Source organism: Burkholderia sp. MSMB1498 (assembly GCF_001526245.1).
Taxonomy (GTDB): Bacteria; Pseudomonadota; Gammaproteobacteria; order Burkholderiales; family Burkholderiaceae; genus Burkholderia; species Burkholderia savannae.
This window is the reverse complement of the sequence record NZ_LOYJ01000084.1, coordinates 1-55,468: the sequence shown is the minus strand read 5'-3', so window position 1 is coordinate 55,468 and position 55,468 is coordinate 1. Positions and strand designations below refer to the sequence as shown.

The window sequence follows — 55,468 nt, the reverse complement described above, 5'->3', positions numbered from 1 at the left end:
GCGAAGCGATCGCGATGAGCACGGCCGTCGCGCTCACGCACAACATGTTCGATGCGGCCCTTTGCCTCGGCATCTGCGACAAGATCGTGCCGGGCCTCTTGATCGGCGCGCTGCAGTTCGGCCATCTGCCGACGATCTTCGTGCCGGCCGGCCCGATGACGAGCGGCTTGTCGAACGACGACAAGGCGAAGATCCGCCAGCAGTTCGCGACGGGCCAGGTGGGCCGCGACGCGCTGCTCGAGGCCGAATCGGCCGCGTACCACGGCCACGGCACCTGCACGTTCTACGGCACCGCGAACAGCAACCAGATGCTGATGGAAGTGATGGGGCTGCATCTGCCGAGCGCGGCGTTCGTCCATCCGCACACGCCGCTGCGCGACGCGCTGACGGCCGAGGCCGCGCGCCGCGTGCTCGAGCTCACGGCCGAGCGCGGCAACTACACGCCGATCGGCCACGTGATCGACGAGAAGGCGATCGTCAACGGCATCGTCGCGCTGCTCGCGACGGGCGGCTCGACGAACCACACGCTGCACCTCGTGGCGATCGCGCGCGCGGCGGGCATCCTGATCGACTGGGACGACTTCGACGCGCTGTCGGCCGCGGTGCCGCTTCTCGCGAAGATCTACCCGAACGGCAAGGCAGACGTGAATCACTTCCACGCGGCGGGCGGCATCGCGTTCCTCGTGCGCAACCTGCTCGAAGGCGGCTTGCTGCACGACGACGTGACGACCGTCGCGGGCAAGGGCCTTGCGCACTACACGAACGAGCCGCGCCTGATCGACGGCAAGCTGACGTGGGTGCCGGGCGTCGACGCGAGCGGCGACGACAAGGTGCTGCGGCCGATCGCCGCGCCGTTCCAGCCGGACGGCGGGCTGCGCCTGATGCAGGGCAGGCTCGGGCGCGGCGTGATCAAGATTTCGGCGGTCGCGCCCGAGCACCGCAAGGTGAAGGCGAGCGCGATCGTGTTCGATTCGCAGGAAGCGGTGCAGGCCGCGTTCGACGCGGGCGAGTTGAAGCGCGATTTCGTCGCGGTCGTGCGGTTCCAGGGCGCGCGCGCGAACGGGATGCCGGAGCTGCATCGCCTTACGCCGCTGCTCGGCGTGCTGCAGGACGAGGGCTACCGCGTCGCGCTCGTGACGGACGGCCGGATGTCCGGCGCGTCGGGCAAGGTGCCGGCCGTGATCCACGTGTCGCCCGAGGCGCTCTTGAGCGGCCCGCTCGGCAAGGTGCAAACGGGCGATACGATCGTGATCGACGCGCAAGCCGGCGTGCTCGACGTCGAGATCGACGATGCGCAATGGGCGGCGCGCGCGGTCGCGCGGCCCGCGCATCAGGCGGAAAACGAAGTCGGCTTCGGCCGTGAGTTGTTCGGCGTGTTCCGCGCGGCGGCCGCGCCGGCGGAGCAGGGCGCGTCGGTGTTCGGCGCGTTGGTGGGCGAAGCGGCCCACGTCACCGCATAAGCGAAAAGGAGCTGCATTGATGAAGACGATTGGCGAGATCGTGAAGCTGGGCCCGGTGATTCCGGTGCTTGCATTCGATTCGGTGGAACAGGGCGAGCAAGTGTCGCGCGCGTTGCACGCGGGCGGCGTGAAGGTGCTCGAGATCACGCTGCGCACCGCGGCCGGGCTTGAAGCGATCAAGCGCGCGAGCGAGCTCGCCGACGACATCGTCGTCGGCGTCGGCACGATCACGAAGCCCGAGCAGTGCGCGCTCGCGAAGCAGGCGGGCGCGAAGTTCGGCGTATCGCCCGGCCTCACGAAGGAGATGCACCAGGCGGCCGTCGACGCCGGCCTGCCGCTTCTGCCCGGCGTGATGACGCCGACCGACATCATCGTCGCGCTCGAGCTCGGCTACGAGATCGTGAAGTTCTTCCCGGCGCAGCAGGCGGGCGGCGTGCCGATGCTGCAGGCGTTCCACGGCCCGTTCCCGGCGCTCAAGTTCTGCCCGACGGGCGGCATCACCGCCGAGACCGCGCCGAACTTCCTGAAGCTGCCGAACGTCGTGTGCGTCGGCGGCTCGTGGCTCACGCCGAAGGCGGCGCTCGCCGCGCAGGATTGGGCCGAGGTCACGCGCCTCGCGCAGGCGGCGAGCCGCCTCGCGCGCTGAACGCCGCCGAGCGCATGCCAGCGGAAACCTTCGGACGAAACAATCGATCTGGTTGTTTTTGCGAGGGTTTTTGCCTATGGAACCGGTTCTATCGCGGCCCGTTAAACAAAAGTAAAATTCAGCGTCCCGACGGGCGGTCAGCCGCCTCGTTTCGGAGACCTGCATAGTCGGGCGCGGCTCGCCGCGCCCGGCCCGATACATCCCAAGGAGGAGTGCTACATGGGGGCTGTCCAAGGCAGCATGCTGCTGATTTACACCGTGATCGCGATTGCGGTGCTGATCCTGATGATCGCGCGCTACAAGGTGTATCCGTTCCTCGTGCTCATCATCGTGTCGCTCGGTCTCGGCCTCGTGGTCGGCATGCCGATGGACAAGATCGTGAAATCGTTCGAGGCGGGCACGGGCGGCACGCTCGGCCACATCGCGATCGTCGTCGGTCTTGGCACGATGCTCGGCAAGATGATGGCCGAATCGGGCGGCGCCGAGCGGATCGCGACCACGCTGATCGACTGGTTCGGCGAGAAGAACATTCACTGGGCGATGATGTTCGTCGCGATCATCGTCGGCTTGCCGGTGTTCTTCGAAGTCGGCTTCGTGCTGCTGATCCCGATCGCGTTCAACGTCGCGAAGCGCACCGGCAAGTCGCTGCTCGTCGTCGGCCTGCCGATGGTCGCGGGCCTGTCGGTCGTGCACGGCCTGATTCCGCCGCACCCGGCGGCGCTCCTGGCCGTTCAGCAGTACGGCGCCGACATCGGCAAGACGATCGCCTACGGCCTCATCGTCGGCGTGCCGACCGCGATCGTCGCCGGCCCGCTGTTCGCGCTCACGATCTCGAAGTTCGTGAAGCTGCCGGAAAACAATCCGCTCGCCGCGCAATTCGTCGAGACGCACGCGGCGGGCCAGCAGCGCGAGCTGCCGGGTTTCGGCATCACGCTGTTCACGATCCTGCTGCCCGTCGTGCTGATGCTCGTCGGCAGCTGGGCCGATCTCGTCTTCGCGCCGAAGTCGCTGCCGAACAATCTGCTGCGCTTCGCCGGCAACTCGGACGTCGCGCTCCTGATCGCCGTGCTCGTGAGCTTTTACACGTTCGGCAAGCTGCAGGGCTTCAAGCGTGACCAGATCCAGAAGTTCTGCGGCGAATGCCTCGCGCCGATCGCGGGCATCACGCTGATCGTCGGCGCGGGCGGCGGCTTTGGCGGTATCCTGCGCGACAGCGGCATCTCGCAGCAGATCGTCGCGACCGCGACGCACGCAAGCCTCTCGCCGCTGTTGCTCGGCTGGTTCGTCGCGGCGCTGATCCGTCTCGCGACGGGCTCGGCCACCGTCGCGATGACGACGGCCTGCGGCATCGTCGCGCCGATCGCGTCGGCGTCGGGCGTCGTGGTCAAGCCGGAGCTGCTCGTGCTCGCGACGGGGTCGGGATCGCTGATCTTCTCGCACGTGAACGACGGCGGCTTCTGGCTGATCAAGGAATATTTCGGGATGACCGTGGGCCAGACGTTCAAGACCTGGACGCTGCTCGAAACGATCATCTCGCTGCTCGGTCTCACGTTCACGCTGTTGCTGAGCGCGGTTCTGTAACAAGGGGTAGTCATGATTCTGATCGCAATGGGCGTGTCGGGCGCGGGCAAGTCGCGGATCGGCGAGATGCTCGCCGAACGCCTGTCGTGCAGCTATACCGACGGCGACGCGTTTCACAGCGCCGCCAACAAGGACAAGATGCACCGCGGGATTCCGCTCACCGACGAGGACCGCTGGCCGTGGCTCCAGTCGATCCGCGACGCCATCGAGGCGAAGCAGCGCGCGGGCGAGACGGCCGTGTTCACGTGCTCGTCGCTCAAGCGCGCGTACCGCGATATCCTGCGCGGCAACGATCGCGACGTGCGCTTCGTCTATCTGAAGGGCTCGTTCGACATGCTGCGCGAGCGCCTGAAGACGCGCACCGGGCACTTCTTCGATCCGTCGCTGCTGCGAAGCCAGCTCGAGACGCTCGAGGAGCCGGGCCCGGACGAAGCGATCGAAGTCAGCATCGAATTGACGCCCGACGAAATCGTCGATCGCGTGATGAGCCAACTCGGCGGCGCGCGGCAGCAACAGCAGCAACAGCAGCAATGACCGCGCGCGGCCGCGTCGCGGCCGCCGCCGTGCGTCGCCGAGGCTCGGCGGCGAAAAGAAAAGGCGCCCCGCGGGGCGCCTTTTGCATTGCGTCGACGACGCGCGTTACGCGATGCGCTGCGCCAGCTCGACCGCCTTGCCGATGTACGACGCGGGCGTCATCGCGAGCAGGCGCGCCTTCGCGTCCTCGGGAATCGCGAGCGTGCCGACGAACTGCTGCAGCGCGTCGCGCGTGATGCCCTTGCCGCGCGTGAGCTCCTTCAGCTGCTCGTACGGATTCTCGATGCCGTAGCGGCGCATCACCGTCTGCACCGGCTCGGCGAGCACTTCCCAGCAGTTGTCGAGGTCTTCGTTCAGGCGCTGCGGGTTCACTTCGAGCTTGTCGAGGCCGCGGATCAGCGAATCATACGCGAGCAGCGAATAGCCGAGCGCGACGCCCATGTTGCGCAGCACCGTCGAATCGGTCAGGTCGCGCTGCCAGCGCGACACCGGCAGCTTGTCGGCGAGGTGGCGCAGCGTCGCGTTCGCGAGGCCGAGGTTGCCTTCCGAGTTCTCGAAGTCGATCGGGTTGACCTTGTGCGGCATCGTCGACGAGCCGATTTCACCGGCCTTCGTCTTCTGCTTGAAGTAGCCGACCGAGATGTAGCCCCACACGTCGCGGTCGAGGTCGAGCAGGATGGTGTTCGCGCGCGAGACCGCGTCGAACAGCTCGGCCATGTAGTCGTGCGGCTCGATCTGGATGGTGTACGGATTGAACGTGAGCTTCAGGCGGTTCTCGATCACGTCGCGCGAGAACGCTTCCCAGTCGAACTCCGGATACGCGGAAAGATGCGCGTTGAAGTTGCCGACCGCGCCGTTCATCTTGCCGAGGATCTCGACCTTCTCGATGCGCTCGATCGCGCGCGCAAGACGCGCGGCGACGTTCGCGAGCTCCTTGCCGAGCGTCGTCGGGCTGGCCGGCTGGCCGTGCGTGCGCGACAGCATCGGCTGCTCGGCGTGCGCGTGCGCGAGCGCGACGAGGCGGCCGTGGACCGTGCGCAGCGCGGGCACGATCACGTGCCGGCGCGCGCCGGCGAGCATCATCCCGTGCGACGTGTTGTTGATGTCCTCCGACGTGCACGCGAAGTGGATGAACTCGCTCGCGCGCTCGAGCTCGGCCTGGCCTTTGACCGATTCCTTCAGCCAGTACTCGACGGCTTTCACGTCGTGGTTCGTCACGCGCTCGATTTCCTTGATGCGCGCGGCGTCGTGCGCGGTAAAGCGCTCGACGAGCTGCAGCAGGAACTGCTCGGCCGCCTCCGAGAAGCGCGGCACTTCGGCGAAGCCGGCGCGCGACAGCGCGATCAGCCAGTGCACCTCGACGGTGACGCGGTGGCGCATGAAAGCGGCCTCGGAGAGCCAGTCGCGCAGCGCTTCGGTCTTGCTGGCGTAGCGGCCGTCGATGGGCGAGAGCGCGGTGAGGGCGAAAAGGGTATCGGGACGGGTGTCGGACATGATCGGGCGAGGCTTGCGGCCGCGGTTCAAACGTGAAGGGGGAGAACCGCGAATTTTACCATCGGCGCGCGGCCGCCCGGCCGCCGCGCGCCGTCGTCGAAAATGCTCAGTCGCCGACGCGGGCGGCGCCGCCGATCGGCATCGCGCCGGAGGCCGCCGCCGGCTCGGCCGCGGCGAGCTCCGGCGCGGCCCAGCGCAGCCACTGCGCGCGCAGCATCGCGAGCGCGACGAACGCGCAGGTCGAGAGCGCGCCGAACGTCGCGAAGCCGAGCTGGTAGCTGCCCGTGCTTTCCTTCGCGATGCCCATCACGACGGGCAGATAGAAGCCGCCGATGCCGCCCGCCGCGCCGACGATGCCGGACAACAGGCCCGTCTTGCCCTTCCAGCGGTGCGGGACGAGCTGGAACGTCGAGCCGTTGCCGAGGCCGAACGCGACGTACAGGCACACGAGAAGCGCGATCCCGCCCGCGAGCGGCGGCATCACGGCCGCGAACGCGAAGTCGGCGGCGGCGATCACGGCGAGGATGACCATCAGCGCGCGCACGCCGGTGATGCGGTCGGCGAGGTGGCCGCCGAACGGGCGCACGATCGCGCCGAGGAACGCGAGCAGCGACATGAAGAGGCCCGCTTCGATCTTCGGCATCTGGTAGAGCGTCGTGAGGAGCAGCGTCACGTACGACGACATCCCGACGAAGCCGCCGAACGTGATGCTGTAGATCAGCATGATTACCCACGTGTCGCGCTCGGCGAGCACCGAGCGATAGCGGCCGGGCAGCACGGCGATCGCGAGGAGCGCGCCCATCACGGGGAGAAGCAGCACGCCCGTCTTGCCCGCGCCGAACACGCCCGCGTGCACGGCGAGCACGAGCGCGACGAGGCCGACGAGCGTGAACACGAACGCGCCGAACGCGCGCTTCGCGCTGCCCGATTTCTCGCCGCGGTCGTCGGCCCACGCGAAGAGCGCGAAGCCGGCGATCGCGAGGAGCGGCAGCGCGGCCGCCGTCGAGAACTTCCAGCCGAGCGCGGCGGCGATGTGCGGGAACATGAAGCCGTCGAGCACCGCGCCGATGTTGCCCGCGGCGGCGAGGCCGAGCACGAGGCCCTGCACTTTCGGCGGATAGCTGCTGCCCGCCATCGGCAGCGCGACCGCGAAGCTCGCGCCGCCGATCCCGAGGAACACGCCGAGCACGAGGAGCAGCGTGTACGACGGCGTGCCGGGCACGAACGGCAGCACGACGGCGGGCAGCGCGGACAGCAGCACGCCCATCAGCGCGATGCGCCGGCCGTTGGCGGACTGGTAGAGGTTGCCGAGCGTCACGCGCAGGATGGCCGCCGCGAGTACCGGCACAGCGACGAGAAAGCCCTGCTGCGCGGCCGTCATCGCGATGTCCTTGCTGATGAAGGGCGCGAGCGGGCCGTACAGCACCCAGACGGTGAAGCCCGTATCGAAGTAGAGGAAGCACGCCAGAAGCGAGCGCCAGTTGCCGCTTCGGAGGGAGGTGCGCAGAGTATCCATCGGTAAAGCCTCGCGTATGCCGGACGACGGCGGATGGTGGAAAAGGGGCGACGGGCCGCTGCGCGGTGCGCGGGACAGGCCGACGCGCAGTTCCGCAAGCTTCATGCCAATGAAGTGCATGTTTTGTTCCAAACGGCGCGAACGAACGCCGCACAAGGCCGGCGGGAAAAACGGCGTTGCCGGCGCTCGGGTGCCGACGCGCGACGGCGCGACGCCCGCGCGCACCGGCGGCAGGCGCGCGCCGCGGCGCGCGGCACCGCGCCTGTGCGTGCGCGCGGCGTTGGTGCGGCGCGGAAAGTGTGAAGAATCAAGCACGTGGAGACGCGCCCGGGCAGGCGCCGGGCTGCTTGCCGCAGCGAAAGCCGACGCGGACATGCATCCGCGAGCGCCGTCGGCCGGTGCGCCGGCGCGGCCGACGCCTCCGGCCGCTAAAATGCGTGCTTCTTCCCTCGCATTCGCTTTGCGCAGCAAAGGCACGCATGGAACTCAAATGGCTCGAAGACTTCGTGTCGCTCGCGGAAACGCGCAACTTCAGCCGCTCGGCCGAGCTGCGGCACGTGTCGCAACCCGCGTTTTCGCGCCGAATCCAGGCGCTCGAGGCGTGGCTCGCCACCGAACTGATCGATCGTTCGGTCTATCCGACCCGCCTCACGCAGGCGGGCCAGGTGTTCTATGAACAGGCGCTCGCGATGCTGTCGCAGGCGCACGAGGCGCGTACGCTGCTGCGCGGCCACGTCGGCGCGCCCGTGCCGACGATCGAGTTCGCGGTGCCGCACACGCTGTCGCTCACGTACTTTCCGCGCTGGCTGCAGCGCATCGAGGCGAAGATGGGGCCGGTCCACACACGGCTGCGCGCGCTGAACGTGCACGACGCGGTGCTGTCGCTCGTCGAGGGCGGCTGCGATCTCGTGATGGGCTACCACCACCCGAGCCACCCCGTCGCGCTCGATCCGGCCCGCTACGACATGCTGACGCTCGGCGTCGAGCCGATCAGCCCGTTCTCGGCGCCCGGCCGCGGCGGGCGCGCGCGCTACGCGCTGCCCGGCACGGCCGATGCGCCCGTGCCGTACCTGTCGTACACGCCGAACGCGTACCTCGGCCGGATGACCGAGGTGATCATCGCGAACGCGCGCTCGCCGCTCTTTCTCGACAAGGTCTACGAGACCGACATGGCCGAGGCCCTCAAGGCGATGGCGCTCGCCGGGCACGGCGTCGCGTTCCTGCCGCACAGCGCGGTCGAGGACGCGGTCGCGAGCGGCCGCCTCGTGAAGCTCGGCCGCGCGGCGAAGGGCGGCGCGGAGCCGTTCACGCTGACGATGGAGATCCGCCTTTATCGGGACAAGCTCGCGGTGCAGGGCGACGAGCCGCGGCAGAAACTCGTGCGCGCGCTCTGGGACGTGGTGCGCGAGGAGCTCGGCGCGGCGGCCTGACGCGGCGGCCGGGCGCGGCATCTCCGGCGCGACGCGGCAATCGCACGCCGTTGCCGCACCGCCCGCGCGGCGGGAGCGCCGCGCCCGCCCATGCGAGCGCGCGCCGGCCGCGCACGAAAGCTGCCGCGGCGAATCGCATCGGGATTGCAGCCGTTCGAACGGCGAACGCGCGGTTTTTCGCGCAAAAGCCCGATCATGCACGAAACGCATAATCGAATAAGCAAACGGCATTGGATTTCGAAATTCGGTTTTTCGACAATGTGCGCATTCTTCGACCGTTGGAGATTCCATGTCTTCGCAACCGCAGTCCCCGTCCGTCACGCAGTCCATTCCGTCGTACCTGCACGCGGACGATCTCGGCCCCTGGGGCAACTATCTGCAGCAAGTCGACCGCGTCGCGCCGTACCTCGGCTCGCTGTCGCGCTGGATCGAGACGCTGAAGCGCCCGAAGCGCATCCTGATCGTCGACGTGCCGATCGAGCTCGACAACGGCACCGTCGCGCACTTCGAGGGCTATCGCGTGCAGCACAACGTGTCGCGCGGCCCGGGCAAGGGCGGCGTGCGCTACCACCAGGACGTGACGCTGTCGGAAGTGATGGCGCTGTCCGCGTGGATGTCGGTGAAGAACGCGGCCGTGAACGTGCCGTACGGCGGCGCGAAGGGCGGCATCCGCGTGGACCCGCGCAAGCTCTCGCGCGGCGAGCTCGAGCGCGTGACGCGCCGCTACACCAGCGAAATCGGCATCATCATCGGCCCGAATACCGACATTCCCGCTCCGGACGTCAACACGAACGAGCAGATCATGGCGTGGATGATGGACACGTACTCGATGAACCAGGGCCAGACGGCGACGGGCGTCGTGACCGGCAAGCCGATCTCGCTCGGCGGCTCGCTCGGCCGCAAGGAAGCGACGGGCCGCGGCGTGTTCGTCGTCGGCTGCGAGGCCGCGAAGAAGCGGGGGCTCGAGATCAAGGGCGCGCGCATCGCGGTTCAGGGCTTCGGCAACGTCGGCGGGATCGCCGCGAAGCTGTTCCAGGAAGCGGGCGCGAAGGTGATCGTGGTGCAGGATCACACGGGCACGATCTACCAGCCGGCGGGCGTCGACACCGTCAAGCTGCTCGATCACGTCGGCCGCACGGGCGGCGTCGCCGGCTTCGAGGGCGCCGAGCCGATGCCGAACGACGAGTTCTGGACCGTCGAAACCGAGATCCTGATCCCGGCCGCGCTGGAAAACCAGATCACCGAGAAGAACGCGTCGAAGATCCGCACGAAGATCGTCGTCGAAGGCGCGAACGGCCCGACGACGACGGCCGCGGACGACATCCTGAGCGCGAACGGCGTGCTCGTGATCCCCGACGTGATCGCGAACGCGGGCGGCGTGACCGTGTCGTACTTCGAGTGGGTGCAGGACTTCTCGAGCTTCTTCTGGACGGAAGACGAGATCAACCACCGCCTGGAGCGCGTGATGCGCGAAGCGTTCGCCGGCGTGTGGGGGGTCGCGGAAGAGCACAAGGTGTCGGTGCGCACGGCGGCGTTCATCGTCGCGTGCAAGCGTATCCTGATGGCGCGCGAAATGCGCGGTCTGTACCCCTGATCGACGGGTTTCGATCGATCTGCGGCGAGGTTCGATGAGCTGCGCCGTGATGCATTCGCGGGCGGCACCGGTTTCGGTGCCGCCCGCGCGCGCATGCGCACGCCGGACGCGCTCCGGAACGCGCACGCCGCCCGGTCAAAAGTGTGGTTAACAACCATTACTTTCATAAAAATTACTTTGATAAACTGGCGCGGGTTTTCGCCAAGGAGATGACAACGATGAAATTCCCGAAAGCAATGCTGATGGTTGCGGCGCTGAGCACTTTTGCCGGCGGCGCCATCGCCCAGGAAACGGGCACGCTGAAAAAAATCAAGGATACGGGCGTGATTGCGCTGGGGCACCGCGAATCGTCGATTCCGTTCTCGTACTACGACCAGAATCAACAAGTGGTGGGGTATTCGCGGGACTTCCAGATGAAGGTGGTCGACGCGGTCAAGAAGAAGCTGAATCTGCCGAACCTGCAGGTGAAGAACATTCCGGTGACGTCGCAGAACCGCATCCCGCTCGTGCAGAACGGCACGGTGGACATCGAGTGCGGCTCGACCACGAACAATCTCGATCGCCAGAAGCAGGCGGCGTTCTCGGACACGATCTTCGTGATCGGCACGCGCCTCATGACGAAGAAGGATTCGGGCGTGAAGGACTTCGCCGACCTGAAGGGCAAGACCGTCGTGACGACGGCGGGCACGACGTCCGAGCGTCTGCTGCGCGAGATGAACAACAAGAGCCAGATGGGGATGAGCATCATCAGCGCGAAGGATCACGGCGAGTCGTTCCAGACGCTCGAGACGGGCCGCGCGGTCGCGTTCATGATGGACGACGCGCTGCTCGCGGGCGAGCGCGCGAAGGCGAAGCAGCCGGGCGAGTGGGTGATCGTCGGCAAGCCGCAGTCGCAGGAAGCGTACGGCTGCATGATGCGCAAGGACGATCCGGCGTTCAAGAAGGTGGTCGACGACGCGATCGCGCAGGTCGAGAAGTCGGGCGAGGCCGCGAAGATCTACTCGAAGTGGTTCGAGAATCCGATTCCGCCGAAGGGCTTGAATCTGAACTTCCCGATCTCCGACGAGATGAAGAAGCTCTACGCGAATCCGAACGACAAGGCGCTCGACTGAGCGGGCGGGCGTTCGAGCTAACAAGCGCTGACGAAACGGAAGAGGCACGGCTTCTTCCGTTTCTTTTTGTTGGAGTCTGGCTATGTCCTACCACTGGAACTGGGGCATCTTCCTGAGCCCCGTTTCGACGGGAGAACCGACGACCTATCTCGGCTGGCTGATGTCGGGATTCTGGGTGACGGTCAAGGTGTCGCTCGTCGCGTGGGTGATCGCGCTCGTCGTCGGGTCGCTGTTCGGCGTGCTTCGCACCGCGCCGAACAAGTGGCTGTCGGCGATCGGCACGGTCTACGTATCGATTTTCCGCAACATTCCGCTCATCGTGCAGTTCTTCGTCTGGTACCTCGTCGTGCCCGAACTGCTGCCCGCGTCGATCGGCACCTGGATCAAGCAGCTGCCGCCCGGCACGCAATTCTTCACCGCGTCGATCGTCTGCCTCGGCCTCTTCACGGGCGCGCGCGTCTGCGAGCAGGTGCGCTCCGGCATCAACGCGCTGCCGAAGGGCCAGCGCGCGGCCGGCCTCGCGATGGGCTTCACGCAATGGCAGACGTACCGCTACGTGCTCCTGCCCGTCGCGTACCGAATCATCGTGCCGCCGCTCACGTCCGAATTCCTGAACATCTTCAAGAACTCGGCCGTCGCGTCGACGATCGGCCTGCTCGATCTGTCCGCGCAGGCGCGCCAGCTCGTCGATTACACGGCGCAGACCTACGAATCGTTCATCGCGGTGACGCTCGCCTACGTGATCATCAACCTGATCGTGATGGCGTTCATGCGCTGGGTCGAGAGCAAGTCCCGGCTGCCCGGCTACATCGGAGGCAAGTGATGCATCAGTTCGACTGGAGTAGTATTCCCGGCGCGCTGCCGGCGCTCTGGACGGGCGCGATCGTCACGTTCGAGATCACGCTGCTCGCGATCGTGGTCGGGATCGTCTGGGGCACGCTGCTCGCGCTGATGCGCCTGTCCGGCGTGAAGCCGCTCGCGTGGTTCGCGCAGGGCTACGTCACCGTGTTCCGCTCGATTCCGCTCGTGATGGTGCTGCTGTGGTTCTTCCTGATCGTGCCGCAGGTGCTGCAGGGCGTGCTCGGCCTGTCGCCGACGATCGACATCCGGCTCGCGTCGGCGATGGTCGCGTTCTCGCTGTTCGAAGCCGCGTATTATTCGGAGATCATCCGGGCGGGCATCCAGGCGGTGCCGCGCGGGCAGGTGAACGCCGCGTTCGCGCTCGGCATGAACTACGCGCACGCGATGCGCCTCGTGATCTTGCCGCAGGCGTTTCGCGCGATGGTGCCGCTTCTGCTCACGCAGGCGATCGTGCTGTTCCAGGACACGTCGCTCGTCTACGTGATCAGCCTTGCCGATTTCTTCCGCACGGCCGCGAACATCGGCGATCGCGACGGCACGAGCGTCGAGATGATCCTGTTCGCGGGCGCGTGCTATTTCGTCGTGTGCTCGGTTGCATCCGCGTTGGTCAAAGGTCTCCAGAAAAAGGTCACAAGATGATTTCCATTAAGAACGTGTCGAAGTGGTACGGCCAGTTTCAGGTGCTGACGGATTGCACGACGGAAGTGAAGAAAGGCGAGGTGGTGGTCGTGTGCGGGCCGTCGGGCTCCGGCAAGTCGACGCTCATCAAGACCGTGAACGGTCTCGAGCCGTTCCAGCAGGGCGAGATCCTGGTCAACGGCCAGTCGGTCGGCGACAAGAAGACCAACTTGTCGAAGCTGCGCTCGAAGGTCGGGATGGTGTTTCAGCACTTCGAGCTGTTTCCGCACCTGTCGATCACCGAGAACCTGACGCTCGCGCAGATCAAGGTGCTCGGCCGCGGCAAGGACGAAGCGGCCGAGAAGGGGCTCAAGCTGCTCGATCGCGTGGGCCTCAAGGCGCACGCGCACAAGTATCCGGGGCAACTGTCGGGCGGCCAGCAGCAGCGCGTCGCGATCGCGCGCGCGCTGTCGATGGACCCGATCGCGATGCTGTTCGACGAGCCGACCTCCGCGCTCGATCCCGAGATGATCAACGAGGTGCTCGACGTGATGGTCGAGCTCGCGAAGGAAGGGATGACGATGATGGTCGTCACGCACGAGATGGGCTTCGCGAAGAAGGTCGCCCATCGCGTGATCTTCATGGACAAGGGCTTGATCGTCGAGGACGACCGCAAGGAGGATTTCTTCGCGAATCCGAAATCGGATCGCGCGAAGGATTTTCTCGCGAAGATCCTGCATTGATCGCGAGGGCTGCGCCGCGCGAGCGCGCGGCGTCGCTTTCGATGCGCAGAAGGCCGTCCGGCGAACGTCGGTCGGCCTTTTTTGTCGGCCGCTCGCGTCGGGCCGAAGGCCGGGATCGGTCTTGAGCGGAGTTCGGTGGAAGCGGTGCCGGCGTGCGTGTCGCCGGGCGGCGCCGCGCGCCGCGGTTCGGACGCTTCAGCGGCGCGACGCGCCTGCATCGAAGCATCCGGTCGAGCGGCGCGCAACCGGGAAAAATCAGAAATCGACCGGATCGTCGCCGAGATCGCCGGCCACGCCGGCCACGTCGGCCGACGCGAGCGCGGCCGCCCGGCGCGGCGCCGACGCGGACGCATCGAGCTCCGGATTCGTGAGCTTCTCGAGCACGGCTTGCGGCACCGGAATGCGCATCGTCGCCGCGACGTCGCCGCACTGGAACATCACGAGCTCGCCCGGTTCGAGCGCGGTCCACACTTCGTCGTCGGTAAGCGGCTGCGTCGCGATCACCGCGACGCGATCCTCCGGCGTCGTGTATTTCGCGAAATCGATCGAGATGTCCTCGTCGATCAGGTGCGCGGTCGAGAACGGCCAGCGCCGCACGAGGTAGTGCAGCCGCGTCGAGCAGTGCGCGAACAGCGCCTGCCCGTTCGACATCAGGAAGTTGAAGACGCCGTGCCGCGTGATGTCGCGCGTGAGCTCGCCCACCTGCTCGAACAGTTCGGGCAGCGGCGGCTGCGCGCCCGGGAACGCATCGCGCAGGCCCTGCATCAGCTTGCAGAACGCTTTCTCGCTGTCGGTCGTGCCGACCGGCTGAAAGACGCCGCCTTCGAGGTCGGGCGAATAGTCGTGCAGATCGCCGTTGTGCGCGAAGATCCAGTGGCGGCCCCACAGCTCGCGCATGAACGGATGGCAGTTCTCGAGCAGGATGTGCCCCTGCGTCGCCTTGCGAATGTGCGCGATCGTGTTCTTCGACTTGATCGGATAGCGCTTGACCATCTCGGCGATGGGCGACGTCGCGGACGATTGCTGGTCGATGAAGAGGCGGCAGGCCTTGTCCTCGAAGAACGCGATGCCCCAGCCGTCTGCATGGTGATCGGTGAGCCCGCCGCGGGCTGCGAAGCCGGTAAACGAGAACGTCACGTCCGTCGGTTCGGCGCAGTTCATTCCGAAGAGTTGGCACATATCGCGGGTGCGGCTGAGGCTGGCGGGGAGTACACCGGACAGAACCGGTACAATGTCGGCTTCAAGCATATCACCGAGCCCCAAGCGGCAAAAGGCGAAAACCGCGCCCGAGCGGTTCCGTGTTGCGGTTTGCCGTCAGTCGGCGTCGCGCGCGGCCGGCGCGCAGCGCTTCGCCCGTCGCCGCGCGCCATTCCCACGACACCATGAATGCTTCTGCCCCCGCCTCGCTGACCCTCGCACGCCCCGACGATTGGCACCTGCACGTGCGCGACGGCGCGATGCTCGCGGCCGTTCTGCCGCACACCGCCCGCCAGTTCGGCCGCGCGATCATCATGCCGAACCTGAAGCCGCCCGTCACGACGACCGCGCAGGCGCAGGCGTACCGCGAGCGCATCCTGGCCGCACTGCCGGCCGGCATGACGTTCGAGCCGCTGATGACGCTGTACCTGACCGACAACACGCCTGCGGACGAAATCCGCCGCGCGCGCGAAAGCGGCTTCGTGCACGGCGTGAAGCTGTATCCGGCGGGCGCGACGACGAACTCCGACGCAGGCGTGACGGATCTGCTCGGCAAATGCGCGAAGACGCTCGAGACGATGCAGGAAGTCGGGATGCCGCTCCTCGTGCACGGCGAGGTGACGGAGCCGTCGATCGACCTGTTCGATCGCGAGAAGGCGTTCATCGAGCGCGTGATGGAGCCGCTGCGCCGCGCGCTGCCGGGGCTCAAGGTGGTGTTCGAGCACATCACGACGAAGGACGCGGCCGATTACGTGCGCGATGCCGACGCGGCGCCCGGCCAGATCGGCGCGACGATCACCGCGCACCATCTTCTGTACAACCGCAACGCGATGTTCGTGGGCGGCATCCGCCCGCATTACTACTGCCTGCCGGTGCTGAAGCGCGAGACGCACCGGGTCGCGCTCGTCGCGGCTGCGACGTCGGGCAACCCGCGCTTCTTCCTCGGCACCGACAGCGCGCCGCACGCGAAGGGCGCGAAGGAGGCCGCGTGCGGTTGCGCGGGCTGCTACACGGCGCTGCACGCGCTCGAGCTGTACGCGGAGGCGTTCGATCAGGCGGGCGCGCTCGACAAGCTCGAAGGTTTCGCGAGCTTCTTCGGCGCGGATTTCTACGGCCTGCCGCGCAGCGCCGACACGGTGACGCTGCACCGCGAGACGTGGGAACTGCCGCTGGAGATCGACGCGGGCGGGAGCCCCGTCGTGCCGCTGCGCGGTGGGGAGCCGATCGGCTGGCGGCTCGTCTGAAGCCCGGAGCGCGGCGGCCGGCGCGGCCGCCGCGCGTGACGGCATCGGTTTCGATGCGATGAACGGGCCGCACGGCATGGGCGATCACGACGCTCAGGACGGCATGAACGGCGCGCAGCGGCCAGAAGGCGCGCATGGCTCGGCCGATCCGCGGCGCACGGGAGCGACGGGGCTCGCCGACCGGGCGGACGCGACGCGCGGCCCGGCCGATTCGCGCAACGCAGGTGAGCCGGCGCGCCAGGATCACTCTGATCACGCGGATCGCCAGGATCACCGGGATCACCCTGCGGTCGCGGGCAATCCACGCGAATCGCGTGCGTCTCGTGCGTCCTGTGCGGCGAACGATCGACGTGGGCCGCATTCTGCCGACGACGGGTTCTGCTTCGACCGAATCGATTGGTCCGAGCCGTGGCTCGCGCCGTTCGCCGCACGCGGCAGGCGATGGGCGCAGGCGGCGCGGCAGGGCGAGCGCGCGTGGCTGAGCATGCTGAACGACGATGCCCGAGCCGAACGACGCGCGACGGGCCGCGGCCTGCCGCTTCGTTTCATCGAGCAGGCGGCGCTGCCGGCGGGAACCGCGTACGAGACCCACATCGCCTTAACGGGCGCCGTCCCGACCCGCCACAACCTGCATGATTTCTTCAATGCGCTCGTCTGGTTCGCGTATCCGCGCATCAAGGCGGCGCTCAACGCGCGCCAGGCCGGCGCGATCGACGCAACGGGCGTCGGCCCCGTGCGCGGCGCCGTGCGCGACGCGCTCACGCTGTTCGATGAGAACGCGGCGCTCTTTGCGACCTCGGATTCGGCGCTTGCGGCCGCGCTGCGCGGTTTCGACTGGCCGACCTTGATGTGCGCGTCGCGCGCCGCGTGGGGCGCGCGCTGCGAGGCGCGGATCGTCGGTCATGCGCTGCTCGAAAAGCTCGTCGAGCCGTACAAGGGCTGCACCGCGCACGCGTGGATCGTCGACGTGCCGGCCGCGTATTTCGAATGGGCGGACGAAAAGCGCCGCGCGTGGCTCGACGAGCATGTCGCGGCGGCGCTTGCCGCGACCGAACCGACGAGCCGCGGGTTCGCGCCTCTGCCGGTGCTCGGCGTGCCCGGCTGGTGGGCGGCGAACGAGACGCCGTCGTTCTACGACGATCCGCGAGTGTTTCGCAGCGGCCGGCGCGCACGCGCGGGCTGAGGCCGCGGGGGCGAGGAGGCGCTGAACGGTCGTGGTGTCGGAGGGGGCCGATCATTTGCCAACCGCCAACCGCCAACCGCCAACCGCCAACCGCCAACCGCCAACCGCCAACCGCCAGCCGCCAGCCGCCAGTTGCCAGTTGCCAGTTGCGAGTTGCGAGTTGCGAGTTGCGAGTTGCGAGTTGCGAGTTGCGAGTTGCCAGGTGCCAGGTGCCAGGTGCCAGGTGCCAGGTGCCAAGTGCCAGGTGCCAAGTGCCAAGTGCCAGGTGCCAAGTGCCAGGTGCCAAGTGCCAGGTGCCAAGTGCCAAGTGCCAAGTGCCAGGTGCCAAGTGCCAAGTGCCAAGTGCCCGCGCATTCAGCGACAGCGCCCAACCCTGAACTTCGTCGCGAGCGCCGCAGCTGAAATCAGAATCCGACTAAAGCCGGACCTGGAGCTCAGGAGGGGCACGAACGGGCGCGCGAGCCGGATGTCGGCCGGCGCTAATCAAGCGCCAAGCACCAAGCGCCAAGCAACGGCGCACGAGTCCCAACCTAGCGCGAATCCGCACGCAACGCGCGATCGACCACCGAATCGGCGATGCATCGACTCAACCCGCCCCAAGCGAGCGCCGCGCCGCGGTGCTAGAATCCCGCTCGCAAAGCAGGCCAGGCAGTCGCGGCTTTCGCGGTTCGCCGCGAAGGGCGAGGAAAGTCCGGACTCCGACAGGGCAGGGTGATGGCTAACGGCCATCCGTGGCGACACGCGGAACAGGGCAACAGAAAGCAAACCGCCGATGGCCCGGCGCAAGCCGGGATCAGGCAAGGGTGAAACGGTGCGGTAAGAGCGCACCGCGGCTGCGGCGACGCAGACCGGCACGGTAACCTCCACCCGGAGCAATTCCAAGTAGGCAGGCGCGCATCTTCGGATGCAGGACGGTGCCCCCGTCTCGTCTGCGGGTAGGAAGCTTGAGCGCGTCAGCAATGGCGCGCCTAGAGGAATGGCTGCCACGGGCCGCGCGTCTTCGGATGCGCGGCCTGCACAGAATCCGGCTTATCGGCCCGCTTTGCCGCACGATGACGAAAGGCCGGCGCCGCATCATGCGGCGCCGGCCTTTTTCCTTTTCGCGAGCCGCGCGGCCACGCGCTCGCGCCACGGGCGAAGCGCGTTACGCGGCGACGATCTCGAACGAATGCGACAGTTCGGCCGTCTTTGCGATCATGATCGATGCGGAGCAGTACTTGTCGTGCGACAGGTTGATCGCACGCTCGACGGTCGCGGGATTCAGGTTGCGGCCCGTCACCGTGAAGTGGAAGTGGATCTTCGTGAACACCTTCGGGTCCTCGCTCGCGCGCTCCGCCTGCAGCGTCACCGAGCAGCCCGTGACTTCCTGGCGGCTCTTCTTGAGGATCAGCACGACGTCATAGGCCGTGCAGCCGCCCGTGCCGACGAGCACCATCTCCATCGGGCGCGGCGCGAGATTGTGCCCGCCGCCTTCGGGCGCGCCGTCCATCGTGACGAGGTGGCCGCTGCCCGTTTGGGCGGCGAACGCCATGCCATCCTGCCCCATCCAGCTAACTTTGCATTCCATGCGCGAGCTCCAGCGTTGCTTGATTCGGTTGTAATTCGGCATTGTAGCCCTGCCGGCAACGGTCGGCTGATGCGCCGCAAGACGGGCGGAGGCGGCGCCCGACGGCGCTTCGCGCCCGCTCGGGGCCGCACCGAACGCCCTCCGATCATTAGGGGTTTTACTCTAGCCGTAAAGGGCATTTGTTCACATGAATTCGCATATGAAGTTGATTTAAAAGGGAAAATTTTCAGTGCCCGAAGACGGGTCGTTTCCGTATTATGGGATTGAATTTCTCTATGCGGTTTTTCTTGTGCTGACGGCTTCCGGTTCGTATAATGCGAAGCATTGGTTGTCGCGCTGCGACAACCTCAGCATGTCTCCTCCACCCTCCTCCTTTGGTGGATTAAGCCCGAACCAGCGGTTCGGGCTTTTTTTCGTCCGATGCAAGCTTCGCTGGCCCTTCGGCGGGGAATTCACGCCTGCGAAGCGTGCTTCGTCGTCGGCGCAAGCCGGAGGAAGTCGGATTTCTTTGACCTCCTGAATCGATTTCCTTTATAATTCAGGGCTTTTCCGCATTCATTGCCCACGGAAAAAGAACAGGGAGAGCCTGCATCGCGCCACGAAGCGCCTGCCAAGAGCAGACAAGCAGGAAAGAACGCTTGGGCATCAGCAATCAATTTTGGATCGATCATGAAGACGTTTTCCGCAAAAGCCCATGAGGTGACGCGCGAATGGTACGTGATTGACGCGACGGATAAGGTTCTCGGCCGTGTCGCCAGCGAAGTGGCACGCCGTCTTCGCGGCAAGCACAAGCCTGAGTTCACCCCGCACGTCGACACCGGTGATTTCATCATCGTCATCAACGCGAGCAAGTTGAAGGTCACGGGCAACAAGACGCTGGACAAGAAGTACTACCGTCACTCGGGCTACCCGGGCGGCATCTATGAAACGACGTTCGGCAAGATGCAGGAACGCTTCCCGGGCCGCGCGCTCGAGAAGGCGGTCAAGGGCATGCTGCCGAAGGGCCCGCTCGGCTACGCGATGATCAAGAAGCTGAAGGTCTACGCTGAAGCCACGCATCCGCATTCGGCTCAACAGCCGAAAGCGCTCGAGATCTAAGGGGAGCCCACATGATCGGTAACTGGAACTACGGTACGGGCCGCCGCAAGAGCGCAGTCGCTCGTGTCTTCATCAAGGCTGGCAAGGGCGACATCGTCGTCAACGGCAAGCCCATCTCCGACTACTTCTCGCGCGAAACGTCGCTGATGATCGTGCGTCAGCCGCTGGAACTCACGAACCACGGCCAGACGTTCGACATCAAGGTGAACGTGACGGGCGGCGGCGAAACGGGTCAGGCAGGCGCAGTGCGCCACGGCATCACCCGCGCGCTGATCGACTACGACGCGACGCTGAAGCCGGCGCTGTCGAGCGCGGGCTTCGTCACGCGCGACGCCCGTGAAGTCGAGCGTAAGAAGGTCGGTCTGCACAAGGCACGCCGCGCCAAGCAGTTCTCGAAGCGTTAATCGCTCGTGCCGCACGCCGCCTTCGGGCGGCATCGCTGCAAGAAAAACCGCCAGTTTTCGCACTGGCGGTTTTTTTATGTGCGGCCGGCTTGCGTCGGCGCAACGAATGCGCGAAAAACGCCGGCGCGCCACTTGATTTCGCCTGCGCCAGCACGATCTGCGGATCAGTCCTACAATAGCAGGCAATGGTTTTTTGGAGAGTTCGCATGAACGCTGTTACCGAATCCGCGGCAACTACCGAGATGCCGGCTCCGTTCGTCTTCACCGACGCGGCGGCCGATAAGGTCAAGCAACTGATCGACGAAGAGGGCAACCCCGAGCTCAAGCTGCGCGTGTTCGTGCAAGGCGGCGGCTGCTCCGGCTTCCAGTACGGCTTCACGTTCGACGAGGACGTCAACGAGGACGACACCGTGCTCAACAAGAACGGGGTCGTGCTGCTCGTCGACGCAATGAGCTATCAGTATCTCGTCGGCGCCGAGATCGACTACAAGGACGATCTGAACGGCGCGCAATTCGTCATCAAGAACCCGAACGCGACCACGACCTGCGGTTGCGGCTCGTCGTTCTCGGTCTGAGCGCATCCGCATCCGACGAAAAACGGGGCTGAATGCCCCGTTTTTTTTGGCCCGCCGTCGCCGACCGGAGCGGCGAAGCGGGAGCGCATCATCGCGCACGCGCCTGCTACATCGGCTCACGCCGCGCGCGCGCCGATTTCCGGCGCTGCTGCGTCGGCCGTGCGCACTGCGTCGCTCGCATGCGCGAGCCAATCGGTCGGCGCGTGTCCCGTGCATTGCGCGAATGCGCGCGTGAGCGCGCTCGCGCTGCCGTAGCCGACTTCCGGCGCGATTTCCTTGACCGCGTAGCCGCGCCGCAGCAACGTCTTCGCGAGCCCCACTCGCCACTGGAGTAGATATTCGCCGGGCGGCACGCCGACCGTGTCCGCGAAATGCGCGGCGAAGCGCGAGCGCGACATGCCGGCCGCGGCGGCCATCCGTTCGAGCGTCCACGGCAACGCCGGGTCCGCATGCAGCGCGTTCAGCGCCTTGGCAAGCCGGGCGTCGGACAGCCCGGCGAGCGAGCCGCTCGCCACCAGCCGGTTGCGCATCACGAAGCGCAGCAATTGCACGACGAGCACTTCGGTCAGCCGGTTGATCACCGTATCGTGACCGCACGCGGGCGCGCTTGCCTCGGCGAACAGCGCATGCTGGACGGCGTCGAGCGACGACATCGATGCAAGCGGGATCGCGAGCAGATCGGGCAGGCCGCGCAGCAGCGGATTTTCGTCGCCGAGCCCGAATTCGATCGCAGCGGACAAGACCTCGGCGGGCATGCCGCCGCGCGCTTCGATCCGGTACCTGCCGGGCCGCCGGATGAACAGCGCGCTCGGCTCGGGCACCGCGTGCAGGCCGAGCGCGCCGCCTGTCACGCAGACGGCGCCCGAGCGCAGCAGGTGCATGTGGAAGCCGTCCTCGCAAATATCGAATGTCGACGTGCCGGGCAGCGTGCCGAAGTGGAACACGCGGGCGTGCAGCTCGAAGCGGGCGAGAAGACCTTTCAGGCGATCGTTCATGGGACGATTGGTCAAGCAATTGGGACTTGTCGGCGCATATTGTCTCAGTGCATGCGATACATTGGCAACTCAGCTCACTGTCCCGCATGACCAGGAGGACTCATTCGATGATCCGATTCTTCTATCACCCGTCGCCGAACCCGGCCAAGGTCGCGTTGTTCCTCGAGGAGGCCGGCGTGCCTTATGAACTCGTGCCCGTCGATACGCGCAAGGGCGAGCAGCACGGTGACGCGTTCAAGGCGATCAATCCGAACGCGAAGACGCCCGCGCTAGTCGACGGCGATGTGACCGTGTTCGACAGCAACGCGATCCTGCTGTATCTCGCGGAGAAGACCGGCCAGTTCCTGCCGGACGACACGCCCGCCGCGCGCGGCGAGCTGCTGTCGTGGCTGATGTTCGTCGCGACGGGGATCGGCCCGTACTGCGGCCAGGCGGTGCATTTCAGGCACTTCGCGCCGGAGCCGAAAGCGTATGCGGCGAACCGCTACGACTTCGAGGCGTGGCGCCACTGGCGCATCGTCGACGAACGCCTCGCCACCCGCCGCTACATGGTCGGCGACGGCTACACGATCGCCGACATGGCGGTGTGGGGCTGGGCGCGTGCGATCCCGTTCGTGCTCGGCGACGGCGCATGGGAGCAGTTGCCGAACGTGAAGCGCCTGTTCGACGAGATCAACGCGCGTCCCGCCGCGCAACGCGCGGAGGCGCTGAAGGCGCGCCACGCGTTCAAGACCGATTTCGACGACGACGCGCGCCGCGTGCTGTTTCCGCAGAACGCGCGGCTTGCGTCCGCAACCGGCGCGGAGGCCTGACGCGATGCTCGATCTCTACTACTGGACCACGCCGAACGGCCACAAGATCACGATGTTCGTCGAGGAGGCCGGCTTGCCGTACCGGATCGTGCCGGTCAACATCGGCCGCGGCGAGCAGTTCGAGCCGGATTTCCTGCGCATCGCGCCCAACAACCGGATTCCGGCCCTCGTCGATCACGCGCCCGCCGACGGCGGCGCGCCGCTGTCGATCTTCGAGTCCGGCGCGATCCTGCTGTATCTCGCGGACAAGATCGGACGCTTCATTCCGGCCGACCTGCGCGGGCGCAACGAAACGCTGCAGTGGCTGTTCTGGCAAATGGGCGGGCTCGGCCCGATGGCGGGGCAGAACCATCACTTCGTGCAGTACGCGCCCGAGCCGCTGCCGTATGCGATCGACCGCTATGTGAAGGAAACGTCGCGGCTGTACGGCGTGCTGAACAAGCATCTGTCGGACGGGCGCGACTACATCGCGGGCGAATATTCGATCGCCGACATGGCGTGCTACCCGTGGATCGTGCCGCACGAGCGGCAGCGGCAGCGCCTCGCGGATTTCCCGTTCCTCGCCGCGTGGTTCGCGCGGGTCGCCGAACGGCCCGCCACCGTGCGCGCGTACGAGCGGGCGAAGGAGATCAACGTTGCGCCGACCGTCGATCAGAACTCGCGCAGCGTGTTGTTCGGGCAGGACGCGAGCTCGGTTCGCTGACGCGCGCGGCAGCCGGCGCGGGCCGGCGCCGCGGCCGCGGCCGCGGCGTGCGCGCGGTCGCTCGGCGGAAGCGGTGCGGTGCGGGGCGGTTTTGGCGAAGCCGGCCCGCTCAGCGCGGGTACAGCGCGCCCAGCACGCGTTCGCCCGCCGCGCCCGTGACGGCCGACACGTTGCCCGGCGCGCGCGCGTTGAAGCGGTACGCAAGCCACGCGAACGCGAGCGATTCGACCTGCTGCGGCGGCACGCCGAGCGCGGCCGTCGTGTCGACCGGCACGTCGAGCCCGCGCGCCGCGAGCGCGGCCGCGATCGTGTCGAGCAACACCGGGTTGCGCGCGCCGCCGCCGCATACGTAGACGGCCCGGCAGTCGCTCGCATGCCGTGCGATTTCGTCGGCGACGGTGGCCGCCGTCAGCATCGTGAGCGTCGCCTGCACGTCTTCGGGCGCGAGGCCCGGAAAGCCGGCGAGCTTCGCGTCGAGCCAATCGGCGTTGAAGAGATCGCGCCCCGTGCTTTTCGGCGCGCCCTGCCGGAAATACGGCTCGTCGAGGAGCGCGGCGAGGAGCGCCTCGTGCACCGTGCCGCGCGCCGCGAAACGACCGCCGTCGTCGAACGGCTGTTTCAGGTGGCGTTCGGCCCATGCGTCGATCAGCGCGTTCGCCGGGCCGCAGTCGAGGCCGCGCACCGGATCGTTGCGCGCGTCACGCGCGTCGTGCGCGTCGTGCGCGGCGGGCAGGATCGTGATGTTGCTGATGCCGCCCAGGTTGCAGACGACGCGCGTCTCGTCCGGCGAGCCGAACACCGTCGCGTGGAACGCCGGCACGAGCGGCGCGCCCTGGCCGCCCGCGGCGACGTCGCGGCTGCGGAAGTCCGCGATCACGTCGATGCGCGTGAGCTCCGCGAGCAGCGCGGCATTGTTGATCTGCCGCGTGTAGCCGCGCTCGGGCCGGTGGCGCACCGTCTGGCCGTGCACGCCGAGCGCGCGCACGTTCTCGGGCGCGAGGCCCGCCGCGCGCAGCAGCTCGTGGCAGCACACCGCGTAGCGCGCGGCGAGCGCGTTCGCGGCGAGCGCCTCGCGCTCGATCTCGTCGCCGCCCGGCTGCTGCAGCGCGAAGAGCGCGTCGCGCAGCGTGTCGGCGAAGCCGACGAACGCCTCGGACAGCACGGCGAGCGGCTTGCCCGCCTCGAAGCGGACGGCGACGCCGTCGACGCCGTCCATGCTCGTCCCCGACATCAGGCCGAAATACACGCCATCCGCGGGATGGCCGGGTTGCATGCGGTTGGACGCCACGTTCATCGCTCCGGAATCGAGATGGGGGGCGCGCGGAAGGCTCGCCGCGCGCCATCGTCGCCGATTATCCGCGCATGCGAGCGCGCCGTTAAGCGGTCCGCGCGCAACTTATGGGAAAATCGCTCTTTTTGCGACATTTCTTCCTCTTGCACCGATGAGCACCGATCCCACTTCCAAGCCCGCCTTCCCGATCACCGATGAGGTTCGCCACGCGCTCGCCGTCACGAAGCGCGGCGTCGACGAGCTGCTGATCGAGGAAGAGTTCGCGCAGAAGCTCGCGAAAAGCGCGGCGACGGGCAAGCCGCTGCGCATCAAGCTGGGCCTCGATCCGACCGCGCCCGACATCCACATCGGCCACACGGTCGTGCTGAACAAGATGCGCCAGCTGCAGGATCTCGGCCATACGGTGATTTTCCTGATCGGCGACTTCACGTCGCTGATCGGCGATCCGTCGGGCCGCAACGCGACGCGCCCGCCGCTTACGCGCGAGCAGATCGAAGCAAACGCGAAGACCTACTTCGAGCAGGCCGCGCTCGTGCTCGACCGCGAGAAGACCGAGATCCGCTACAACAGCGAATGGTCGATGCCGCTCGGCGCGGACGGGATGATCAAGCTCGCGTCGCGCTACACGGTTGCGCGGATGCTCGAGCGCGAGGACTTCACGAAGCGCTTCCAGGGCGGCATTCCGATCTCGATCCACGAATTCCTGTATCCGCTGATGCAAGGCTACGACTCGGTCGCGCTGAACGCCGATCTCGAGCTCGGCGGCACCGACCAGAAGTTCAACCTGCTCGTGGGCCGCGAGTTGCAGAAGCAGTACGGGCAGGAGCAGCAGTGCATCCTGACGATGCCGCTTCTCGAAGGCCTCGACGGCGTCGAGAAGATGTCGAAGTCGAAGGGCAACTACGTCGGCATCAGCGAGAAGCCGAGCGACATGTTCGGCAAGCTGATGAGCATCTCGGACGTTCTGATGTGGCGCTACTTCGAGCTGCTGTCGTTCCGCGGCCTCGACGAGATCGCGCAGTTCCGCCGCGAGGCCGAGGGCGGCCGCAATCCGCGCGACTTCAAGGTGATGCTCGCGCAGGAGATCGTCGAGCGCTTCCATTCGCGCGCGGACGCCGAGCGCGCGCTCGAGGACTTCAACCACCGCGCGAAGGGCGGCGTGCCGGACGATATTCCCACGGTGACGCTCGCGGGCGCGCCGCTCGCGATCGGCCAGTTGCTGAAGCTGGCGGGGCTCGTGCCGTCGACGAGCGAGGCGCTGCGCAACATCGAGCAGGGCGGCGTGAAGATCGACGGCGCGACGGTGTCCGACAAGGCGCTGAAGCTCGACGCGGGCGAATTCGTCGTGCAAGTCGGCAAGCGCCGCTTCGCGCGCGTGACGCTCACCGCATGAGCGCGCGGTTCGCCGCTCGGCGCCGCGCGCCGCGCGCCGCGTGCATCGTTCGCGCCGCGCGCGTGACGCAGGCGCGCGCATGATCGCGTTGATCCAGCGCGTGAAGCGCGCCGACGTGCGCGTCGGCGGCCGCGTGACGGGCGAGATCGGCGCCGGTCTTCTCGCGCTCGTCTGCGCGGAGCGCGGCGACACCGAGGCGGTCGCGAACAGGCTGCTCGCGAAGGTGCTCGGCTACCGCGTGTTCAGCGATGCGGCGGGCAAGATGAACCTGCCCGTGTCGAACATCGACGGCGCGGGGCGCGCGGGCGGCCTGCTGCTCGTGTCGCAGTTCACGCTCGCGGCCGACACGAACAGCGGCCTGCGCCCGAGCTTCACGCCCGCCGCGCCGCCCGACGAGGGCGAGCGCCTGTTCGACTACTTCGTGCGCGCGGCGCGCGAGCGCCATCCGATCGTCGCGACGGGCGAGTTCGGCGCCGACATGCAGGTGTCGCTCGTCAACGACGGTCCCGTGACGTTCTGGTTGCAGACGCGCCCGTGACACGCCCTTGACGCTTCGATTCGAGACCGCACCGATGGCCACGACGCAGATTCTCTTCATCCGCCATGGCGAGACGGCCTGGAACCGCATCAAGCGGATTCAAGGCCACATCGACATTCCGCTTGCCGACACGGGGCTCGCGCAGGCGCGGCAGCTGGCCGACCGGCTCGCGCGCGACGCACGCGCCGGCGCGCGCATCGATGCCGTCTATTCGAGCGACCTGTCGCGCGCGCGGCAGACCGCGCAGCCGGCCGCCGATGCGCTCGGCCTGCCGCTCGCGCTGCGCGAAGGGCTGCGCGAGCGCGCGTACGGCGTGTTCCAGGGGCACGACAGCGTCGAGATCGAGGCGCGATTTCCCGACGCGTTCGCGCAGTGGCAGACACGCGATCCCGGCTTCGAGCCGGAAGGCGGCGAATCGCACCGCGCGTTCTACCACCGCGTGCTGCACGAGGTCGAGCGGATCGTCGCCGCGCATCCGGGCGGGCGCATCGCGTGCGTCGCGCATGGCGGCGTGCTCGACTGCGTATACCGTTTCGCGAACGATCTGCCGCTCGACGCGCCGCGCAAGCACGCGCTGTTGAACACGAGCGTGAACGTCGTCGATTATGACGATGGCCGCGCGCGTATCGTGCGCTGGGCCGACGTCGATCACCTGAGCGACGCGAGCGACGACGACGGCTATCGAAAGGTGCTGTGACGGGCGAGCGGTCGCGAGCTTCGCGCGCGCGAGCCTGAACGTGGGCGCGGCCGCGAGGCGCTCCGGATCGTCGCGGCGCATGGCCTTAGCCGCCGCCGCGCTTCAGCGCAGCCCGCGGCGCGACTTGTAATCGAGCGCGTACGCGATCTTGCCGGGTTTGTCGGCCGTGATCGGCTGCCGCAGCTTGTCGAATTCCCCCTTGCCGTATTTCTTTCCGCCGTTGATCTGATCGGCGCGGCCGAGGTCCGCGCCCGTCTTGCCGTCGATCACCGGATCGATCGACGCGACCATCCGCGCCGACGCATTCCACACCGCATTCAGGTAGCCCGTGTCCGCCGTCGCCGGGTCGGGATCGGTCGCGCCCGCGCGCGCGAGGTCGTAGCCCGCGAGTGAGAACGCTTCCGGCTGCTGGCGCAGCCAGTCGGCCCAGTAGAACTCGAGATAGTCGGTCGCCTGCGCGGGCTTCGCATAGCCGATGTCGCGCGTGAAATAGACGAGCGACCGGTAGCGGTCGTCCTGCATGCCGAGCTTCAGGCCGAGGCCGGCGGGCAGCTGGTCCGCCGCGATCGGCCGGCCGTTTCCGTCCTTCAGGCGCGTGTAGCCGCGGCTTTGCATCTGCTGCCAGAACGCCGCGCCCGAGTAGTCGCTCAGGTTGTCCTTGACGACGACGTGCACGTGCAGCGACGCGCCGCCGTCGGGCGTCTCGTAATAGGTCGACAGGCCGTGGTGGCCGTCGGTCACGTACAGCATGTCGCCGTTCGGCCCGATGACGACGGGATTGAGCACGGCGCGCCCGCGCGCGTCGGCGCTCGTCGCGCAAGCGTAGCTCGCGGCGTCGCGCAACGTCGACTGCGTCGCGTAGCCGTTCGACGCGAGGCCGCCGAGCCCTTCGTCCGCGCAGAAGTCGTCGAACTTCTTGTCGGGCTGCCGTTCGTAGCGGCCGAGCTTGTAATAGATCTGGTCGTAGCCGAGCGCGCCTTGCGTCGGATGCAGTTCGCCGAGCGCGACGTCGAGCATGTCGCCCGTGCGCGCGCCTTTCCATTTGCCCGGCGCGGAGGCGGGCGCCTTCGGCGACGGGCTGCCCGCGCTCGGCCCAGGCTGCGTCGCGTGGCCGCGCGTGGAGCCGGCGGCGCCCGCATCGACGGCGGCAATCGGTGGGGCGAGCGCGGCGACGAGCGGAAAGGCGGTGGCGGCGACGAGACGGAAGAGCGGACGCGGCATCGTTGGCTGGTGTCGATGGTGGGTTTGGCGGGGATGGCGACGCGCGATTGATGCGCGTGCGGCCCCGTCAGCATCGCGAATGGATGTGACAGGTATTTGAAATGAACGCGACGGGTTGGGCTACGTGCCGTTGGGGCCCGGCTGCTCCGGCCGGGCGGACACCCGCCGGCGTGCGCGCTTCGATACGCCGTTGACGAGCGCCCAGCGGATCACCGGCGCGACGATCCGCACGCCGGGCCGAACGAGCGCGCGGCGCACCGGCGCGAGCGACGACAGGCCGAGCATCTGTTGCGCCCACGTCGGCAACAGATCGACGCCGGCGTTGAAAAGGAGCGCGGCGGCGGGGCGCATCGCCGGCCTCGGCACCGGCACGTTCATCAGGGTCCGTACCACCTCGTGCGTGCGCTCGCTCGCTTCGAGCTCGGGGCGCGTCGCGGCGAAGTACGCGGCGACGTCGGCGCGCGTTTTCGGGACGTTCGTCGCGCCCAGCAGCTCGGCGATGCGCGCGGTTTCCGCGTAGTAGCGGTCCTGATCGGCGCCCGGCAACAGCGGATTCACGTAGCGCAGGTGCGCGGCGAGAAAGCTCGACACCTCGGCGACGTGCACCCACGTGAGCAGTGCGGGATCGCTCGCGCGATACGGGCGGCCATCGAGCCCCGTGCCGACGACGGTCTCGTGTATCGCCTTCACGCGTTCGATCAGCTTCAGCGCATCGGCGCGGCTGCCGTACGTCGTGCCGGAGATGAACGTCGCGGTGCGGCGCAGGCGGCCGAGGATGTCGGTGCGGAACGTCGAATGGTCCCACACGCCCGCGAGCGCGAGCGGGTGCAGCGCCTGCAGCAGCAGCGCGGAGATTCCGCCCGTCATCATCGACGTGAAATCGGCATGCACCTTCCAGCACACCGCGTCGGGGCCGAAGAGGCCCGGGTCGCCCGGCGGCGACGAGTAGTCGAGCGACGGGCCGCTGCCGGACGTCAGATGCGTGACGCCGCCCGCGACGCGGGCGCGCACGCGCTCGATGAGCGGATGTCCGATCGGGGAGCGGGCGGGGCGGTCGCGAAGCGGGGCGGACATCGGTCGACTCGTCGGGACGGGGGGCGTCAGCCCTCGGCGTCCGGCGTGCCCCAGAGGTTGCGCACGGGGCTCGCGGCGTCCGGCGCGGCGAGCCCGAAGTGCCGGTAGGTGAGGAGCGTCGCGACGCGGCCGCGCGGCGTGCGCTGCAGGAAGCCCTGCTGGATCAGGTACGGCTCGAGCACGTCCTCGATCGTGTCGCGCTCCTCGCCGATCGCGGCGGCGAGGTTGTCGACGCCGACCGGTCCGCCGTCGAACTTGTGCAGGATCGCTTCGAGCAACTTGCGGTCCATCAGGTCGAAGCCGACCGGATCGACGTCGAGCATCGCGAGCGCGGCGTCCGCGACGGACGCGGTGATGTTGCCGTCCGCCTTCACTTCCGCGTAGTCGCGCACGCGGCGCAGCAGCCGGTTTGCGATCCGCGGCGTGCCGCGCGAGCGCTTCGCGATCTCGAGCGCGCCGTTCGGATCGATCTGCGCGTTCAGCAGTGACGCCGAGCGCCGCACGATCCGCGACAGTTGCTCGGCGTCATAGAATTCGAGCCGCGCGACGATGCCGAAACGGTCGCGCAGCGGGTTCGTCAGCATCCCGGCGCGGGTGGTCGCGCCGACGAGCGTGAACGGCTGCAGGTCGAGCTTCACGCTGCGCGCGGCGGGCCCTTCGCCGATCATGATGTCGATCTGGTAATCCTCGAGCGCCGGATACAGGATTTCCTCGACGACGGGCGACAGGCGATGGATCTCGTCGATGAAGAGAACGTCGTTCGCTTCGAGGTTCGTGAGGAGCGCGGCGAGGTCGCCCGCCCGCTCGAGCACGGGGCCGGACGTCTGGCGCAGATTCACGCCCATTTCGCGCGCAATGATGTGCGCGAGCGTCGTCTTGCCGAGGCCGGGCGGTCCGAACAGCAGCACATGGTCGAGCGCTTCGGCGCGACGCTTCGCGGCCTCGATGAAGATTTCGAGCTGGCCGCGCACCTTTTCCTGGCCGACGTATTCGTCGAGCTGGCGCGGGCGCAGCGCGCGTTCGAACGCCTCTTCGTGCGAAGACGCGGGCGTGGCGGCAATGATCCGCTCGGCGGCGAGTTTGTCGGTTTCGATCATGGGGCCATTGTACCGCGCGGCGTGCTCCGGCCAACCTGGCCGAACGGCCGAGTCGCCTGGCGGCGCACGGCATGCGAAGCTGTCTTCGACGACGCGCCGTTCGAGCCGCTACGCCTTCGACAGCGCCTTGAGCGACAGCTTGATGCCTTCGGACACGCCGGTGCCGGCCGGCACGTTCTTGATCGCGGCGAGCGCTTCCTTTTCCGAATAGCCGAGCGCGAGAAGTGCGTTGAGGATGTCGGTCGCGTGGTCGGAAGGCGAGGCCGCGCCGGCGAGCGGGCCGAGATCTGCGCCGAGCTTGCCCTTGAGCTCGAGGAGCAGGCGCTCGGCTGTCTTCTTGCCGATGCCCGGCACGCGCGTCAGGCGCGCGGCGTCTTGCAGCGTGACCGCTTGCGACAGCTCCGCGACGCTCATCCCGGACAGCACGGCGAGCGCCATCCGCGCGCCGACGCCCGTGATCTTGAGCAGTTCCCGGAACGTCGAGCGCTCCTGCGGCGTGAGGAAGCCGTACAGCAGGTGCGCGTCCTCGCGGACGATCAACTGGGTCAGCAGCACGACCTTCTCGCCCGTGTGCGGCAGGTTGTAGAACGTGCTCATCGGCACGTCGACTTCATAGCCGACGCCGTTGCAGTCGACGAGGATGTGCGGAGGGTTCTTTTCGAGCAGGGTGCCGGCGATGCGACCGATCATGGCGAGTGCGGGACGGAACGGAAAGCGCGAGTGTAGCGCACCGCGGGGCGCGAGCGGCAGCGGCGCGAACGCGCGCGAAGCCCGATGCGGGCGGTGGAGCGGGCGGCATCCGCTTGGCGTCGCCGGGCGCCATGGGATGGTCAGCCCGATCCCGGCTTGGCGGACGATGCCGGGCAGGGATTCTTCATTGGGGCGCCGTCGCGAAAGCCGTCTCGTTGATCGGGATCGATCCGGGCAAACACGGTTTCCACCCGCGCGGGCGGCACACGTCGAGCCGGCCGCCTTATCCGATGAGCCGCCCGCGCCGAACGCGCAGCCCCTTCTTCGCGAGCGCGGGCGCGATGCCGCCGAGCGTGTTGAGCGTGTTGCCGCCGTGCGCGTGACAGATCGCCATCCCGAGCGCGTCGGCCGCGTCGGTGCCGGGCAGTCCGGACAGGCTCAGCAGGCGCGCGACCATTTCCTGCATCTGCTCCTTCGTCGCGCGTCCGTAGCCGACCACCGCCTGCTTGAGCTGCAGCGCGGTGTACTCGGCGACGGGCAGGCCGCCCGACACGAGCCCGCAAATGGCGGCGCCGCGCGCCTGGCCGAGGAGCAGCGTCGATTGCGGATTGACGTTGACGAACACTTTTTCGATCGACGCCTGATCGGGCGTGTGCTCGCGGATCAGCGTCGAGACGCCGTCGTAGATCGTGCCGAGCCGCGTGGGCAGGTCGGCGGTGGGCGTCTTGATCACGCCGCTCGCGACGTACGCGAGCCGATGGCCGCTGACGTCGATCACGCCGAAGCCGGTGACGCGCAAGCCGGGGTCGATGCCGAGGATTCGCATGGAGAAACGGAAAAGCTATGTGCGACCGATACTACACGAATGACGCCGGAGCCCGGCGAAAGCGGACGGCGCAACGCCGCGCGAGCGGGGCGGCGAACGTGGATCATGCGAGCGCTGCGCGATCGCGGCGGCCGGCGCCGGACGCTCGTTGCGTGCGGTCGGGAGGCAAGCGCCGGAACGGGGTGCGAGCGGCGCGAAGCCGTCGGTTGAATCGATGCCGAGATGTCGCGCTGTCGCTCTGTCGAGATGTCGAGATGTCGAGATGTCGAGATGTCGAGATGTCGAGATGCCGAGATGCCGAGATGCCGAGATGCCGAGATGCCGAGATGCCGAGATGCCGAGATGCCGAGATGCCGAGATACCGAGATGCCGAGATACCGAGATACCGAGATACCGAGATACCGAGCGCCGAACACGGCGTTGCTTCCGACGGAATTCGGCTTCGCGCGAGCGATCGCTTCAAATGGCCGGGCCGCCGAGCTTGCCGCTTCGAAGAAGCGCCGCGACGAACCACTGCGCCATTGCAACGGAAACCGCCGCAAGGAACGGCCGCGCAGCGAGCCGTTGCCACCCAACGACGGCCGCAGCGTACGACTGCAGCGAGCCGCTGCCGCCCTACGCTGACTGCAGCGAGCCGCCGCCGCCAACGATGCCCGCCGCGTACGGCCACAGCGAGCCGCCGCCGCCAACGACCGCCATGCCAAAGAGCCGCCGTCCCGACCCGTCACTCGCCACGCATCGGTTCCGCGCGACCGATAAAAAACCCGGCGGTGATCCACCGCCGGGTTTCGCCGGAAACGCTGCGTCGTACGAATCAGTGGCGGAAGTGGCGCACGCCCGTCACCACCATCGCGATGTTGTGCTCGTCGGCGGCGGCGATCACCTCGTCGTCGCGCACCGAGCCGCCCGGCTGGATCACGCAGGTCGCGCCCGCCGCGACGACGACGTCGAGGCCGTCGCGGAACGGGAAGAACGCATCCGACGCAACCGCCGAGCCGGCCAGCGAGAGGCCCGCGTTCTGCGCCTTGATGCTCGCGATGCGCGCCGAATCGACGCGGCTCATCTGGCCCGCGCCGACGCCGAGCGTCATCCCGTTGCCGCAGAACACGATCGCGTTCGATTTCACGTACTTCGCGACGCGCCATGCGAAGAGGAGGTCGTCCATTTCCTTCGGCGTCGGATGGCGCTTCGTGACGACGCGCAGCTCGCGCGGCTGCACGTTCTTCGAATCGAGCGACTGCACGAGCAGGCCGCCGCCGACGCGCTTCAGGTCGAACGCGTTATGGCCGTCGCCCAGCGCGATCTCGAGGAGACGCACGTTCTGCTTCGCCGCGAACACCTGCTTGGCCGCATCCGAGAATGACGGCGCGATCAGCACTTCGACGAACTGCTTCGCCACCGCCTGCGCGGCGGCTTCGTCGACTTCCCGGTTGAACGCGATGATGCCGCCGAACGCCGACGTCGGATCGGTCTGGAACGCCTTCGCGTACGCGTCGGCCGAATCGTTGCCGACCGCGACGCCGCACGGGTTCGCGTGCTTGATGATCACGCACGCCGGCGCGTTGAACGTCTTCACGCATTCCCACGCGGCGTCCGAATCGGCGATGTTGTTGTACGACAGTTCCTTGCCCTGCAGCTGGCGGTAGTTCGCGAGCGCGCCGGCCGGCGTCGCGACGTCGCGGTAGAACGCCGCGCTCTGGTGCGGATTCTCGCCGTAGCGCAGGTCCTGCACCTTGTCGAACGCGAGGTTCAGCGTCGCCGGGTACGCGTTGCGCGACGCATGCTTCAGCTCGTCGGTCAGGCTCGTCAGGTAGTTCGTGATCGCGCCGTCGTATTGCGCGGTATGCGCGAACACCTTCGTCGCGAGGCGGAAGTTGGTCGGGTAGCCGACCGTGTTGCCGTTCGCCTTCATTTCGTCGAGCACGACCGCGTAGTCGGCCGGGTCGACTACGACCGTCACGTCGCGGTGGTTCTTCGCCGCGGAGCGCAGCATCGTCGGGCCGCCGATGTCGATGTTCTCGATCGCGTCGGCGAGCGTGCAGTCGTCCTTCGCGATCGTCGCGACGAACGGATACAGGTTCACGACGAGCAGGTCGATCGTCGGAATGCCGTGCTGCTCGAGCGCCTGCATGTGCTCGGGCAGGTCGCGGCGGGCGAGGATGCCGCCGTGCACCTTCGGGTGCAGCGTCTTCACGCGCCCATCGAGCATTTCCGGGAAGCCGGTGTAGTCGGCCACTTCGGTGACGGGCAGGCCCGCTTCGGCGAGCAGTTTCGCGGTGCCGCCCGTCGACAGCAGCTTGACGCCGAGCTCGGACAGCGCTTTCGCGAAGTCGACGATGCCGGTCTTGTCGGAAACGGAAATGAGCGCTTGCTTGATCATGATGGAACCACCAATAGCCAGGAAAACGGGGACGGTTCGGCCGCCTACAGCAGGCCGTGCTGCTGCAGCTTCTTGCGCAGCGTGTTGCGATTGATGCCGAGGTACTCCGCGGCGAGCGACTGGTTGCCGCCCGCCTGTTCGAGCACGACTTCGAGCATAGGCTTTTCGACGCACGACATCACCATTTCATAGACGTCGTGCGGATTGGAGCCGTCGAGATCCCGGAAGTAGCCATCCAGGCTGTCGCGGACGCATTGTTCGATGTTGTGCTTGCTCATGCTGCTAACTGGTTAGAATCGCCCGGCTCGCCGCGGCCGCCGTCTTCGTCGTCGACATAGACGAGGCGGTCGGACAGCGCCTGTTGCGCGTCGAAGAATTCGTTGACGGCGGCAAGCTGCTCGCGGGTGGTTTCGAGCGTGTTCATCCGGTGCCGGAACCCGTTGGCGCCGGAAAGGCCGCGAGTGTACCAGCCGATGTGCTTGCGTGCAGTACGGACTCCCGTGAATTCGCCGTAAAACGTGTAGTGATCCTCGAGGTGCTCGTTCATCACCTGGCGGATTTCGTCGATGCGCGGCGGCGGCAGGAGCTCGCCGCTTTGCAGGAAATGATCGATTTCGCGGAAGAGCCATGGCCTTCCTTGCGCGGCGCGGCCGATCATCAGCGCGTCGGCGCCCGTCGCGTCGAGCACCGCCTTCGCTTTTTGCGGCGACGTAATGTCGCCGTTCGCGACGACCGGAATGCGTACGGCGGCCTTCACGGCCGCGATCGTGTCGTATTCGGCGTCGCCGCGGTACAGGTCGGCGCGGGTTCTGCCGTGCACGGTCAGCATCGAGATGCCGGCCGCCTCGGCGAGCTTCGCGATCGTGATGGCGTTCTTGTGCTCGCGGTCCCAGCCGGTGCGGATCTTCAGCGTGACGGGCACGGCGTCGGGCCCCGCGCCGACCGCGCCGACGACGGCCTCGACGATCCGCTGCACGAGCGGCTCGTTCTGCAGGAGCGCCGAGCCGGCGGCGACGTTGCAGACCTTCTTCGCCGGGCAGCCCATGTTGATGTCGATGATCTGCGCGCCGTTCGCGACGTTGTGACGCGCGGCCTCGGCCATCATCGCCGGATCGGCGCCCGCGATCTGCACCGCGATCGGTTCGACTTCGCCCGCGTGGTTCGCGCGGCGCATCGTCTTCTCGCTCTTCCAGAGCTGCGCGTTCGACGCGACCATCTCGGACACGGCGTAGCCCGCGCCGAGCCGCTTGCACAGCTGGCGGAACGGCCGGTCCGTGACGCCCGCCATCGGGGCGACGAACAGGTTGTTGCGCAGAACGTGAGAGCCTAGGACGGGCATCGCAATGGGAGCGCCCGCGCGGGGCGCGGGCGGGGCGTCGGGAAAAGGGAAAACGCGCATTTTACCGTAACCGCCGGTGCCGCCGAATTAGGCAACTGTCGGCAATCGTTAAATCGTCGATGAATCTTGCGTGAAGGTGGGATGACGCATCGTGCGCGCCTGCGAAGCGGTGTAGCTGCGATGCGGCGGGAAATGGGCCGCGAGCTCGCGAAGCCGGTTGGCGTCGGCTTCGGTGACGGCGCTCGCGCGCTCGCGTTTCTCGTGCGTCTCGATGCGCAAGGCGGCGGCGCGGCGAGAGGCGGCCGGGATGGGCGTCGAGGTGGAAAGCGTGCGTGCGGCATGAGAGGCTCGATGCCGGCCCCGTCGCGCGATTGCGTCGGAAAAACGCCGGTCGCGGCTTGACCGAATCGCTCGGCGAAGAAACCGTTTCCCGGATCGCACGACGCGCGGCTCGCGGGCATCGCTCGAGATGACTCGAGCGAACATGGCCGCAACGGCGTGCGGCCTGCTTTTCGATTTCGATTCGATCGGCCGGGCCGCCGGCTGCCGACATTCAGCCTTCGGCGACCGAACGCCGCGCGCCGGCGATGACCGACGGTCGCGTGCCGACGGCCGCGCCCGTGCGCGTCAGCGCCGCTGTCCGAACATCATCTGCCGCGCGATCGCCGTCTTGAGCGGCGGCACGAATTCGAGCGCGGTGAGCGCCGCGCCGCGCAGCACCGCGAGCGGGCGCGACTCGATGGTGAACAGGCGGGCGAGCGTATCGGTCGCGCCGATCGTGAAGCGTCTGTCGAGCGCGCGGCGCGCGTTGAACGTCGCGAGCGCGAGCGGCGTCGCGCCGTGCTCGGACAACGTCTCGGCGAGCGTGTGCGCGTCGCGCAGCCCGAGGTTCAGCCCTTGGCCCGCGACCGGGTGCAGCGTCTGCGCGGCGTTGCCGACGATCGCGACCCGGCCGTCGACGAGCGTATCGGCCGCGGCGAGCCCGAGCGGGAACGCCGCGCGTCCGGCGATCCGCGTGAAGTGTCCCATCCGCGTGCCGAACGTCGCGCCGAGTTCCTGCAGGAACGCGTCGTCGGGCAATTCGCTGCGCCGCCGCGCGACGTCGGGCGCGCAGCACCAGACGAGCGCGTAATCCGCCTGTTGCGGGCCGCCGAGCGGCAGCAGCGCGAGCGGGCCTTCGCCGGTGAAGCGCTCCCAGGCGACGCGCGGCCGCGGCGCCGACACCGTGACGGTGCCGACGAGCGCCGTCTGTCCATAGTCGCGATTTTTCGCGCTCTCGGTCAGCTTGCGCTTGCCGTCGTCGAAGAGGCCGCCTTCCGCGTTCACGAGCACGCGCGCGCGCAGCGCGCGCGCGCCTTGCGGCGTGTCGAGCGTGACGGTCACGCCGTCGGCGTCCTGCGCCGGCGAATGCGCGGATGTCGACGTGAACCAGTGCGCGGGCGTGCCGCGCACTGCGCGCGCGAGCGCCTGCACGATCGAGCCGTAGCGCACGACGTAGCCGAGCGCGGCGAGATCGTGCTCGTCGCGATCGATCAGCGTGCGGCCGAAATGGCCGCGCTGCGAGACGTGGATGTGCTCGATCGGCGTCGCGTCGCCCGGCCAGCCGAGCGTATCGAGCAGCATCCGGCTGCCTTGCGACACGGCGATCGCGCGCGGATCGTTCGCGCTCGCGTCGGGATCGCGCGCGTCGACGAGCGCGACCGACAGCGCGCGGGTCGCGCTGCGCCGCGCGAGCCAGCCGGCGAGCGCAAGCCCGACCGGCCCGGCGCCGACGATCGCGATATCGAAGTCGAAAGCGGGCGAGGGGGCGGCGGTCGTCATCGTTCTTGAATCGTGGGTCTCGATAGGAAAGCGCGCGGGCGGGTCATGGCTGCGGGCGGGCGCTTTGCGTCTGCGCGTCGCGCATCAGCGCCTCGATCTCGTCGGCGGCCACCGGCACGTCGCGCGTGATCAGCTCGCACCCCGTCGGCGTGACGAACGCGTCGTCCTCGATCCGGATGCCGATGTCCCAGAACGCCTGCGGCACGTCGTCGGCCGGGCGCACGTAGAGGCCCGGCTCGATCGTGAGCGCCATGCCCGCGTGCAGCACGCGCGACGGCAGCGCGCCGTCGTCGTCGCGCGGCGCGCCGCGCTCGCGGTAGTCGCCGCAGTCGTGCACGTCCATCCCGAGCCAATGGCCCGTGCGGTGCATGTAGAAGCGCGTGTACGCACGCTCGGCGATCACGTCGTCGACGCTCGCGAAGCGCGCCTTCGGCACGAGCCCGGTGTCGAGCATGCCCTGCGCGAGCACGCGCACCGCGGCGTCGTGCGGCGCGTCGAACGACGTGCCCGCGCGCGTCGCCGCGATCGCCGCTTCCTGCGCGGCGAGCACGATGTCGTAGAGCGCACGCTGCGGGCCCGAGAAGCGGCCGTTCGCCGGGAACGTGCGGGTGATGTCGGATGCGTAGCCGTCGAGCTCGCAGGCGGCGTCGATCAGGATCAGGTCGCCGTCCTTGACGATCGTGTTGCCGGCCGGATAGTGGAGCACGCACGCGTTCGCGCCCGTCGCGACGATCGAGCCGTAGGCGGGCGATTGCGCGCCGTGGCGGCGAAACGTGTAGAGCAGCTCGGCCTCGAGTTCGTATTCGCGCACTCCGGGACGGCACGCGGCCATCGCGCGGCGGTGCGCGAGCGCTGAAATCTCGGCCGCGCGGCGCATGATCGCCTGCTCGTGCGGATCTTTCACGAGGCGCATGTCGTCGAGGAGCGGCTCGAGATCGAATGCGGCGCCGGGCGCGGCGACGCCAGCGCGGGCGCGCGCGCGCACCGCGTCGAGCCAGCCGTTCAGGCGGCCGTCGAATTCGGCCGACGCGCCGAAGCGGTAGTGGAGCGCGTGCGCATCGGCGAGAAGGCGCGGCATCTCGGCGTCGAGCGCGTCGTACGGGAACGCGGCGTCGAAGCCGAACGCGTCGCGCGCGGCTTCGGGGCCGAAATGGAACCCTTCCCAGATCTCGCGCTCGGGATTCTTCGCGCGGCAGAAGAGGATCGCGCGGGGCGCGTCGCCCGCCGCCGACGCGTCGAGGACGAGCAGCGCGTCGGGCTCGGAGAAGCCCGTCAGGTAGTGGAAGTAGCTGTCGTGCCGGTACGGATAATCGCTGTCGCGATTGCGGGGCACTTCCGGCGCGGTCGGCACGATGGCGACGCCGCCGCCTTGCGCGCGCAGCTTGGCCAGCACGCGGTCGCGGCGCTGGCGGTGGACGTCGAGGGCGATGGCGGGTTCGGTCGGCTGATTCATCACGCGATTGTAGCGCCGTCGCGCGGGTCGCGCGCGCGACGGGGGCGAGGCGGCCGTGCGGACGCCGCGGGGCGGCTCGTCCCGCCGCGCCCGTGCGCGCATGAAACCGCGCGCGCAACAGCGCACGCGAAAGCACACACAAAGCGCGCCGCGCGCGACGCGAAGCCGCGCTGCCCGTCGAGCGTCGCGCGCGGCCGGCGTGTCGGCGCGGGACGTCGGCGCGAATCCGCGACCCGGCCCGCGCGGCCGCGGCCGAAGCAAGGCCGGCCGCCGCCTTGCCGGCCCGCGCGGCGGGCGTCATTGTTGCAAACCATCCACAGGCCGGACGGCCGATTATCAACGCAGACGCAACGGCCGGTTATGATCGGCGACAACGTATACTCTCGGGCGGTATTCCCGACAGAAGACAGATGATGAAATTAATCGGTTCGCTCAGCAGCCCGTTCGTCCGCAAGGCGCGAATCGTGCTCGCTGAAAAGAAGATCGACTACAAGCTGGAGCTCGAAAACGTCTGGGCGCCGGACACCGACATCCATGCGTCGAACCCGCTCGGCAAGGTGCCGTGCCTCGTGATGGAAGACGGCGCCGCCGTGTTCGATTCGCGCGTGATCTGCGAATACGTCGACACGCTTTCGCCCGTCGGCAAGCTGATTCCGCCGTCCGGACGCGAGCGCGTCGAGGTGCGGTGCTGGGAGGCGCTCGGCGACGGCGTGCTCGACGCGGCGGTCGCGATCCGCATCGAGCACGTGCAGCGCGAGCCGCATCAGCGCAGCGACGCGTGGATCGCGCGCCAGCAGCGCAAGATCGACGACGGCCTCGTCGCGATGTCGCAGGGCCTCGCCGGCAAGACGTGGTGCGTCGGCAATCACTACACGCTCGCCGACATCGCGCTCGGCTGCGCGCTCGGCTACCTCGAATTCCGGATGCCGGAGATCAACTGGCGCGAGCGCCATTCGAATCTCGACAAGCATTTCGCGAAGCTCGCGCAGCGCCAGACGTTCGTCGACACGGTTCCGCAGTGACGCGTCGCCGCACGCGGCGATGACGAAAAAACGCCCCGGATGGGGCGTTTTCGTTTGATGCATCGAGCGTTCGCGGGGCGAAGCTGCGTCGCGCGAGCCGGCTGACGGCGCGGCGTTTCGGAACGCGGCTCGCGATCGCGCCGTTCAACGGCTGTAGGCGGTTGCATCGGCTGTGGATCGTCGCATCATATTTGCCCGCACCGCCGCACCGCCGCACCGCCGCACCGCCGCACCGCCGCACCGCCGCACCGCCGCACCGCCGCACCGCCGCACCGCGACGATTCGCACGACCGCTTCGCCGCGCGCGCCGTCGCGACGCTTCGCGCGATGCGGCTACGCGCGCGCCGGCGCGCGCTTGTCGACGCGCGCGTATACGGCCTCGCCGGGCGAGAACGAATCGCTGCGCGCGACGGGCCACCACGTCTCGTACAGCGAGAAGCCGCAATGGCCGCCGTTCAGCAGCGCGCCCGGCTCCAGATACTTGAGCAGTTGCGACATCAGCCGCACTTCGTGCGGCGCGACGCGCTGCACGATGTGATGCGCGCGCAGCTCGGACGGGTGCGACAGCCCCGCCGCCTGCACGAGCTCCTGCAGCGCGTGCAGCGTGTTGCGATGGAAGTTGTGGACGCGCTCCGCCTTGTCCGGCACGACGAGCGCGCGCTGGCGCACCGGGTCCTGCGTCGCGACGCCCGTCGGGCAGCGGTCGGTGTGGCAGTGCTGCGCCTGGATGCAGCCGACCGCGAACATGAAGCCGCGCGCCGAGTTCACCCAGTCCGCGCCGATCGCGAGCGTGCGCGCGATATCGAACGCGGTGATGATCTTGCCGCTCGCGCCGAGCTTCACCCGCTCGCGCAGCCCGATCCCGACGAGCGTGTTGTGCACGAGGAGAAGCCCTTCCTGCAGCGGCACGCCGACGTGATCGGTGAATTCGAGGGGCGCCGCGCCGGTGCCGCCTTCCGCGCCGTCGACGACGATGAAGTCCGGCACGATGCCCGTCTCGAGCATCGCCTTCGCGATCCCGAAGAATTCCCACGGATGGCCGACGCACAGCTTGAAGCCCGTCGGCTTGCCGCCGGACAGCTCGCGCAGCCGGTCGACGAATTCGAGCAGCCCGCGCGGCGTCGAGAACGCCGAGTGCGCGGCGGGCGACACGCAATCCTTGCCCATCGGCACGCCGCGCGTCTCGGCGATCTCGGGCGTGATCTTGGCGGCGGGCAGCACGCCGCCGTGGCCGGGCTTCGCGCCTTGCGACAGCTTCACCTCGATCATCTTCACCTGCGGGGCGCGCGCCTGCTTCTCGAATGTGTCCGGATCGAACGTGCCGTCGTCGCGGCGGCAGCCGAAGTAGCCGGAGCCGATCTCCCAGATGATGTCGCCGCCATGCTCGCGGTGATATTTCGACAGCGAGCCTTCGCCCGTGTCGTGCGCGAAGCCGCCTTGCTTCGCGCCGAGATTGAGCGCGCGGATCGCGTTCGCCGACAGCGCGCCGAAGCTCATCGCCGAGATGTTGAAGATCGAGATGTCGTACGGCTGCTCGCGCGTCGCGCCCACGCGCACCCGGAAGTCGTGGCCGTCGAGCTTCGTCGGCGCGAGCGAATGGCTGATCCATTCGTGCGCGACCGCCTTCACGTCGAGCTCGGTGCCGTAGGGCCGGTTGTCGGCGACGTTCTTCGCGCGCTGGTAGACGAGGCTGCGCTGCGCGCGCGAGAACGGCTTTTCGTCGGTATCGTCCTCGACGAAGTACTGGCGGATTTCGGGGCGGATGAATTCGAACAGGAAGCGCAGATGGCCCCAGAGCGGATAGTTGCGCAGGATCGCGTGGCGGTCCTGCTTCAGGTCGTACAGGCCGAGCGCGACGAGCGCGGCGACGGGCACGATCCACAGCCACGAGATCGTGTGCCGCGCCGCGAGCACGGCGACGGCCGCGAAGAGGGCGAGCGCGCACCACATCGCGAGATAGCGTCGAGAAAGCATGGGGACTCCATATCGTTTTTCGGATGCCGCCGCGCGTCGGCGGCAGGCGCGGCGGCGCGCGCGCACGGCGCCCGGCCGGCGCGGCGTGCCTCGCGTGCCGCAAGTCTAAACCGATCGGGGTTCAGCGCGCTTCGGCGAGCGCGCTTGCGCGGCCCTCGGGGGCGGCGTCGGGGCGTTCCGTCGCCGCGGACTCGATGATCCCGCCGCCGACGCATACGTCGCCGTCGTACAGCACGGCCGACTGGCCGGGCGTGACGGCCCATTGCGGCTCGTCGAACGTGAGCGAGAAGCGCTCGCCGCCGGCATCGGCCGCGCCGGCAGGCGGTGCGCCGGCGCCCGGCGCGGCTCGGTCTTGCCCGGCCCGGCTTGACGCGCCTCGATCCGGCGCGGCCCGGCCGAACATGCAAGCCGCGTCGGCCTGCCGATAACGGGTTTTCGCGCCGCACCGCGCGCCGTCGGCGGGCGGCTCGCCCGCGACCCAGCTGACGTTGCCCGCGACGAGCTCGCGCGAGCGCAGCCACGGATGATCGTGGCCCTGCACGACGTAGAGCGTGTTCGACGCAATGTCCTTCGCCGCGACGAACCACGGCTCGCCGCTGCCGTCCTTGCTGCCGCCGAGCCCGATGCCCTTCCTCTGGCCGAACGTGTAGAACGCGAGGCCGATGTGCTCGCCGACCGTCTTGCCGTCGGGCGTCTTCATCGGGCCGGGTTTCGTCGGCAGATAGCGGTTCAGGAAATCGCGGAACGGGCGCTCGCCGATGAAGCAGATGCCCGTCGAATCCTTCTTCTTCGCGTTCGGCAGCCCGATCTGCGCGGCGATCTCGCGGACCTTCGTCTTCGGGATCTCGCCGAGCGGGAACATCGTCTTCGACAGTTGCGCCTGATTGAGGCGATGCAGGAAGTACGACTGGTCTTTCGTATGATCGAGCGCCTTCAGCAGCTCGAAGCGGCCGTCGCGCTCGCGCACGCGCGCGTAGTGGCCGGTCGCGATCGTTTCCGCGCCGAGCGACATCGCGTGATCGAGGAACGCCTTGAACTTGATCTCGGCGTTGCACAGCACGTCCGGGTTCGGCGTGCGGCCCGCCGAGTATTCGCGCAGGAACTCGGCGAATACCCGGTCCTTGTATTCGGCCGCGAAATTGACGGCCTCGACGTCGATGCCGATCAGGTCCGCGACCGACACGACGTCGATCCAATCCTGCCGCGTCGAGCAGTATTCGCCGTCGTCGTCGTCCTCCCAGTTCTTCATGAAGAGGCCGACGACGTCGTAGCCCTGTTCCTTCAAGAGCCACGCCGTCACCGACGAATCGACGCCGCCCGACATGCCCACCACGACTCGACGCTTCGTCATTTGCCCACCGCCTGATGATTCGGGGCCGCGCGATATGGCGCGACCGAATGCGTATGCACGAAATCGAGCGGCACGCGGCGGCCGGCGAGGTAGTCGTCGACGCAACGCATCACCGCGGGCGAGCGGTGGCGATCCTCGCAGGCGCGCAGTTCCTCGGGCGTCATCCACAGCGTGCGGACGATGCCGGCGTCGAGCGCGCGATCGGCGTGCTCGACGCCCGCGCGGCCGCAGAACGTGAAGCGCAGGTAGGTCGCGCCGGCGCTCGCCGGGCGTGCGTAGTGCGCGAGATACACGCCGACGAGCGCGTCCGGCTCGAACGGATGCGCGGTTTCCTCGAGCGTCTCGCGGATCACCGCTTCGACGAGCGTCTCGCCGGCTTCGAGGTGGCCCGCCGGCTGGTTGATGCGCAGGCCGGACGACGTTTGTTCTTCGATCACGAGAAAGCGCCCGTCGCGTTCGACGATCGCGGCGACCGTCACGTGCGGGGTCCAGATTTCGGGTTTCATAGCCGCGCATTTTACCGGTTGCGCCGCGCGGCTGCCGAATGCGCGTATAGCGCGGTTCCGACCCCGGCGCAACTGCGGGCGTTGCCGATGCGCACGGGCGCGGCCGCCGGAAAGGGGTCGCATTGATGAATCGTCACCGCTTTCGGTTAAAGTGGCGCCTGAAACAGCCGTTGCCTTCGAGCCGGTATGTCAGTCTTCCGGCTCGCCGTCGCAGTAGAACAAACGAAGAGGAGGGATCGACGATGCATATCGGAGTGCCTGCCGAAACGCGGGCGAACGAGGCGCGCGTGGCGGCGACGCCGGAGACGGTCAAGAAATACGCGGCGGCTGGCCACCGCGTCACGGTCGAGCGCGGCGCGGGCACGGCCGCGAGCTTTCCGGACGACGCGTATGCGGCGGCCGGCGCGGAGCTCGCCGATGCGGCCGCCGCGTTCGCCGCGGACATCGTGCTGAAGGTCCAGGCGCCGACCGACGCCGAGAACGGGCATCTGAAGCGAGGCTCGGTGCTGGTCGGCATGCTCGAGCCGTTCAACGCCGAGCAGGCGGCGCGCCTCGCGGCGGCGGGCGTGACGGGCTTCGCGCTCGAAGCCGCGCCGCGCACGACGCGCGCGCAGAGCCTCGACGTGCTGTCGTCGCAGGCGAACATCGCCGGCTACAAGGCGGTGCTCGTCGCCGCGACGCTGTATCCGCGCTTCTTTCCGATGCTGATGACGGCCGCGGGCACCGTGAAGGCCGCGCGGGTGCTCGTGCTCGGCGCGGGCGTCGCGGGCCTGCAGGCGATCGCGACCGCGAAGCGCCTGGGCGCCGTGATCGAGGCGTCCGACGTGCGCCCGGCGGTGAAGGAGCAGATCGAATCGCTCGGCGCGAAATTTCTCGACGTTCCTTACGAAACGCAAGAAGAGCGCGATGCCGCGCAAGGCGTCGGCGGCTACGCGCGGCCGATGCCGGCGTCGTGGCTCGGCCGGCAGGCGGCGCTCGTGCACGATCGCGCGAAGCAGGCCGACATCGTGATCACCACCGCGCTGATTCCGGGCCGCGCCGCGCCGACGCTGATCTCCGTCGAGACCGTGCAGTCGATGAAGCCGGGCTCGGTGCTCGTCGATCTCGCGGCGGGCCGCGGCCCCGAATTCGACGGCAGGAAGAGCGGCAACTGCCCGCTCACCGTCGCCGATCAGGTGATCGTGCACCAAGGGGTGACGATCGCGGGCTACACGAACCTGGCCGCGATGGTGCCCGCCGACGCGTCGTCGCTCTACGCGCGCAACCTGTTCGACTTCCTGAAGCTGATCGTCACGAAGGAAGGCGCGCTCAACATCGATCTTTCGGACGACATCGTGGCCGCGACGCTTTTGTGCCGCGACGGCGAAGTCGTGCGCAAATAACGGGAGGAGGCCATGGAGATCATCAATCACACGGTCATCAACGTGATCATCTTCGTGCTGGCGGTGTACGTCGGCTACCACGTGGTGTGGAACGTGACGCCCGCGCTGCATACGCCGCTGATGGCGGTGACGAACGCGATCTCGGCGATCGTGATCGTCGGCGCGATGCTCGCGGCCGCGCTCACGCTGGGCGGCGTCGGCAAGGTGTTCGGCACGCTCGCCGTCGCGCTCGCGGCGGTCAACGTGTTCGGCGGCTTCCTCGTGACGAGGCGCATGCTCGAGATGTTCAAGAAGAAGGAGCCGAAGCAGGCGGGCGGCAAGGCGAAGGAGGGCGCGCGATGAGCATGAACGTCGTCACGTTGCTGTACCTCGTCGCGTCGGTGTGCTTCATCCAGGCGCTCAAGGGGCTGTCGAATCCGAAGAGCGCTAGACGAGGCAATCTATTCGGAATGGTCGGGATGGCGATCGCGATCCTGACCACCGTCGCGCTGATCGCGAAGCAGGCCGCGTGGCTCGGCGCGAACCTGCCGCTCGGGCTCGGGCTCGTGTTCGGCGCGCTCGTGATCGGCGGCGCGGTGGGCTCGGTGATCGCCGCGCGCGTCGAGATGACGAAGATGCCCGAGCTCGTCGCGGCGATGCACTCGCTGATCGGTCTCGCGGCCGTGTGCATCGCGGTCGCGGTGGTCGCGGAGCCGGAGGCGTTCGGGCTCGTGCCGCAGGACGCGAGCTCGCCGAACTTCATCCCGTACGGCAACCGGATCGAGTTGTTCATCGGCACGTTCGTCGGCGCGATCACGTTCTCCGGCTCGGTGATCGCGTTCGGCAAGCTGTCGGGCAAGTACAAGTTCCGGCTGTTCCAGGGCGCGCCCGTCGTCTATCCGGGCCAGCATCTGGTGAACCTGATGCTCGCGCTCGCGATGCTCGGCTTCGGCGCTCTGTTCTTCCTCACGCAATCGTGGCTGCCGTTCGGAATCATGACGGCGATCGCGTTCGCGCTCGGCGTGCTGATCATCATTCCGATCGGCGGCGCGGACATGCCGGTCGTCGTGTCGATGCTGAACTCGTACTCGGGGTGGGCGGCGGCGGGCATCGGCTTCTCGCTGAACAACGCGATGCTGATCATCGCGGGCTCGCTCGTCGGCTCGTCGGGCGCGATCCTGTCGTACATCATGTGCCACGCGATGAACCGCTCGTTCTTCAACGTGATCCTGGGCGGCTTCGGCGGCGATGCGGGCGCGGCGTCGGCGGGCGGCGAGAAGGAACAGCGGCCGGTGAAGTCGGGCTCGGCGGAGGACGCGTCGTTCATGCTCGGCAACGCCGAATCGGTCGTGATCGTGCCGGGCTATGGCCTGGCGGTGGCGCGCGCTCAGCACGCGCTGAAGGAGCTGACCGACAAGCTCGTCGAGAAGGGCATCGACGTGCGCTACGCGATTCATCCGGTCGCGGGGCGGATGCCGGGCCACATGAACGTGCTGCTCGCGGAAGCCGAAGTGCCGTACGAGATCGTCCACGAGATGGAGGACATCAACGGCGAATTCGGGCAGGTGGACGTCGTGCTCGTGCTCGGCGCGAACGACGTCGTGAATCCGGCGGCGAAGAACGATCCGAAATCGCCGATCGCGGGGATGCCGATCATCGAGGCGTACAAGGCGCGCACGGTGATCGTCAACAAGCGGTCGATGGCGGCGGGCTACGCGGGCCTCGACAACGAGCTCTTCTACATGGACAAGACGATGATGGTCTTCGGCGACGCGAAGAAGGTGATCGAGGACATGGTGAAGTCGGTCGAGTGACGCGGCGCGCGTGCGCCCGGCCGGGCGCGCGCCGCGCGGCAGCATCGCGCCGGTCGGCGTGCGCTCCGAAAGGGGCGCGTCGATCCGGCGCTTTTCTTTTGTGTGCGGGCGCCGGCGCGGCGGCGCGGCGGCGACGCGGATCGCGCCGTGCGGCCGGCGCGCTTGGGTCGCCGCCGCTTGTGCTCTGATTCCTCCGTTTTCTTCGTTTTCAATTTCGTGCCGGGCGGGGGCGCCGCGTGAATTGCGAGTGGTGGCTCGCAACTCACAATTCGCGACTCGCGACTCGCCGCGACGCGTTTTGCGGGCATTCGAGATCGCGCGGCGCGATTGCGCCGCGTTCAGCGCACGGGCGCGTTCGCCTTGCGCAGATAGTCGGCGAGCCGCTTGCCCTCCTGATCCGGAAACGGGTCGTGCACCGCGACCTCGTTCATGCGCGCGATGTCGAACGTGCGGAAGTCCTCGCGCAGTTCGCACCACGCGCCGATCGTCCAGCGCCCGCCCCAGTACACGAGCCCGAGCGGCCACACGCGGCGCGTCGTCTGCGCGCCGAGCCGGTCGCAGTACGCGAAGCTCACGACGCGGCGGCCGTCGACCGCTTCGTGCAGCGCATCCACTTTCTCCGAGAACGCGCGGTCGATGTGAAACGACGGCGCGAACACCGCGAGCCGGTCGAGCGTCGCGCGCTTGTCGGCGGGCATCGCCGACGCGATCTTCGCGAGCGCCGAACGCGCGCCGCCCGCGAAGCGCGCGCCGCCCCACGTCTCGAGCATCCGCGCGCCCGCCGCGAGCGCGGCGAGCTCTTCCGCGGTGAACGTGAGGGGCGGCAGGCTCGCCGCGCGGTTCAGGCGGTAGCCGATCCCGGCTTCGCCTTCGATCGGCACGCCCGACAGTTGCAGATCGCGCACGTCGCGATACACGGTGCGCGGCGATACCGACAGCCAGTCGGCGAGTTGCTGCGCGGTCGTCAGGCGGCGGCCGCGCAGCAATTCGGCGATCTGGAACAGACGGTCGGCGCGGCGCGTCATCGCGAGCCTTCGAGAGTGGGAACGAGGGGGGCAATGCCGCGATGATAGCGCCGCGCGCGACGGCGGGCGCGCGCGGTTTTCGTAGGCGATCCGATGTGCGCGATCGTTGCGGCGGGCGATTGCACGTGCTTCGATGTCGACGGCGCTACGGTCGTCATCGGGGGTGATGTCGACGTCGATGCTGATGTCGACGCTGACGCTGACGCCGCTGCCGCCGCTGCCGCCAACGTCGCCAACGTCGCCAACGTCGCCAACGTCGCCAACGTCGCCAACGTCGCCAACGTCGCCAACGTCGCCAACACCGCCAACACCGCCAACACCGCCAACACCGCCAACACCGCCAACACCGCCAACACCGACAACACCGACAACACCGACAACACCGCCAACACCGACACCGCCGCCGCCGTTTCCCCAGCCGCACGCGCCGCCGTGCGGTTGGCGATTGCCGCTTCCGCCTTCGTCGCCGTTCCCGCCACCGTCTTCGGCGTCGACACCGACACCGACACCGACACCGACACCATGCCGAAGGCCGTTCTCCACGCCGGCTCGCACGCTGCCGCATGCGCGCCGGCGCGGCGCGTCCCGGCTCGCGCGGCCGACGTTCTGCCCGTCGGCGCAAGCACGCAGCTCACCGGCGACGCGCTCAACTGCATTTGAGCGAATGCAGGCCGACGCGATTGCCTTCGGTGTCGACGAGATAGCCGATGTAGCCGTAGTTGTTCGGCAGCTCGATCACCGAGCCCTGCACGATGCCGCCCGCGCGCTTCGCACGCTCGAGCGCGGCCGTCACCGGACCGTTCGCGTTCAGGTAGACGACGGTGCCGTCCGCGCCCGGCTTCAGTCGCTGTGGATCGTAGACGACCGCGCCGCCCGTGGCCGCCTCCGGATGCACGAAGACCGCGGTCGGCACGCCGCCGATCACCTCGCGCTGCAACGCCGTTTGCAGCACGGTCTCGTAGAAGCGGATCGCGCGGTCGAAATCGACTGACGGAATGTCGAACCAGGCGATCACGCGTTCGCTGTTTGCGGTAGTCATTGCAAGCTCCTTGTACGTTGATGTGCGGGGGAGTCCGCCCCGGAAACCCGCGTCGCGGCGCGACGGCTTCGCAGTGTGCGCGGAGCCTGCTGACAACGTATTGTCAGCAGCGTAACGGTGCTTGACGCGCTACTTTCAGGTCGCAAAATGAAGCCGTGCCGCCCGGCGTTCGACGACCTCGCATTCGATGCGCGCGCGGCCCACGCGCACCGTTGCCGGCGCGATTCGCCGCATACGCCGCGCGCGACGGCCGACGTGAACCGAACCCGGCGGAGGGCTCGGCGAACGGCTTGTCGAGGGGCTCGTCTAAGAGCTTGCCGAAGAGCTTGCCGAAGAGCTTGCCGAAGAGCTTGCCGAAGAGCTTGCCGAAAGCGGCTGGACAAAGAACTCGCCGATAGGTTCGCCATAACACCGGCGACGCGCCGCGAGGCGTCGGCAATCGACGGGGCGGCACGTGCGAGACGTGCTTCGAGGGTGTGAATACCGCAGCGAGCGTGCGGCGCGCGGCCGCCAGAAATTGGATGACCCGAATTCCGAGCCGCTCGCCGCGCTCGCCGCGCTCGACGAGATCGACGAGATCGACGAGATCGACGAGATCGACGAAACCGCCGAGCGCCGGATCGGCAAGCTCGGGCGCCGCCCGCAGGCGCTCGCCAATCCGCAACGCGGGCCCGGCGCGGCCCGCACCGATGAGGACAGGGAGACGACGATGGCTGACCCCGCTTATGTGTACGTGACATACATCGCATCGACGCCCGAGCGCGTGTTCGATGCGCTCACCAACGCGGAGCTGACGAAGGAGTACTGGTGCCGGCACCGCAACGCGTCGCCGGACTGGAAGCCCGGTTCGCGCTGGGAGCACCAGGATTACGACGATCCGCGCACGGTCGATCTCGTCGGCGACGTGATCGAGAACGATTCGCCGAGCCGGCTCGTGATCTCGTGGCGATTTCCGACCGGCAGCGAGGACACGCGCGTGACGTTCGCCGTCGAGCCGTTCATGGACGACGCGGTGCGCCTCACCGTGAAGCACGAGAATCTCGTGCCGGATTCGGACATGGACCGCGGAATCAGGATGGGCTGGCCCGTCGTGCTGTCGAGCCTGAAGACGCTGCTCGAGACGGGGCGGCCGCTCGCGATGACGGCGCGCCGTTGGCACGGTGACGTTGAAAAGAAATGACGACTGCGCGCTCGCCGCATCGACATGCGCGCCGCACGACGCACGGGGCCGGCGGGGCGATTCGAGCGCGGCCGCCGATGCGGGCCAGCGGCGCGTCGTGTCGAACCGGCCGTAGTCAACCGGCCGCGCCGGATGGGGGCCGGCGCGCGCGCGGGCGATCGCGCCTGCGGCTCGGAATCGGCGCGTTCGCCACACGGCGCAAGCTTGATGCGGACCGTTCGCGCTTCGTGCCTGACCGGCCGCGCTTATCCCGCCGTGCCCGACCGGCCGTGCCCGACCGGCGGCGCCCGACCGGCGGAGCTCAATGGTCGAGCTCAACGGCCGCGCCCAACAGGCTGTGCTCGCCCGGCCGTGTCCAACATCCGCACCGAATGATTCGGCGCGCCACGGGGCGATCGCGTCAGCCGCTCCGGATCGCCGCTTGCGCGGCGCGGGCAATGCGCCGCCGCCGAACGCGCCGCGCGTTACTCGCCGTCGCCGTCGCCGTCGGCCGCCGGGCGCTGCCGGACGCTGCCCGCGATCAGATCGAAGCGGAACAGCCGGCACTCGAGCGCGCCGTTGAAGAGCGGCGTCTTCGCCGATTCGCGCAGCCGCAGCTGGCCCGGCAGCGTGCGGTCCGAGCTCAGCATGAACGCCTGCCAGCCGGTGAAGCGCTGCTTGAGCGCGTCGCCCACCGCGCGGAAGAATTCGCCGTCGGGCGCGTCGGTGTGCGTGCGGCGGAACGCGTCGTCGCCGCCGCGGTTTCTCCCCGTCTCGCGCGCGTCGCCGCGCGGGCCGCGGCCGCGCACCTCGATCCGTTCGCCGTACGGCGGGTTCGTGACGATCACGCCGGGCGTCTCGACGGGCGGCGCCATGTTGCGCGCGTCGAGCTGCTTGAGCCACAGCGACGGCACGCCCGCGCGCTCGAGGTTCGCGCGCGTCTTCTCGAGCATGTCGCCGGAGATGTCGCTGCCGAAGACGAGCAGATCATCGCGCTTGCCGCGCGCCGCGCGCTTCGCGTCCATCGCCGCGACCTTCAGCGCCTGCCACGCGGTGATGTCGTACTGCTTGAGCTTCTCGAAGCCGAAGCGGCGCTCGATGCCCGGCGCCACGCCGAGCGCGATCTGCGCGGCTTCCGCGACGAACGTGCCGCTGCCGCACATCGGGTCGTACAGCGGCGTGCCGGGCGTCCAGCCGGTCAGGCGCAGGATGCCCGCCGCGAGGTTCTCGCGCAGCGGCGCCGCGCCCTTGTCGAGGCGCCAGCCGCGCTTGAATAGCGGCTCGCCCGACGTATCGAGGTAAAGCGTGCAGTCGCCGGCCGTCAGGAACGCGAATACGCGAACGTCCGGCTGCGCGGTGTCGACGCTCGGGCGCGCGCCCGTCTTCTCGCGCAGGCGGTCGCAGATCGCGTCCTTCACGCGCAGCGTCGCGAATTCGAGGCTCTTCAGCGGCGACTTGATCGCGGTGATGTCGACGCGCAGCGTCTGCGTCGACGCGAACCAGCGCTCCCAAGGCTGCTCGAGCGCGAGCGCGTAGACGTCCTGCTCGTTGCGGTACGGACGGTGCGCGATCTTCAGCAGCACGCGGCTCGCGATCCGCGAATGCAGGTTGGCCGCCATGCCGGCCGCCCAGCCGCCGCGGAAATGGACGCCGCCCGGCACCTGCTCGCCCGCGTCGTACGGGGCGATCGCATGGCGCGCGGCGATTTCCGCGAGCTCGGCGGCGAGCGCGGCTTCGAGCCCGCGCGGGCAGGGAGCGAAGAAGTCGAATAGGGTCGGCGAGGACATAAGGCGGGCTGGTGCGTGCAAAAGTACGCCATTGTACGCGGGGTGGGCGGGCTCGCCGCGGGCGGTTGCGCAGAGCGCCGCGCATCGGCGCAGGGTAGGCGAAATCGTACGTGTTGGCGTATCGGGGTATCGGCGCGTCGCCGTGTTCCCGTGCGGCGGGTCGACTTCCTCGACTTCGACGCACGCACCCTGTTCGTTGTCGCGATTCGCGCGCGGCGGCCGGGGCGGCGCGAGGTCGCCGCGTGCCGCCCCGGTGCCCGCGGTGCGTCGCGCGGCGCCGTCGGCGCGCTTTCCCCGCTCGGGGCGCCGCCGCCGTGCCGCCGCGCCGGCCCGCTCGGCCGCCCGATCAGTGCGCGCGGGAATCGCTTGCCGCGGCGCCGCGCGGCGGCCAGACGAGGCTCGCCGGCCGCGCGAGCACGGCGCGGCCGATCGCGGCGACGAGCGCGCGCACCTTCGTCGGCCGCAGGCTGCGCGAGCGCACCGCCATCGTGAACGCGAGCGCGAAGCTCACCGCGACGTTGAGGATCGCCATGCTGAAGACGCCCGCAACCGCCCACCACAGCTCGGCCGAGCGCAGCGTTTCCTTGCCGAGCACGCCGAGCGCGACGCCGATCGAGCCTGCGGAGAGCGTCACGTGTCGCACCTCGAACGAGAACGCGAATGCGCTGACGATCGCCGGCACGAGGCCGAGCATCAGCCCGAGCCCGACGTTGGCGACCACGCCCGCCACGTTCGAGCGGCAGAAATGCGCGAGCTTCGCCGCGCCCGCGACGCCGAGCGTGATCCGCAGGCGGCGGTTGTACGCGAGCGCGTCGCCGACGCGATGCAGCACGAACCAGTTGTCGGCCCAGCCGGCAAGCAGGCTCGACGCCCACAGCAGCACGCCCGTCAGCGCCGCGTAGATCGGCGTCGGGCCGATGAGCGAGAACGACTTCAGCGTCGCGTGCGCCTTCTCCGGCGAAATCACGTTCGCGTGCAGCACGCTGCTCGCGAACATCTGCACGGCGAAGCAGATGGGCAGCACGACGAGCACGTTGCCGCAGATCGCGGCCGCCTGTGTGCGGATCAGCGCGATCACCGACGACACGAACTGCTTCACGCCTTCGTCGTGGCCGGTGCCGTCGAGCTCGCGCGCGAGCGTCGGCGCGGTCATCGCGGGCTGCTTCGTCGCGAGCGTGAAATGCAGGAAGTGCATCAGCATGAAGCTCGCCGCGTAGTTGATGCCGGCGAGCAGCCCTTCGAGCATCGATTGCAGGTGCGCGCCCGTGATCCCGAACTTGATGCAGACGGTCACGACAGTCACGAGCCCGCCGCCCGCCGCCGCCCGCAGCATCCTCAGATACTCGGCGCGGCCGCGCGAGATGTAGTGCTCGCCGGTGTCGGCGTTGGTCTCGACGAGCTTGCGCGCGAAGAGGGCGAAATTGCTGCGCACGAGGTGCGACACGCTCTGGCTGTTTTGATTCGCGTCGACGAGCTCGGCCGTCAGGCGCGCGAGGCCGCGCAGATCGTCGCGCGCCATCCACGCATTCAGCAGCGTCTCCGCGCGCAGGATGCGCATGCGCATGCGCTCGACCTGGAACACGATGTCGACCGACACGCCGTTGCGGTACAGATGCGAGAACACGTCGTCGATCGACACGCGGCACTCGTCGAGCAGCACGCGCAGATAGTTGACTTCGTGCAGCAGCTTGCTCGGAGCGCCGCCGTCGTCGAGCGCGGCTTGCGCGGTCTCGACGGCGAGCATCGCGCGCGTGAGCCGGTAGAACGGCTGCGCTTCGAGCGGCGTGCGCGCGTCCTCGTCCGACAGGCGGCTGCGTACCGTCTGCGACAGGCCCGTCGAGCTGATCTGGCACGTGAGGTTGTGCAGCGCGGCGAGCAGGTCGCGCGAGAGCGAGCCGGGCTGGTGGCGCTCCTTGTCGGTCACGTCGAACGCGAACAGATCGGCCAGGCGCGCGAGCAGATCGTCGGGCAGCGCGTCGATCCATTGCGCGTCGGGCGTCGACGGAAACATCAGCGTGAACAGCGCGGCGAGCTCGCGGCGGTTCGGCGCGGGCGGGATCAGCGACGAGTCGATCCGCTCGACGAGCGCGCCGAAGAAGCCCGAATGCACGGGCATTCCGGCGTCGCACAGCAGCGAGATGCCGTCGCTTTCGCGCAGCACGCCGCGCAGCACGCGCGCGACGTTCGTCTTCCACTCGGGGTTGCGATCGAGCACGTGGAGCACGTAGCGCAGCCGCGCGTGCGCGGCGAACGTGCGTTCGCCGGATTCGGCCTGCGCGGGCGCGGCGGCCAGCATCGCGCCGTCGCGGCGCAGCCAGTGCGCGAGCTCGATCAGCCATTCGGCGCGCTCCGCGTAAGGAGCGTCGGCGTCGGCCGTCGCGAGGAGCGCGTCGAGCTGATGACTCGCGCTGCGCGACGCGCGCCACTTCTTGATCAGGGTCGTCAGGGATTCGAACATAAGCGGAATATCGGGCGCCCCGAAGGGCAGGGTTCTGTCGGAATGCTGCGCAAACCGGCGGCGCGGCGCAAGGGCGGCTCGCGCGCGGCGGTTCGGTCGATCGTGCAATCGTTCTGGCGTACGTCGAATGCGCGGCGCCGCGGCTCGCGGCGCGATGACGGACCGGCACGGTCCGAGACGACGGCGGGGCGGCGCGGCAGGCGCACGTGGCCCCCGGCTCGCCGGAAGGTGCGTAGGATCGTCAATCGACGCAAAAAACGCAAGGCGACTGTCGGCGGCGCCGTCGGTTCCTCGGTCGAATCGATAAACAATGTCAAACGGACCGTCGGACCGTCGGGCCGTCGGACCGTCGGACCGTTGGGATTTCGGGCTGTCGGGATTTCGGGTTGTCCGGCCGTCGGGCCGTCACGCCGGTTGGGGCGGGCGGTCGGACCAGCGGATAGGCCGACGGGCACGGCCCCGAGGCCGGATTCGGCCCGGCAAGGGCGGGGCGCGCGTCGTGGCGGTCGGGCCGGCGGCTCGGCGACGGCAGCGGCTTGGTCGGGCGATCTGCGGCTATCGGCCGCGACCGCCGAATCCGGGTGCCGACCGGAGCGACTGCGCCGGACAGCCGGCGGTTCACGGGCGGCGGGGCTCACGCGTTACCGGAGCGGCACAAAATCGATCGATTCGGTGCAGGCCGGGCGAACCGGCTTATGCGATCATTTTTGCCGCTTCCGCCGCTTCCGCCGCTTCCGCCGCTTCCGCCGCTTCCGCCGCTTCCGCCGCTTCCGCCGCTTCCGCCG

General features: G+C 68.4%; 52 protein-coding genes and 1 other RNA gene (1 of these 53 cut by a window edge). 27 read left to right on the top strand and 26 right to left on the bottom strand.

Annotated elements, in window-relative coordinates; genetic code table 11:
• From edd to WS91_RS18190, 4 genes are all read left to right on the top strand, one after another.
• Positions 1–1,460 carry the 3' portion of a phosphogluconate dehydratase gene (gene edd / locus WS91_RS18205; protein WP_038754227.1) on the top strand. Its footprint begins 394 nt before the window's first position, so the window shows 1,460 of its 1,854 coding nt (coding positions 395–1,854); its start codon lies beyond the left edge, outside the window; its stop codon occupies positions 1,458–1,460.
• Between the two features lie 19 nt (positions 1,461–1,479).
• Positions 1,480–2,106, top strand: a complete 627-nt coding sequence (eda, locus tag WS91_RS18200) for a bifunctional 4-hydroxy-2-oxoglutarate aldolase/2-dehydro-3-deoxy-phosphogluconate aldolase (RefSeq protein WP_038754224.1) — start codon at positions 1,480–1,482, stop codon at positions 2,104–2,106.
• A 219-nt stretch (positions 2,107–2,325) separates the two neighbouring features.
• Complete coding sequence (locus WS91_RS18195; protein ID WP_059583347.1) at positions 2,326–3,687, top strand: GntT/GntP/DsdX family permease; 1,362 nt, start codon at positions 2,326–2,328, stop codon at positions 3,685–3,687.
• Positions 3,688–3,699: 12 nt separating this feature from the next.
• Complete coding sequence (locus WS91_RS18190) at positions 3,700–4,221, top strand: gluconokinase (RefSeq protein WP_038754218.1); 522 nt, start codon at positions 3,700–3,702, stop codon at positions 4,219–4,221.
• Between the two features lie 105 nt (positions 4,222–4,326).
• Here WS91_RS18190 and purB read toward each other — a convergent pair whose 3' ends face one another.
• Both purB and WS91_RS18180 read right to left on the bottom strand, forming a co-directional pair.
• Complete coding sequence (gene purB, locus WS91_RS18185) at positions 4,327–5,715, bottom strand: adenylosuccinate lyase (protein WP_038754525.1); 1,389 nt, start codon at positions 5,713–5,715, stop codon at positions 4,327–4,329.
• Positions 5,716–5,821: 106 nt separating this feature from the next.
• Complete coding sequence (locus WS91_RS18180) at positions 5,822–7,231, bottom strand: MFS transporter (RefSeq protein WP_038754215.1); 1,410 nt, start codon at positions 7,229–7,231, stop codon at positions 5,822–5,824.
• A 479-nt stretch (positions 7,232–7,710) separates the two neighbouring features.
• On the opposite strand from WS91_RS18180, the gene WS91_RS18175 reads away from it, so the two are divergent.
• The 6 genes from WS91_RS18175 (at position 7,711) to WS91_RS18150 (ending at position 13,589) form a co-directional block, all read left to right on the top strand.
• Entirely contained in the window at positions 7,711–8,661 is a 951-nt protein-coding gene (locus WS91_RS18175) for a LysR substrate-binding domain-containing protein (RefSeq protein WP_059583352.1), read from the top strand.
• Between the two features lie 289 nt (positions 8,662–8,950).
• Positions 8,951–10,255, top strand: a complete 1,305-nt coding sequence (locus WS91_RS18170) for a Glu/Leu/Phe/Val family dehydrogenase (protein WP_059583354.1) — start codon at positions 8,951–8,953, stop codon at positions 10,253–10,255.
• Positions 10,256–10,473: 218 nt separating this feature from the next.
• On the top strand, positions 10,474–11,367 hold the full coding sequence (locus tag WS91_RS18165; protein ID WP_038754206.1) for a glutamate/aspartate ABC transporter substrate-binding protein: 894 nt from the start codon (positions 10,474–10,476) through the stop codon (positions 11,365–11,367).
• A gap of 82 nt (positions 11,368–11,449) precedes the next feature.
• Positions 11,450–12,190 (top strand): amino acid ABC transporter permease, encoded by a 741-nt coding sequence (locus tag WS91_RS18160; protein ID WP_038754203.1) that lies wholly within the window; start codon positions 11,450–11,452, stop codon positions 12,188–12,190.
• The gene (gene gltK, locus WS91_RS18155) at positions 12,190–12,867 is read left to right on the top strand and encodes a glutamate/aspartate ABC transporter permease GltK (RefSeq protein ID WP_038754200.1); all 678 of its coding nucleotides are present in this window, start codon (positions 12,190–12,192) and stop codon (positions 12,865–12,867) included. The genes WS91_RS18160 and gltK overlap by 1 nt, the downstream gene beginning before the upstream one ends.
• On the top strand, positions 12,864–13,589 hold the full coding sequence (locus WS91_RS18150; protein ID WP_038754197.1) for an amino acid ABC transporter ATP-binding protein: 726 nt from the start codon (positions 12,864–12,866) through the stop codon (positions 13,587–13,589). The genes gltK and WS91_RS18150 overlap by 4 nt, the downstream gene beginning before the upstream one ends.
• A gap of 255 nt (positions 13,590–13,844) precedes the next feature.
• On the opposite strand, the gene WS91_RS18145 is transcribed toward WS91_RS18150, so the two are convergent.
• Complete coding sequence (locus tag WS91_RS18145; protein ID WP_038754194.1) at positions 13,845–14,768, bottom strand: class II glutamine amidotransferase; 924 nt, start codon at positions 14,766–14,768, stop codon at positions 13,845–13,847.
• Positions 14,769–14,971: 203 nt separating this feature from the next.
• Here WS91_RS18145 and pyrC point away from each other — a divergent pair, with 203 nt between their 5' ends.
• The 3 genes from pyrC (at position 14,972) to rnpB (ending at position 18,261) form a co-directional block, all read left to right on the top strand.
• Positions 14,972–16,030 carry a dihydroorotase gene (pyrC, locus tag WS91_RS18140; RefSeq protein WP_059670733.1) on the top strand — a complete coding sequence of 353 codons (1,059 nt, stop codon included), beginning with the start codon at positions 14,972–14,974 and terminating at the stop codon, positions 16,028–16,030.
• Positions 16,031–16,088: 58 nt separating this feature from the next.
• Positions 16,089–17,213, top strand: a complete 1,125-nt coding sequence (locus tag WS91_RS18135; RefSeq protein ID WP_152611847.1) for a DUF3025 domain-containing protein — start codon at positions 16,089–16,091, stop codon at positions 17,211–17,213.
• Between the two features lie 636 nt (positions 17,214–17,849).
• Positions 17,850–18,261, top strand: an RNA gene (gene rnpB, locus WS91_RS18130) — RNase P RNA component class A.
• A gap of 96 nt (positions 18,262–18,357) precedes the next feature.
• On the opposite strand, the gene WS91_RS18125 is transcribed toward rnpB, so the two are convergent.
• Both WS91_RS18125 and WS91_RS36000 read right to left on the bottom strand, forming a co-directional pair.
• Positions 18,358–18,780: an OsmC family protein gene (locus tag WS91_RS18125; RefSeq protein ID WP_038754189.1), complete on the bottom strand. Its 423-nt coding sequence runs from the start codon at positions 18,778–18,780 to the stop codon at positions 18,358–18,360.
• A 452-nt stretch (positions 18,781–19,232) separates the two neighbouring features.
• Entirely contained in the window at positions 19,233–19,451 is a 219-nt protein-coding gene (locus tag WS91_RS36000; RefSeq protein WP_145986723.1) for a hypothetical protein, read from the bottom strand.
• On the opposite strand from WS91_RS36000, the gene rplM reads away from it, so the two are divergent.
• The 3 genes from rplM (at position 19,450) to erpA (ending at position 20,857) form a co-directional block, all read left to right on the top strand.
• Positions 19,450–19,878 carry a 50S ribosomal protein L13 gene (gene rplM, locus WS91_RS18120; RefSeq protein ID WP_004522094.1) on the top strand — a complete coding sequence of 143 codons (429 nt, stop codon included), beginning with the start codon at positions 19,450–19,452 and terminating at the stop codon, positions 19,876–19,878. The genes WS91_RS36000 and rplM overlap by 2 nt on opposite strands.
• Before the next feature lie 11 nt (positions 19,879–19,889).
• Positions 19,890–20,282: a 30S ribosomal protein S9 gene (rpsI, locus tag WS91_RS18115; RefSeq protein ID WP_038754186.1), complete on the top strand. Its 393-nt coding sequence runs from the start codon at positions 19,890–19,892 to the stop codon at positions 20,280–20,282.
• Positions 20,283–20,488: 206 nt separating this feature from the next.
• Entirely contained in the window at positions 20,489–20,857 is a 369-nt protein-coding gene (gene erpA / locus WS91_RS18110) for an iron-sulfur cluster insertion protein ErpA (protein WP_010106366.1), read from the top strand.
• 116 nt (positions 20,858–20,973) lie between these two features.
• On the opposite strand, the gene WS91_RS18105 is transcribed toward erpA, so the two are convergent.
• On the bottom strand, positions 20,974–21,852 hold the full coding sequence (locus tag WS91_RS18105) for a helix-turn-helix transcriptional regulator (RefSeq protein WP_059670732.1): 879 nt from the start codon (positions 21,850–21,852) through the stop codon (positions 20,974–20,976).
• 107 nt (positions 21,853–21,959) lie between these two features.
• Between WS91_RS18105 and WS91_RS18100 the strand changes: the two genes are divergently transcribed.
• Together WS91_RS18100 and WS91_RS18095 are read left to right on the top strand one after the other, a co-directional pair.
• Complete coding sequence (locus WS91_RS18100; protein WP_038754179.1) at positions 21,960–22,664, top strand: glutathione S-transferase family protein; 705 nt, start codon at positions 21,960–21,962, stop codon at positions 22,662–22,664.
• Positions 22,665–22,668: 4 nt separating this feature from the next.
• On the top strand, positions 22,669–23,367 hold the full coding sequence (locus tag WS91_RS18095; RefSeq protein ID WP_038754176.1) for a glutathione S-transferase N-terminal domain-containing protein: 699 nt from the start codon (positions 22,669–22,671) through the stop codon (positions 23,365–23,367).
• A gap of 109 nt (positions 23,368–23,476) precedes the next feature.
• On the opposite strand, the gene WS91_RS18090 is transcribed toward WS91_RS18095, so the two are convergent.
• Positions 23,477–24,640, bottom strand: a complete 1,164-nt coding sequence (locus WS91_RS18090) for an anhydro-N-acetylmuramic acid kinase (RefSeq protein ID WP_059670755.1) — start codon at positions 24,638–24,640, stop codon at positions 23,477–23,479.
• 169 nt (positions 24,641–24,809) lie between these two features.
• Here WS91_RS18090 and tyrS point away from each other — a divergent pair, with 169 nt between their 5' ends.
• The 3 genes from tyrS to WS91_RS18075 all read left to right on the top strand — a co-directional run bounded on the left by tyrS (position 24,810) and on the right by WS91_RS18075 (position 27,286).
• Positions 24,810–26,051 (top strand): tyrosine--tRNA ligase, encoded by a 1,242-nt coding sequence (gene tyrS, locus WS91_RS18085; RefSeq protein WP_038754173.1) that lies wholly within the window; start codon positions 24,810–24,812, stop codon positions 26,049–26,051.
• Positions 26,052–26,130: 79 nt separating this feature from the next.
• Positions 26,131–26,589 (top strand): D-aminoacyl-tRNA deacylase, encoded by a 459-nt coding sequence (gene dtd / locus WS91_RS18080; protein ID WP_059583364.1) that lies wholly within the window; start codon positions 26,131–26,133, stop codon positions 26,587–26,589.
• Positions 26,590–26,623: 34 nt separating this feature from the next.
• Positions 26,624–27,286 (top strand): histidine phosphatase family protein, encoded by a 663-nt coding sequence (locus WS91_RS18075; RefSeq protein ID WP_038754171.1) that lies wholly within the window; start codon positions 26,624–26,626, stop codon positions 27,284–27,286.
• A 102-nt stretch (positions 27,287–27,388) separates the two neighbouring features.
• Here the strand turns inward: WS91_RS18075 and WS91_RS18070 are convergent, their stop codons facing one another.
• The 11 genes from WS91_RS18070 to WS91_RS18025 all read right to left on the bottom strand — a co-directional run bounded on the left by WS91_RS18070 (position 27,389) and on the right by WS91_RS18025 (position 39,187).
• The gene (locus WS91_RS18070) at positions 27,389–28,507 is read right to left on the bottom strand and encodes a ParB/Srx family N-terminal domain-containing protein (RefSeq protein WP_059670731.1); all 1,119 of its coding nucleotides are present in this window, start codon (positions 28,505–28,507) and stop codon (positions 27,389–27,391) included.
• A gap of 120 nt (positions 28,508–28,627) precedes the next feature.
• On the bottom strand, positions 28,628–29,581 hold the full coding sequence (locus WS91_RS18065) for an oxygenase MpaB family protein (protein ID WP_059670730.1): 954 nt from the start codon (positions 29,579–29,581) through the stop codon (positions 28,628–28,630).
• 26 nt (positions 29,582–29,607) lie between these two features.
• Complete coding sequence (gene ruvB / locus WS91_RS18060) at positions 29,608–30,678, bottom strand: Holliday junction branch migration DNA helicase RuvB (RefSeq protein WP_038754162.1); 1,071 nt, start codon at positions 30,676–30,678, stop codon at positions 29,608–29,610.
• A 108-nt stretch (positions 30,679–30,786) separates the two neighbouring features.
• A complete protein-coding gene (ruvA, locus tag WS91_RS18055; RefSeq protein WP_038754159.1) occupies positions 30,787–31,368 on the bottom strand; it encodes a Holliday junction branch migration protein RuvA in 582 nt (193 codons plus the stop codon).
• A 283-nt stretch (positions 31,369–31,651) separates the two neighbouring features.
• Positions 31,652–32,194, bottom strand: a complete 543-nt coding sequence (gene ruvC / locus WS91_RS18050) for a crossover junction endodeoxyribonuclease RuvC (protein ID WP_038754156.1) — start codon at positions 32,192–32,194, stop codon at positions 31,652–31,654.
• Between the two features lie 814 nt (positions 32,195–33,008).
• Positions 33,009–34,574: a bifunctional phosphoribosylaminoimidazolecarboxamide formyltransferase/IMP cyclohydrolase gene (gene purH / locus WS91_RS18045; RefSeq protein WP_038754153.1), complete on the bottom strand. Its 1,566-nt coding sequence runs from the start codon at positions 34,572–34,574 to the stop codon at positions 33,009–33,011.
• Positions 34,575–34,618: 44 nt separating this feature from the next.
• On the bottom strand, positions 34,619–34,852 hold the full coding sequence (locus WS91_RS18040; RefSeq protein ID WP_004194052.1) for a Fis family transcriptional regulator: 234 nt from the start codon (positions 34,850–34,852) through the stop codon (positions 34,619–34,621).
• Positions 34,849–35,913 carry a tRNA dihydrouridine synthase DusB gene (gene dusB, locus WS91_RS18035; protein ID WP_059646222.1) on the bottom strand — a complete coding sequence of 355 codons (1,065 nt, stop codon included), beginning with the start codon at positions 35,911–35,913 and terminating at the stop codon, positions 34,849–34,851. The genes WS91_RS18040 and dusB overlap by 4 nt, the downstream gene beginning before the upstream one ends.
• Before the next feature lie 108 nt (positions 35,914–36,021).
• Positions 36,022–36,399, bottom strand: a complete 378-nt coding sequence (locus tag WS91_RS35995) for a hypothetical protein (RefSeq protein ID WP_156432391.1) — start codon at positions 36,397–36,399, stop codon at positions 36,022–36,024.
• 141 nt (positions 36,400–36,540) lie between these two features.
• Entirely contained in the window at positions 36,541–37,734 is a 1,194-nt protein-coding gene (locus WS91_RS18030; protein ID WP_038754148.1) for a UbiH/UbiF/VisC/COQ6 family ubiquinone biosynthesis hydroxylase, read from the bottom strand.
• A gap of 43 nt (positions 37,735–37,777) precedes the next feature.
• A complete protein-coding gene (locus tag WS91_RS18025; RefSeq protein WP_038754145.1) occupies positions 37,778–39,187 on the bottom strand; it encodes an aminopeptidase P N-terminal domain-containing protein in 1,410 nt (469 codons plus the stop codon).
• 410 nt (positions 39,188–39,597) lie between these two features.
• Here WS91_RS18025 and WS91_RS18015 point away from each other — a divergent pair, with 410 nt between their 5' ends.
• On the top strand, positions 39,598–40,209 hold the full coding sequence (locus tag WS91_RS18015) for a glutathione S-transferase family protein (RefSeq protein WP_038754142.1): 612 nt from the start codon (positions 39,598–39,600) through the stop codon (positions 40,207–40,209).
• Positions 40,210–40,542: 333 nt separating this feature from the next.
• Here the strand turns inward: WS91_RS18015 and WS91_RS18010 are convergent, their stop codons facing one another.
• From WS91_RS18010 to WS91_RS18000, 3 genes are all read right to left on the bottom strand, one after another.
• A complete protein-coding gene (locus tag WS91_RS18010; protein ID WP_038755473.1) occupies positions 40,543–42,183 on the bottom strand; it encodes an FMN-binding glutamate synthase family protein in 1,641 nt (546 codons plus the stop codon).
• Between the two features lie 121 nt (positions 42,184–42,304).
• Positions 42,305–43,534 carry a tRNA 2-thiouridine(34) synthase MnmA gene (gene mnmA, locus WS91_RS18005; protein WP_059583374.1) on the bottom strand — a complete coding sequence of 410 codons (1,230 nt, stop codon included), beginning with the start codon at positions 43,532–43,534 and terminating at the stop codon, positions 42,305–42,307.
• Positions 43,531–44,040 (bottom strand): NUDIX hydrolase, encoded by a 510-nt coding sequence (locus WS91_RS18000; RefSeq protein WP_038755477.1) that lies wholly within the window; start codon positions 44,038–44,040, stop codon positions 43,531–43,533. Before WS91_RS18000 ends, mnmA begins: the two co-directional genes overlap by 4 nt.
• 242 nt (positions 44,041–44,282) lie before the next feature.
• Here WS91_RS18000 and WS91_RS17995 point away from each other — a divergent pair, with 242 nt between their 5' ends.
• From WS91_RS17995 to WS91_RS17985, 3 genes are read left to right on the top strand one after another with little or no spacing between them, the layout of a single operon-like run.
• Complete coding sequence (locus tag WS91_RS17995) at positions 44,283–45,422, top strand: Re/Si-specific NAD(P)(+) transhydrogenase subunit alpha (RefSeq protein ID WP_038755479.1); 1,140 nt, start codon at positions 44,283–44,285, stop codon at positions 45,420–45,422.
• 12 nt (positions 45,423–45,434) lie between these two features.
• Complete coding sequence (locus tag WS91_RS17990; RefSeq protein WP_038755481.1) at positions 45,435–45,764, top strand: NAD(P) transhydrogenase subunit alpha; 330 nt, start codon at positions 45,435–45,437, stop codon at positions 45,762–45,764.
• A complete protein-coding gene (locus WS91_RS17985) occupies positions 45,761–47,215 on the top strand; it encodes an NAD(P)(+) transhydrogenase (Re/Si-specific) subunit beta (RefSeq protein WP_038755482.1) in 1,455 nt (484 codons plus the stop codon). Before WS91_RS17990 ends, WS91_RS17985 begins: the two co-directional genes overlap by 4 nt.
• Before the next feature lie 338 nt (positions 47,216–47,553).
• Here the strand turns inward: WS91_RS17985 and WS91_RS17980 are convergent, their stop codons facing one another.
• Positions 47,554–48,240 (bottom strand): helix-turn-helix transcriptional regulator, encoded by a 687-nt coding sequence (locus WS91_RS17980; protein WP_059670728.1) that lies wholly within the window; start codon positions 48,238–48,240, stop codon positions 47,554–47,556.
• A 93-nt stretch (positions 48,241–48,333) separates the two neighbouring features.
• Between WS91_RS17980 and WS91_RS36890 the strand changes: the two genes are divergently transcribed.
• Entirely contained in the window at positions 48,334–48,900 is a 567-nt protein-coding gene (locus tag WS91_RS36890; protein WP_059670727.1) for a hypothetical protein, read from the top strand.
• Here WS91_RS36890 and WS91_RS17970 read toward each other — a convergent pair.
• Positions 48,887–49,279, bottom strand: a complete 393-nt coding sequence (locus WS91_RS17970) for a VOC family protein (protein ID WP_038755488.1) — start codon at positions 49,277–49,279, stop codon at positions 48,887–48,889. The two genes, WS91_RS36890 and WS91_RS17970, sit on opposite strands and share 14 nt — an antisense overlap.
• Before the next feature lie 103 nt (positions 49,280–49,382).
• Positions 49,383–49,943 (bottom strand): hypothetical protein, encoded by a 561-nt coding sequence (locus tag WS91_RS35990; RefSeq protein ID WP_156432390.1) that lies wholly within the window; start codon positions 49,941–49,943, stop codon positions 49,383–49,385.
• Positions 49,944–49,988: 45 nt separating this feature from the next.
• On the opposite strand from WS91_RS35990, the gene WS91_RS17965 reads away from it, so the two are divergent.
• Positions 49,989–50,459, top strand: coding sequence for an SRPBCC family protein (locus WS91_RS17965; RefSeq protein WP_038744358.1), 471 nt, complete (start codon positions 49,989–49,991; stop codon positions 50,457–50,459).
• Between the two features lie 464 nt (positions 50,460–50,923).
• On the opposite strand, the gene WS91_RS17960 is transcribed toward WS91_RS17965, so the two are convergent.
• Both WS91_RS17960 and WS91_RS17955 read right to left on the bottom strand, forming a co-directional pair.
• The gene (locus WS91_RS17960) at positions 50,924–52,225 is read right to left on the bottom strand and encodes a THUMP domain-containing class I SAM-dependent RNA methyltransferase (protein ID WP_059647620.1); all 1,302 of its coding nucleotides are present in this window, start codon (positions 52,223–52,225) and stop codon (positions 50,924–50,926) included.
• 346 nt (positions 52,226–52,571) lie between these two features.
• A complete protein-coding gene (locus WS91_RS17955) occupies positions 52,572–54,683 on the bottom strand; it encodes a site-specific recombinase (protein WP_059670726.1) in 2,112 nt (703 codons plus the stop codon).
• Positions 54,684–55,468: the final 785 nt, after the last annotated feature.

Coding starts and splice junctions, on each gene's coding strand:
- WS91_RS18175 (WP_059583352.1), top strand. CDS start 7,711: ATGGAACTCAAATGGCTCGAAGACTTCGTGTCGCTCGCGGAAACGCGC.
- WS91_RS18030 (WP_038754148.1), bottom strand. CDS start 37,734: ATGACGACCGCCGCCCCCTCGCCCGCTTTCGACTTCGATATCGCGATC.
- WS91_RS18160 (WP_038754203.1), top strand. CDS start 11,450: ATGTCCTACCACTGGAACTGGGGCATCTTCCTGAGCCCCGTTTCGACG.
- WS91_RS18150 (WP_038754197.1), top strand. CDS start 12,864: ATGATTTCCATTAAGAACGTGTCGAAGTGGTACGGCCAGTTTCAGGTG.
- erpA (WP_010106366.1), top strand. CDS start 20,489: ATGAACGCTGTTACCGAATCCGCGGCAACTACCGAGATGCCGGCTCCG.
- WS91_RS18145 (WP_038754194.1), bottom strand. CDS start 14,768: ATGTGCCAACTCTTCGGAATGAACTGCGCCGAACCGACGGACGTGACG.
- WS91_RS17985 (WP_038755482.1), top strand. CDS start 45,761: ATGAGCATGAACGTCGTCACGTTGCTGTACCTCGTCGCGTCGGTGTGC.
- WS91_RS18105 (WP_059670732.1), bottom strand. CDS start 21,852: ATGAACGATCGCCTGAAAGGTCTTCTCGCCCGCTTCGAGCTGCACGCC.
- ruvA (WP_038754159.1), bottom strand. CDS start 31,368: ATGATCGGTCGCATCGCCGGCACCCTGCTCGAAAAGAACCCTCCGCAC.
- WS91_RS18165 (WP_038754206.1), top strand. CDS start 10,474: ATGAAATTCCCGAAAGCAATGCTGATGGTTGCGGCGCTGAGCACTTTT.
- WS91_RS18125 (WP_038754189.1), bottom strand. CDS start 18,780: ATGGAATGCAAAGTTAGCTGGATGGGGCAGGATGGCATGGCGTTCGCC.
- WS91_RS18190 (WP_038754218.1), top strand. CDS start 3,700: ATGATTCTGATCGCAATGGGCGTGTCGGGCGCGGGCAAGTCGCGGATC.
- WS91_RS18000 (WP_038755477.1), bottom strand. CDS start 44,040: ATGAAACCCGAAATCTGGACCCCGCACGTGACGGTCGCCGCGATCGTC.
- WS91_RS18090 (WP_059670755.1), bottom strand. CDS start 24,640: ATGCAACCCGGCCATCCCGCGGATGGCGTGTATTTCGGCCTGATGTCG.
- WS91_RS18040 (WP_004194052.1), bottom strand. CDS start 34,852: ATGAGCAAGCACAACATCGAACAATGCGTCCGCGACAGCCTGGATGGC.
- WS91_RS18100 (WP_038754179.1), top strand. CDS start 21,960: ATGATCCGATTCTTCTATCACCCGTCGCCGAACCCGGCCAAGGTCGCG.
- purB (WP_038754525.1), bottom strand. CDS start 5,715: ATGTCCGACACCCGTCCCGATACCCTTTTCGCCCTCACCGCGCTCTCG.
- dusB (WP_059646222.1), bottom strand. CDS start 35,913: ATGCCCGTCCTAGGCTCTCACGTTCTGCGCAACAACCTGTTCGTCGCC.
- WS91_RS18170 (WP_059583354.1), top strand. CDS start 8,951: ATGTCTTCGCAACCGCAGTCCCCGTCCGTCACGCAGTCCATTCCGTCG.
- WS91_RS18065 (WP_059670730.1), bottom strand. CDS start 29,581: ATGTCCGCCCCGCTTCGCGACCGCCCCGCCCGCTCCCCGATCGGACAT.
- WS91_RS17965 (WP_038744358.1), top strand. CDS start 49,989: ATGGCTGACCCCGCTTATGTGTACGTGACATACATCGCATCGACGCCC.
- ruvB (WP_038754162.1), bottom strand. CDS start 30,678: ATGATCGAAACCGACAAACTCGCCGCCGAGCGGATCATTGCCGCCACG.
- WS91_RS36000 (WP_145986723.1), bottom strand. CDS start 19,451: ATGATCGATCCAAAATTGATTGCTGATGCCCAAGCGTTCTTTCCTGCT.
- eda (WP_038754224.1), top strand. CDS start 1,480: ATGAAGACGATTGGCGAGATCGTGAAGCTGGGCCCGGTGATTCCGGTG.
- WS91_RS18195 (WP_059583347.1), top strand. CDS start 2,326: ATGGGGGCTGTCCAAGGCAGCATGCTGCTGATTTACACCGTGATCGCG.
- WS91_RS18015 (WP_038754142.1), top strand. CDS start 39,598: ATGATGAAATTAATCGGTTCGCTCAGCAGCCCGTTCGTCCGCAAGGCG.
- purH (WP_038754153.1), bottom strand. CDS start 34,574: ATGATCAAGCAAGCGCTCATTTCCGTTTCCGACAAGACCGGCATCGTC.
- WS91_RS17980 (WP_059670728.1), bottom strand. CDS start 48,240: ATGACGCGCCGCGCCGACCGTCTGTTCCAGATCGCCGAATTGCTGCGC.
- ruvC (WP_038754156.1), bottom strand. CDS start 32,194: ATGCGAATCCTCGGCATCGACCCCGGCTTGCGCGTCACCGGCTTCGGC.
- WS91_RS17960 (WP_059647620.1), bottom strand. CDS start 52,225: ATGTCCTCGCCGACCCTATTCGACTTCTTCGCTCCCTGCCCGCGCGGG.
- WS91_RS17995 (WP_038755479.1), top strand. CDS start 44,283: ATGCATATCGGAGTGCCTGCCGAAACGCGGGCGAACGAGGCGCGCGTG.
- WS91_RS18180 (WP_038754215.1), bottom strand. CDS start 7,231: ATGGATACTCTGCGCACCTCCCTCCGAAGCGGCAACTGGCGCTCGCTT.
- rplM (WP_004522094.1), top strand. CDS start 19,450: ATGAAGACGTTTTCCGCAAAAGCCCATGAGGTGACGCGCGAATGGTAC.
- gltK (WP_038754200.1), top strand. CDS start 12,190: ATGCATCAGTTCGACTGGAGTAGTATTCCCGGCGCGCTGCCGGCGCTC.
- tyrS (WP_038754173.1), top strand. CDS start 24,810: ATGAGCACCGATCCCACTTCCAAGCCCGCCTTCCCGATCACCGATGAG.
- WS91_RS36890 (WP_059670727.1), top strand. CDS start 48,334: ATGTGCGCGATCGTTGCGGCGGGCGATTGCACGTGCTTCGATGTCGAC.
- mnmA (WP_059583374.1), bottom strand. CDS start 43,534: ATGACGAAGCGTCGAGTCGTGGTGGGCATGTCGGGCGGCGTCGATTCG.
- WS91_RS17970 (WP_038755488.1), bottom strand. CDS start 49,279: ATGACTACCGCAAACAGCGAACGCGTGATCGCCTGGTTCGACATTCCG.
- WS91_RS18070 (WP_059670731.1), bottom strand. CDS start 28,507: ATGCCGCGTCCGCTCTTCCGTCTCGTCGCCGCCACCGCCTTTCCGCTC.
- WS91_RS18095 (WP_038754176.1), top strand. CDS start 22,669: ATGCTCGATCTCTACTACTGGACCACGCCGAACGGCCACAAGATCACG.
- WS91_RS18135 (WP_152611847.1), top strand. CDS start 16,089: ATGAACGGGCCGCACGGCATGGGCGATCACGACGCTCAGGACGGCATG.
- WS91_RS18010 (WP_038755473.1), bottom strand. CDS start 42,183: ATGCTTTCTCGACGCTATCTCGCGATGTGGTGCGCGCTCGCCCTCTTC.
- WS91_RS35995 (WP_156432391.1), bottom strand. CDS start 36,399: ATGTTCGCTCGAGTCATCTCGAGCGATGCCCGCGAGCCGCGCGTCGTG.
- rpsI (WP_038754186.1), top strand. CDS start 19,890: ATGATCGGTAACTGGAACTACGGTACGGGCCGCCGCAAGAGCGCAGTC.
- pyrC (WP_059670733.1), top strand. CDS start 14,972: ATGAATGCTTCTGCCCCCGCCTCGCTGACCCTCGCACGCCCCGACGAT.
- WS91_RS17955 (WP_059670726.1), bottom strand. CDS start 54,683: ATGTTCGAATCCCTGACGACCCTGATCAAGAAGTGGCGCGCGTCGCGC.
- dtd (WP_059583364.1), top strand. CDS start 26,131: ATGATCGCGTTGATCCAGCGCGTGAAGCGCGCCGACGTGCGCGTCGGC.
- WS91_RS18075 (WP_038754171.1), top strand. CDS start 26,624: ATGGCCACGACGCAGATTCTCTTCATCCGCCATGGCGAGACGGCCTGG.
- WS91_RS17990 (WP_038755481.1), top strand. CDS start 45,435: ATGGAGATCATCAATCACACGGTCATCAACGTGATCATCTTCGTGCTG.
- WS91_RS18025 (WP_038754145.1), bottom strand. CDS start 39,187: ATGAATCAGCCGACCGAACCCGCCATCGCCCTCGACGTCCACCGCCAG.